General features: G+C 57.3%; 56 protein-coding genes and 1 pseudogene (2 of these 57 cut by a window edge). 33 read left to right on the top strand and 24 right to left on the bottom strand.

The window, feature by feature from the left end:
• Positions 1-1,709, top strand: the 3' portion of a protein-coding gene (prc, locus tag G7090_RS13665) for a carboxy terminal-processing peptidase (protein ID WP_106993299.1). 340 nt of this gene lie to the left of the window's left edge; only the last 1,709 of its 2,049 coding nucleotides appear in the window; the start codon falls outside the window, past its left edge; the stop codon is at positions 1,707-1,709.
• 194 nt (positions 1,710-1,903) lie between these two features.
• A complete protein-coding gene (gene htpX, locus G7090_RS13660; RefSeq protein WP_106993298.1) occupies positions 1,904-2,785 on the top strand; it encodes a protease HtpX in 882 nt (293 codons plus the stop codon).
• 47 nt (positions 2,786-2,832) lie between these two features.
• Here the strand turns inward: htpX and G7090_RS13655 are convergent, their stop codons facing one another.
• Positions 2,833-4,206: an MFS transporter gene (locus tag G7090_RS13655; protein WP_166182774.1), complete on the bottom strand. Its 1,374-nt coding sequence runs from the start codon at positions 4,204-4,206 to the stop codon at positions 2,833-2,835.
• Between the two features lie 178 nt (positions 4,207-4,384).
• On the opposite strand from G7090_RS13655, the gene kdgR reads away from it, so the two are divergent.
• Positions 4,385-5,176 (top strand): DNA-binding transcriptional regulator KdgR, encoded by a 792-nt coding sequence (gene kdgR, locus G7090_RS13650; RefSeq protein ID WP_106993296.1) that lies wholly within the window; start codon positions 4,385-4,387, stop codon positions 5,174-5,176.
• Between the two features lie 53 nt (positions 5,177-5,229).
• Here the strand turns inward: kdgR and G7090_RS13645 are convergent, their stop codons facing one another.
• The gene (locus G7090_RS13645; protein WP_166182773.1) at positions 5,230-5,469 is read right to left on the bottom strand and encodes a YobH family protein; all 240 of its coding nucleotides are present in this window, start codon (positions 5,467-5,469) and stop codon (positions 5,230-5,232) included.
• Between the two features lie 158 nt (positions 5,470-5,627).
• On the opposite strand from G7090_RS13645, the gene mgrB reads away from it, so the two are divergent.
• From mgrB to rlmA, 7 genes and pseudogenes are all read left to right on the top strand, one after another.
• Positions 5,628-5,771: a PhoP/PhoQ regulator MgrB gene (gene mgrB / locus G7090_RS13640; RefSeq protein ID WP_103180034.1), complete on the top strand. Its 144-nt coding sequence runs from the start codon at positions 5,628-5,630 to the stop codon at positions 5,769-5,771.
• Positions 5,772-5,844: 73 nt separating this feature from the next.
• Complete coding sequence (locus G7090_RS13635; protein ID WP_106993294.1) at positions 5,845-6,135, top strand: YebO family protein; 291 nt, start codon at positions 5,845-5,847, stop codon at positions 6,133-6,135.
• A gap of 19 nt (positions 6,136-6,154) precedes the next feature.
• Positions 6,155-7,144, top strand: a complete 990-nt coding sequence (locus G7090_RS13630; RefSeq protein ID WP_166182772.1) for an MBL fold metallo-hydrolase — start codon at positions 6,155-6,157, stop codon at positions 7,142-7,144.
• A 526-nt stretch (positions 7,145-7,670) separates the two neighbouring features.
• Positions 7,671-7,815: pseudogene (locus tag G7090_RS13625) on the top strand (DUF2627 domain-containing protein).
• Between the two features lie 12 nt (positions 7,816-7,827).
• On the top strand, positions 7,828-8,037 hold the full coding sequence (gene cspE / locus G7090_RS13620) for a transcription antiterminator/RNA stability regulator CspE (protein WP_001062678.1): 210 nt from the start codon (positions 7,828-7,830) through the stop codon (positions 8,035-8,037).
• 217 nt (positions 8,038-8,254) lie between these two features.
• Positions 8,255-9,973 (top strand): peptidoglycan glycosyltransferase FtsI, encoded by a 1,719-nt coding sequence (gene ftsI / locus G7090_RS13615; RefSeq protein ID WP_166182771.1) that lies wholly within the window; start codon positions 8,255-8,257, stop codon positions 9,971-9,973.
• A gap of 63 nt (positions 9,974-10,036) precedes the next feature.
• Positions 10,037-10,852, top strand: coding sequence for a 23S rRNA (guanine(745)-N(1))-methyltransferase (rlmA, locus tag G7090_RS13610; protein WP_166182770.1), 816 nt, complete (start codon positions 10,037-10,039; stop codon positions 10,850-10,852).
• Here the strand turns inward: rlmA and mntP are convergent.
• The 5 genes from mntP to manX form a co-directional block, all read right to left on the bottom strand.
• Positions 10,849-11,412: a manganese efflux pump MntP gene (mntP, locus tag G7090_RS13605; RefSeq protein ID WP_106993561.1), complete on the bottom strand. Its 564-nt coding sequence runs from the start codon at positions 11,410-11,412 to the stop codon at positions 10,849-10,851. The genes rlmA and mntP overlap by 4 nt on opposite strands.
• 388 nt (positions 11,413-11,800) lie before the next feature.
• Positions 11,801-12,259: a DUF986 family protein gene (locus G7090_RS13600; RefSeq protein WP_166182769.1), complete on the bottom strand. Its 459-nt coding sequence runs from the start codon at positions 12,257-12,259 to the stop codon at positions 11,801-11,803.
• Positions 12,260-12,315: 56 nt separating this feature from the next.
• Complete coding sequence (locus G7090_RS13595) at positions 12,316-13,167, bottom strand: PTS mannose transporter subunit IID (RefSeq protein ID WP_039030789.1); 852 nt, start codon at positions 13,165-13,167, stop codon at positions 12,316-12,318.
• 12 nt (positions 13,168-13,179) lie between these two features.
• Complete coding sequence (locus G7090_RS13590) at positions 13,180-13,977, bottom strand: PTS mannose/fructose/sorbose transporter subunit IIC (protein WP_106993287.1); 798 nt, start codon at positions 13,975-13,977, stop codon at positions 13,180-13,182.
• 46 nt (positions 13,978-14,023) lie between these two features.
• Positions 14,024-14,998 (bottom strand): PTS mannose transporter subunit IIAB, encoded by a 975-nt coding sequence (gene manX / locus G7090_RS13585; RefSeq protein WP_166182768.1) that lies wholly within the window; start codon positions 14,996-14,998, stop codon positions 14,024-14,026.
• 317 nt (positions 14,999-15,315) lie between these two features.
• Between manX and G7090_RS23950 the strand changes: the two genes are divergently transcribed.
• Together G7090_RS23950 and yoaE are read left to right on the top strand one after the other, a co-directional pair.
• A complete protein-coding gene (locus tag G7090_RS23950) occupies positions 15,316-15,474 on the top strand; it encodes a hypothetical protein (protein ID WP_371811700.1) in 159 nt (52 codons plus the stop codon).
• Positions 15,462-17,021: a CNNM family cation transport protein YoaE gene (yoaE, locus tag G7090_RS13580; protein WP_106993285.1), complete on the top strand. Its 1,560-nt coding sequence runs from the start codon at positions 15,462-15,464 to the stop codon at positions 17,019-17,021. The genes G7090_RS23950 and yoaE overlap by 13 nt, the downstream gene beginning before the upstream one ends.
• Here the strand turns inward: yoaE and G7090_RS13575 are convergent, their stop codons facing one another.
• The 4 genes from G7090_RS13575 to pabB form a co-directional block, all read right to left on the bottom strand.
• A complete protein-coding gene (locus tag G7090_RS13575; protein ID WP_106993284.1) occupies positions 17,022-18,614 on the bottom strand; it encodes an EAL domain-containing protein in 1,593 nt (530 codons plus the stop codon). It abuts the gene before it with no gap.
• A gap of 164 nt (positions 18,615-18,778) precedes the next feature.
• Entirely contained in the window at positions 18,779-20,143 is a 1,365-nt protein-coding gene (gene sdaA / locus G7090_RS13570; RefSeq protein WP_106993283.1) for an L-serine ammonia-lyase, read from the bottom strand.
• 183 nt (positions 20,144-20,326) lie between these two features.
• On the bottom strand, positions 20,327-20,905 hold the full coding sequence (locus tag G7090_RS13565; protein WP_106993282.1) for a CoA pyrophosphatase: 579 nt from the start codon (positions 20,903-20,905) through the stop codon (positions 20,327-20,329).
• A gap of 3 nt (positions 20,906-20,908) precedes the next feature.
• Positions 20,909-22,261, bottom strand: a complete 1,353-nt coding sequence (pabB, locus tag G7090_RS13560; protein ID WP_166182767.1) for an aminodeoxychorismate synthase component 1 — start codon at positions 22,259-22,261, stop codon at positions 20,909-20,911.
• Between the two features lie 61 nt (positions 22,262-22,322).
• Between pabB and G7090_RS13555 the strand changes: the two genes are divergently transcribed.
• Positions 22,323-22,508, top strand: a complete 186-nt coding sequence (locus tag G7090_RS13555; RefSeq protein WP_166182766.1) for a YoaH family protein — start codon at positions 22,323-22,325, stop codon at positions 22,506-22,508.
• A gap of 5 nt (positions 22,509-22,513) precedes the next feature.
• Here the strand turns inward: G7090_RS13555 and G7090_RS13550 are convergent, their stop codons facing one another.
• Positions 22,514-22,858, bottom strand: coding sequence for a RidA family protein (locus G7090_RS13550; protein WP_166182765.1), 345 nt, complete (start codon positions 22,856-22,858; stop codon positions 22,514-22,516).
• 127 nt (positions 22,859-22,985) lie between these two features.
• Between G7090_RS13550 and G7090_RS13545 the strand changes: the two genes are divergently transcribed.
• The 5 genes from G7090_RS13545 (at position 22,986) to rnd (ending at position 29,381) form a co-directional block, all read left to right on the top strand.
• Complete coding sequence (locus G7090_RS13545; protein WP_166182764.1) at positions 22,986-24,896, top strand: ATP-dependent DNA helicase; 1,911 nt, start codon at positions 22,986-22,988, stop codon at positions 24,894-24,896.
• Positions 24,897-24,962: 66 nt separating this feature from the next.
• The gene (gene tsaB, locus G7090_RS13540; protein WP_106993277.1) at positions 24,963-25,658 is read left to right on the top strand and encodes a tRNA (adenosine(37)-N6)-threonylcarbamoyltransferase complex dimerization subunit type 1 TsaB; all 696 of its coding nucleotides are present in this window, start codon (positions 24,963-24,965) and stop codon (positions 25,656-25,658) included.
• A gap of 37 nt (positions 25,659-25,695) precedes the next feature.
• Entirely contained in the window at positions 25,696-26,289 is a 594-nt protein-coding gene (locus G7090_RS13535) for a Slp family lipoprotein (RefSeq protein WP_166182763.1), read from the top strand.
• A gap of 204 nt (positions 26,290-26,493) precedes the next feature.
• Positions 26,494-28,179: a long-chain-fatty-acid--CoA ligase FadD gene (gene fadD, locus G7090_RS13530; protein WP_146145510.1), complete on the top strand. Its 1,686-nt coding sequence runs from the start codon at positions 26,494-26,496 to the stop codon at positions 28,177-28,179.
• Between the two features lie 74 nt (positions 28,180-28,253).
• A complete protein-coding gene (rnd, locus tag G7090_RS13525; protein WP_166185341.1) occupies positions 28,254-29,381 on the top strand; it encodes a ribonuclease D in 1,128 nt (375 codons plus the stop codon).
• Positions 29,382-29,441: 60 nt separating this feature from the next.
• Here the strand turns inward: rnd and minE are convergent, their stop codons facing one another.
• From minE to minC, 3 genes are read right to left on the bottom strand one after another with little or no spacing between them, the layout of a single operon-like run.
• Complete coding sequence (minE, locus tag G7090_RS13520) at positions 29,442-29,711, bottom strand: cell division topological specificity factor MinE (RefSeq protein WP_032611475.1); 270 nt, start codon at positions 29,709-29,711, stop codon at positions 29,442-29,444.
• A 3-nt stretch (positions 29,712-29,714) separates the two neighbouring features.
• Positions 29,715-30,527: a septum site-determining protein MinD gene (gene minD, locus G7090_RS13515; protein ID WP_106993274.1), complete on the bottom strand. Its 813-nt coding sequence runs from the start codon at positions 30,525-30,527 to the stop codon at positions 29,715-29,717.
• A gap of 23 nt (positions 30,528-30,550) precedes the next feature.
• Positions 30,551-31,243: a septum site-determining protein MinC gene (gene minC / locus G7090_RS13510; protein ID WP_106993273.1), complete on the bottom strand. Its 693-nt coding sequence runs from the start codon at positions 31,241-31,243 to the stop codon at positions 30,551-30,553.
• A 125-nt stretch (positions 31,244-31,368) separates the two neighbouring features.
• Here minC and G7090_RS13505 point away from each other — a divergent pair, with 125 nt between their 5' ends.
• The 3 genes from G7090_RS13505 to G7090_RS13495 all read left to right on the top strand — a co-directional run bounded on the left by G7090_RS13505 (position 31,369) and on the right by G7090_RS13495 (position 32,888).
• Positions 31,369-31,644, top strand: a complete 276-nt coding sequence (locus G7090_RS13505; RefSeq protein ID WP_166182762.1) for a YcgL domain-containing protein — start codon at positions 31,369-31,371, stop codon at positions 31,642-31,644.
• A 47-nt stretch (positions 31,645-31,691) separates the two neighbouring features.
• The gene (locus G7090_RS13500; protein ID WP_106993271.1) at positions 31,692-32,351 is read left to right on the top strand and encodes a fumarylacetoacetate hydrolase family protein; all 660 of its coding nucleotides are present in this window, start codon (positions 31,692-31,694) and stop codon (positions 32,349-32,351) included.
• 93 nt (positions 32,352-32,444) lie between these two features.
• A complete protein-coding gene (locus tag G7090_RS13495) occupies positions 32,445-32,888 on the top strand; it encodes a YcgN family cysteine cluster protein (RefSeq protein WP_106993270.1) in 444 nt (147 codons plus the stop codon).
• A 103-nt stretch (positions 32,889-32,991) separates the two neighbouring features.
• Here G7090_RS13495 and dsbB read toward each other — a convergent pair whose 3' ends face one another.
• The gene (gene dsbB / locus G7090_RS13490; RefSeq protein ID WP_106993269.1) at positions 32,992-33,522 is read right to left on the bottom strand and encodes a disulfide bond formation protein DsbB; all 531 of its coding nucleotides are present in this window, start codon (positions 33,520-33,522) and stop codon (positions 32,992-32,994) included.
• Positions 33,523-33,664: 142 nt separating this feature from the next.
• Positions 33,665-35,203, bottom strand: coding sequence for a sodium/proton antiporter NhaB (gene nhaB, locus G7090_RS13485; protein ID WP_166182761.1), 1,539 nt, complete (start codon positions 35,201-35,203; stop codon positions 33,665-33,667).
• A 197-nt stretch (positions 35,204-35,400) separates the two neighbouring features.
• On the opposite strand from nhaB, the gene fadR reads away from it, so the two are divergent.
• Positions 35,401-36,120, top strand: a complete 720-nt coding sequence (gene fadR / locus G7090_RS13480) for a fatty acid metabolism transcriptional regulator FadR (RefSeq protein ID WP_106993267.1) — start codon at positions 35,401-35,403, stop codon at positions 36,118-36,120.
• A 130-nt stretch (positions 36,121-36,250) separates the two neighbouring features.
• Here the strand turns inward: fadR and G7090_RS13475 are convergent, their stop codons facing one another.
• A complete protein-coding gene (locus tag G7090_RS13475) occupies positions 36,251-37,783 on the bottom strand; it encodes a SpoVR family protein (RefSeq protein ID WP_156264025.1) in 1,533 nt (510 codons plus the stop codon).
• Positions 37,784-38,106: 323 nt separating this feature from the next.
• On the opposite strand from G7090_RS13475, the gene G7090_RS13470 reads away from it, so the two are divergent.
• Together G7090_RS13470 and dadX are read left to right on the top strand one after the other, a co-directional pair.
• Positions 38,107-39,405 carry a D-amino acid dehydrogenase gene (locus tag G7090_RS13470; RefSeq protein WP_166182760.1) on the top strand — a complete coding sequence of 433 codons (1,299 nt, stop codon included), beginning with the start codon at positions 38,107-38,109 and terminating at the stop codon, positions 39,403-39,405.
• Between the two features lie 12 nt (positions 39,406-39,417).
• The gene (dadX, locus tag G7090_RS13465) at positions 39,418-40,488 is read left to right on the top strand and encodes a catabolic alanine racemase DadX (protein ID WP_166182759.1); all 1,071 of its coding nucleotides are present in this window, start codon (positions 39,418-39,420) and stop codon (positions 40,486-40,488) included.
• Positions 40,489-40,586: 98 nt separating this feature from the next.
• Here the strand turns inward: dadX and G7090_RS13460 are convergent, their stop codons facing one another.
• Complete coding sequence (locus tag G7090_RS13460; RefSeq protein WP_166182758.1) at positions 40,587-42,320, bottom strand: potassium/proton antiporter; 1,734 nt, start codon at positions 42,318-42,320, stop codon at positions 40,587-40,589.
• Between the two features lie 98 nt (positions 42,321-42,418).
• Complete coding sequence (gene ldcA / locus G7090_RS13455; protein ID WP_166182757.1) at positions 42,419-43,333, bottom strand: muramoyltetrapeptide carboxypeptidase; 915 nt, start codon at positions 43,331-43,333, stop codon at positions 42,419-42,421.
• Positions 43,334-43,446: 113 nt separating this feature from the next.
• On the opposite strand from ldcA, the gene emtA reads away from it, so the two are divergent.
• Entirely contained in the window at positions 43,447-44,058 is a 612-nt protein-coding gene (gene emtA / locus G7090_RS13450) for a membrane-bound lytic murein transglycosylase EmtA (RefSeq protein WP_106993261.1), read from the top strand.
• 36 nt (positions 44,059-44,094) lie between these two features.
• Here emtA and G7090_RS13445 read toward each other — a convergent pair whose 3' ends face one another.
• A complete protein-coding gene (locus G7090_RS13445) occupies positions 44,095-44,826 on the bottom strand; it encodes a flagellar brake protein (RefSeq protein WP_106993260.1) in 732 nt (243 codons plus the stop codon).
• A gap of 207 nt (positions 44,827-45,033) precedes the next feature.
• Here G7090_RS13445 and G7090_RS13440 point away from each other — a divergent pair, with 207 nt between their 5' ends.
• Entirely contained in the window at positions 45,034-45,288 is a 255-nt protein-coding gene (locus G7090_RS13440; RefSeq protein WP_106993259.1) for a GlsB/YeaQ/YmgE family stress response membrane protein, read from the top strand.
• 78 nt (positions 45,289-45,366) lie between these two features.
• Here G7090_RS13440 and G7090_RS13435 read toward each other — a convergent pair whose 3' ends face one another.
• Entirely contained in the window at positions 45,367-47,130 is a 1,764-nt protein-coding gene (locus G7090_RS13435) for an alpha,alpha-trehalase (RefSeq protein WP_166182756.1), read from the bottom strand.
• Positions 47,131-47,358: 228 nt separating this feature from the next.
• On the opposite strand from G7090_RS13435, the gene G7090_RS13430 reads away from it, so the two are divergent.
• From G7090_RS13430 to G7090_RS13420, 3 genes are all read left to right on the top strand, one after another.
• A complete protein-coding gene (locus tag G7090_RS13430) occupies positions 47,359-48,156 on the top strand; it encodes an OBAP family protein (protein ID WP_166182755.1) in 798 nt (265 codons plus the stop codon).
• Positions 48,157-48,168: 12 nt separating this feature from the next.
• Positions 48,169-49,005, top strand: a complete 837-nt coding sequence (locus G7090_RS13425; protein WP_166182754.1) for an MBL fold metallo-hydrolase — start codon at positions 48,169-48,171, stop codon at positions 49,003-49,005.
• A 128-nt stretch (positions 49,006-49,133) separates the two neighbouring features.
• Entirely contained in the window at positions 49,134-49,883 is a 750-nt protein-coding gene (locus G7090_RS13420; protein WP_106993255.1) for a phage antirepressor KilAC domain-containing protein, read from the top strand.
• 11 nt (positions 49,884-49,894) lie between these two features.
• Here G7090_RS13420 and G7090_RS13415 read toward each other — a convergent pair whose 3' ends face one another.
• Positions 49,895-50,851, bottom strand: a complete 957-nt coding sequence (locus tag G7090_RS13415) for an AraC family transcriptional regulator (RefSeq protein WP_106993254.1) — start codon at positions 50,849-50,851, stop codon at positions 49,895-49,897.
• A 115-nt stretch (positions 50,852-50,966) separates the two neighbouring features.
• Between G7090_RS13415 and G7090_RS13410 the strand changes: the two genes are divergently transcribed.
• Positions 50,967-52,163 carry an MFS transporter gene (locus G7090_RS13410; RefSeq protein ID WP_106993253.1) on the top strand — a complete coding sequence of 399 codons (1,197 nt, stop codon included), beginning with the start codon at positions 50,967-50,969 and terminating at the stop codon, positions 52,161-52,163.
• A gap of 84 nt (positions 52,164-52,247) precedes the next feature.
• On the opposite strand, the gene hpaX is transcribed toward G7090_RS13410, so the two are convergent.
• A complete protein-coding gene (gene hpaX / locus G7090_RS13405; RefSeq protein ID WP_166182753.1) occupies positions 52,248-53,630 on the bottom strand; it encodes a 4-hydroxyphenylacetate permease in 1,383 nt (460 codons plus the stop codon).
• Positions 53,631-53,907: 277 nt separating this feature from the next.
• On the opposite strand from hpaX, the gene G7090_RS13400 reads away from it, so the two are divergent.
• The 3 genes from G7090_RS13400 to G7090_RS13390 all read left to right on the top strand — a co-directional run.
• Entirely contained in the window at positions 53,908-54,372 is a 465-nt protein-coding gene (locus tag G7090_RS13400) for a MarR family winged helix-turn-helix transcriptional regulator (RefSeq protein ID WP_166182752.1), read from the top strand.
• 334 nt (positions 54,373-54,706) lie between these two features.
• A complete protein-coding gene (locus G7090_RS13395; protein ID WP_166185336.1) occupies positions 54,707-55,777 on the top strand; it encodes an amidase in 1,071 nt (356 codons plus the stop codon).
• 160 nt (positions 55,778-55,937) lie between these two features.
• On the top strand, positions 55,938-56,784 hold the 5' portion of the coding sequence (locus tag G7090_RS13390) for an acyl-CoA dehydrogenase family protein (protein ID WP_166182751.1). It continues 281 nt past the right edge of the window; only the first 847 of its 1,128 coding nucleotides appear in the window; the start codon lies at positions 55,938-55,940; its stop codon lies off the right edge, out of view.

The following is a 56,784-nucleotide window of genomic DNA, read 5'->3' as shown; positions in this document are numbered from 1 at the left end:
ACCTGTATAACCTGTCGCAGAAACGCCGTTTCGAGCGCTATCAGTACGCGCTTAAGGTGCTTGAACGTCCGATGGACTTCACGGGTAATGACACCTTTAATCTTGACCGCAGTAAGTCGCCGTGGCCGAAAGATGAAGCCGAGCTGAATGCGCTGTGGGACAGCAAAGTCAAATACGACGAGCTGAGCCTCAAACTCACCGGTAAAGATGAGAAAGAGATCCGCGAAACGCTGACCCGCCGCTACAAATTTGCCATTCGTCGCCTGGCGCAGACCAACAGTGAAGATGTGTTCTCGCTGGCGATGACGGCCTTCGCGCACGAAATCGATCCGCACACCAACTATCTCTCTCCGCGCAACACCGAGCAGTTCAACACCGAAATGAGCCTCTCCCTTGAAGGGATCGGCGCGGTGCTGCAGATGGATGACGATTACACCGTGATCAACTCCATGGTTGCCGGGGGCCCGGCCGCCAAGAGCAAGGCGATAAGCGTCGGCGATCGCATTGTGGGTGTCGGTCAGGTTGGCCAGACTATGGTCGATGTCATCGGCTGGCGTCTGGATGATGTGGTTGCCCTGATCAAAGGGCCGAAAGGCAGCAAAGTCCGTCTGGAAATTCTGCCTGCCGGTAAAGGCACCAAGACCCGTATCGTTACTCTGACCCGCGAGCGTATCCGCCTGGAAGATCGCGCGGTGAAAATGACGGTGAAAACCGTGGGTAAAGACAAGGTCGGCGTGCTGGATATCCCTGGTTTCTACGTTGGCCTGACGGATGACGTCAAGGTTCAGCTGCAGAAGCTGGAAAAACAAAATGTTAAGAGCGTAATTATCGATCTACGTACCAACGGCGGCGGCGCCCTGACTGAAGCGGTTTCGCTTTCAGGCCTGTTTATTCCGTCCGGTCCGGTGGTACAGGTACGCGACAACAACGGTAAAGTGCGTGAAGATGCCGATACCGATGGTGTTGTTTACTATAAAGGTCCACTGGTGGTGCTGGTCGATCGCTTCAGCGCCTCGGCATCCGAAATCTTTGCCGCCGCGATGCAGGATTACAATCGTGCTCTGGTGGTTGGCGAACCGACCTTTGGTAAAGGTACGGTGCAGCAGTATCGTTCCCTGAACCGCATTTACGATCAGATGCTGCGCCCGGAATGGCCGGCGCTGGGCTCGGTACAGTACACCATTCAGAAGTTCTATCGCGTGAATGGCGGCAGTACCCAGCGTAAAGGCGTGACCCCGGATATCATCATGCCGACCGGGACCGAAGAGACGGAAACGGGTGAGAAGTTCGAAGATAACGCGTTGCCGTGGGATAGCGTTAACGCTGCCACCTACGTGAAGTCGGGCGATATTACCCAGTTTGGTCCGGCGCTGTTGAAACAGCACGACGAACGCATCGCCAAAGATCCTGAGTTCCAGTACATCATGAAGGATATTGCCCGTTTCAACGCCCTGAAAGCGAAACGCAATATCGTCTCTCTGAACTACGCTCAGCGTCTGAAGGAGAACGAAGAGGATGATGCAACACGTCTGGCGCGTATCAATGACCGCTTCAAACGTGAAGGTAAGCCACTTCTGAAAAAACTGGATGACCTGCCGAAGGATTACCAGGAGCCCGATCCGTATCTTGATGAGACGGTGAAGATCGCCATTGACCTGGCGCAACTGGAAAAAGACCATCCTGCCGGAAACCCCGCCCCGGCGAAATAATCCCCCAGACAGGCACAAGAAATTGTGCCTGTTTTTTTGTTAACAGCATTCTGCCGTCAGCCAGTCATTTCATTATGTAAAGTTGTGTCTTTCTGGTGACTTACGCCCTTCCAACGCTTGAAAATACGCTGAATACCCATACGATGTGGGTAATCGCATAGTGCGTTTTGTTAAATCGAGGTTAAAAGAATATTATGATGCGAATCGGGCTCTTCCTGCTCACCAACCTTGCGGTGATGGTGGTGTTCGGGCTGGTACTTAGCCTGACAGGAATTCAGTCGAGCAGCATTCAGGGCTTGCTGATCATGGCGCTGCTGTTTGGTTTTGGTGGCTCATTTGTCTCGCTGCTGATGTCCAAGTGGATGGCGCTCAAGTCCGTGGGTGGCGAGGTTATTGAACAACCGCGTAACGATATGGAACACTGGCTGATGACCACCGTGGCGAACCAGTCTCGCCAGGCGGGCATTAAAATGCCACAGGTGGCGATTTATCACGCTCCGGATATCAACGCTTTTGCTACCGGTGCGCGTCGCGACGCCTCTCTGGTTGCGGTCAGTACCGGCCTGTTGCAGAACATGAGCCGTGACGAAGCCGAGGCGGTTATTGCCCATGAGATCAGCCACATTGCTAACGGCGATATGGTGACCATGACCCTGGTGCAGGGCGTGGTGAACACCTTCGTTATCTTTATCTCACGTATTATCGCGCAGATTGCCGCAGGCTTTATGGGCGGGGATCGTGAGGAAGGCGAAGCAAGTAACGGCAACCCGCTGATCTACTTTGCGGTCTCAATGGTGCTGGAACTGGTGTTTGGTATTCTGGCGAGCATTATCACCATGTGGTTCTCCCGTCACCGTGAGTTCCATGCGGATGCGGGCTCTGCCAAACTGGTGGGCCGCGAGAAGATGATTGCCGCGCTGCAGCGTCTGAAAACCAGCTATGAGCCGCAGGAGGCTTCCAGCATGATGGCGTTCTGCATCAACGGTAAATCGAAATCGCTGAGCGAACTGTTCATGTCTCACCCACCGCTGGACAAGCGTATCGAAGCGCTGCGTAGCGGCGATTACCTGAAGTAACGGCTTCGGCCACGAATAAAAAAGCGCGTCTTCGGACGCGCTTTTTTTTATGCCTGCGAACGTGGCTGCGTCACCCGCAATCCGCTGATGATAGCCGCGACGGTAGCCAGCGTGCCGGCGGTCAGCAGCGCAAGGTGCGTGCCGCTTTGCCCGGCCAGGTTAAACATCAAGGCTACCAGCGCCGCACCGGTACTTTGACCCAGCAGGCGCGCAGTGCCCAGCATTCCGCTGGCCCCGCCGCTGCGATGACGGGGGGCGGCGGTAATAATGGTGTGGTTGTTCGGCGACTGGAACAGACCAAAACCCGCCCCGCACAGCATCATCCGCCAGATAATATCCAGATCCTGGGGTGCCGCGGGCAGCAGGGCGAGGGCAAAAAGCCCGGTTGCCATTATCACCATCCCCAGCGCGCCCAGTAATCCCGCATGCACCCGCTCTATCAGATAGCCTGCCAACGGGGCCATCACCATGGTGGCCAGCGGCCAGGGGGTTAACAGCAGGCCGGTTTCCACTTCCGAGCGGCCAATCACGCTCTGCAGAAAGAAGGGCAGAGAGACCATGGCCAGCATCTGCGCGCAGAAGGAGCATATTGATGTGCCGATGGAGAGGGAGAAGAGCGGGATCCGCAGCAGATCCACCGGCAACAACGGCACCGGCAGGGCCAGCTGACGGCGCACAAAGAAGAAACCCACCACCAGCAGCGCCACCACCTCGCCAGCGATCAACCTCAGGGATTGCCCCTGTGCGAAACCGCTCAGGGCGGTGATCAGCAGGCCAAAGGTAAGGGCGTTCATTATCGCGCTCGGCAGGTCGAATTTAGGCATGCTGCTTTTTGGGCCGTTGGCGGGTAAATAGCGCAGGGCGAACAGCAGGGCCACGATCCCCAGCGGGACGTTGATTAAGAACAGCCACTGCCAGGAGGCCACCGAGAGGATCGCCGCGGCAATGGTCGGGCCCGCCGCCGAGGAGACGGCGACAATAAAGGAGTTGATCCCCATTCCCCGGCCCAGATGTCGCTGCGGGTAGATAAGCCGAATCAGCGCGGTATTAACGCTCATCAGCGCCGCGCCGCCAAATCCCTGAGCGATGCGTGCCAGAGTCAGGGTGTGCAAGGTGTCCGAAAGGGCGCAGAACAGGGAGGTCAGGGTAAAGACCGCCAGTCCGCACTGATAAACCCGGCGGTAGCCAAACATGTCTCCCAGAAACGAGAACGACAGCAGGGAGATGACAATCGCTATCTGGTAGGCGTTAACGATCCAGATTGAACTGGCAGGGGAGGCATTCAGGTCGCTGGCGATAGTCGGCAGGGCGACGTTGGCAATGGCACCATCCAGTACGGCCATTGAAATACCGATGATAATGGTCGCAATGGCACCATAGCGCTGCGGTAACGGCAGGCCATCTGTGAGGGTTTTTATCATGAGAATGAATGAGCAATAGGGGTTATTATTAACAGGGTAACGATATTATCACTGTTATTTCGGTTATATGTCGCAGATTTGTAACCAGGTTCGCCAGGATTGATTGCAGCAATGCGGCGGCGAATTTATAATAAAAACCGGTTCTGAATTTTATAAAACACTTGCGTTGAGGTGATTAATGGCAATCGCGGATTTGGATAAACAGCCAGATTCTGTTTCTTCTGTGTTAAAGGTGTTCGGCATCTTGCAGGCGCTTGGCGAAGAGCGCGAAATTGGTATTACTGAGCTGTCCCAGCGTGTGATGATGTCAAAAAGCACCGTTTACCGCTTTTTGCAGACCATGAAATCACTGGGTTATGTTGCACAGGAAGGCGAGTCTGAAAAATACTCCCTGACCCTGAAGCTTTTTGAACTGGGCGCACGCGCGCTGCAGAACGTCGATCTGATCCGTAGCGCTGATATTCAGATGCGCGAACTCTCTCGTCTGACGAAAGAGACGGTGCACCTCGGTGCGCTGGATGAAGACAGCATTGTCTACATTCATAAGATCGACTCCATGTATAACCTGCGCATGTATTCACGCATTGGTCGCCGCAACCCGCTGTACAGTACCGCTATCGGTAAAGTCCTGCTGGCCTGGCGCGACCGTGAAGAAGTGAAGCAGATCCTCGAGAACGTCGAGTATAAACGCAGCACTGAACGCACCATTACCACCACCGACGAGCTGTTAGCGGTGCTGGATAAAGTGCGTGAGCAGGGTTATGGCGAAGATAACCAGGAGCAGGAAGAAGGCTTGCGCTGCATCGGCGTACCGGTATTCGACCGCTTCGGTGTGGTGATCGCTGGCCTGAGTATCTCCTTCCCGACGCTGCGTTTCTCTGAAGAGCATCTGCACGAATATGTGGAAATGCTGCACACGGCGGCGCGGAAGATTTCTGAGCAGATGGGTTACAACGACTATCCGTTCTGAGTTATTCCTGCATAAAAAACGCTGCCATCTGGCAGCGTTTTTTATGCTTTGCGTTAGCCGTTATCAATCACGATTTCGCTCTTTCGCAGCAGCGGGCAGCGGGAGAGACCGATGATGCCGCTATCAGAGTGAATATACTGCGCGGTGCTGAACCCGCGCGCGGTGAGGTATTGGCATTGAATCCCCAGCCCGGCAGCATTCTCTTTACTGCCCGTCAGCACGCCGTAGCCTGCGAGCAGTAAACCTGTCCAGATCAATGCTATAACAATCAGTGTGCGAATAAAAAAGCGCATTATTGCCTCATTTTTTTAATGACTGCCGCCCAGCCTAATCCATACATTCACGTTAACAAGTCTATGATTCCGAAAGGCTCGTCTTCACGTTACAGTTAGGCATGGTTTAAGTTGTGCATGATAACCTGGCATCAGGCAGTTATGGGACGGAGAGTGGAGTGAAAAAAATACGCTGGGTGATTCTGGTGCTGGTATTGGTGGCCTGTGTGTTGCTCTGGACGCAGACCATCAACGTGATGTGTGACCAGGATGTACAGTTCTTTAGCGGTATTTGTTCTATCAATAAGTTTATCCCCTGGTAACAGGCATTTTTATCGCAAATGATTTCCTTCCTTAACGCGAGTGGTAATATGAGCGTTTTTATTGGGGGGTGAAATGGGTGAGTTAGTGAATTCCGGGATGCTTAATGTGGTATCTCTGGCGATCTCGGTGGTATTGCTGGTAGTGGGGCTGGTGGTCTGGTTTTTCGTCAACCGTGCAAGCTCCCGTACCAATGAGCAAATTGAACTGCTGGAAACATTAGTCGATTTGCAGAAACGACAGAACGCGCTGCTGCGCCGCCTGTGCGAAGCCAATGAACCGGAAGAGAAAGAAGCACCAAAAGCGGCAGAAGAGACGGCTAACAGCCAGGACGATGACTTTATTCGTCTGGTAGCTGAACGCTAACCAGTCAGGGGAGGTGAGTATGGCCTGGAGCAATCCCTGGTATAACGCCTCCCTCGCGCATCATACCCCGCAGGGTTTTCGCAATACTGATGGATCTGAGCACCAGCCCGGCGATGTCGAACGCTGGCAGAAAGAACGCAAAGCCGCCGGCCTGCCGAAACCGCCCGAACAGGGTTACGACCAGTTTATCCGTCAGTGGTGGCAACCTGTCACCCTGAATACCCATGAAGAAGACGGCGTCTGGTGGTTGGGTCATGCCAGCCTGCTGCTGCGCCTGAACGGGAAGTACATTCTCACCGATCCGGTTTTTTCCCGTCGCGCCTCCCCGGTCTCCTTTGCCGGACCTGTCAGAAAAACGCCGTCGGTGATGAGCGTCAAGGCACTCCCGCCGCTCGATGCGTTGGTCATCTCCCATAATCATTTTGATCACCTGGACTCGGCCACGATCCGCCAGCTTCTGCGACGTTTTCCGCAGCTCACCTTTTTTGTGCCATTGGGCCTGGGGGAGTGGTGCCGTCGACGCGGGGCCCGGCAGGTCGTCGAGCTGGACTGGTGGCAAAGCTACGTCTTTGAGGGGATGGTGTTCACCGCCGTCCCGGCACAGCACTGGAGTATGCGCACCCTGTGGGATCGCAACCGCTCGCTATGGTGTGGCTGGGTCTTTGAGGGGCAAAACCAGCGTTTCTGGTTCAGCGGCGATACCGGCTATACCCCGGAGCTGCTGACCATACCGCAACGGCTGGGAAAACTGGATACCATTGCGATACCCATTGGCGCATATGCACCACGCTGGTTCATGGCGGTTCATCATATGGATCCGCAGTCGGCGGTGGCGCTCTGGCAAAAGCTGGGCATGCCGAAGGCGATCCCGATCCACTGGGGCGTATTTGAGCTGACAGACGAATCGCTGGATGAACCGGTCAGAGAGCTCTCTCAGGCCCTGAGGGATTTATTGCTGCCGGGCGATAACTTTCAGCCGTTACGAATTGGTCAATATTTATCCATATAAACTATTATGTGTTCGGTTAGTACATATTCCGTATTAAACCGACGCGGATCATATTTTATTTTAATCGAAACGTTTTGATTGCCTTTTTTTGAAGCAGGTTCATAAAAATATCATTATTTTGGTGCATAGCGACAATCAACGTTGCGGTGTATATAAGTTAAACAAGCGAAGCGCTCGATGCTGTTTTTTTCACGTAAACAAATGCCTGCCGTTACGTTTAAATGAGCATAACTTCGTACCAAATGTTCTAACGTAAATAACCGCATCACGAAATCGGCCTCGCTTGCTGGACGATATGAAGTTAATGGTCTAAGGTAAAAAAGTCTTTGATAACAGCGTCTACCCTGACGGTTACTGATCGAGCAACATACGGGCTATGTATACACGTAAGTGCATTACTGTGCAGATTGTGGCAAATCAGTCCCTGAATTTGTGCGGCTGATCGAGACACGTTTAAAAATGGCTTGCCATTATTTAAGTTGTGTGTGATAACACGGTTTGGGTCAAACGAGGTACAGTTCTGTTTATGTGTGGCATTTTCAGTAAAGAAGTCCTGAGTAAACACGTTGTCGTTGAATACCGCTTCTCTGCCGAACCTTATATTAGTGCCTCATGCAGTAATGTCTCAGTTTTATCTCAGTGAATGCCCGCGGGCGAAGAAAACATTTTAAGGAATTTTGCAAATGGCAAAGATTAAAGGTCAAGTTAAGTGGTTCAACGAGTCTAAAGGTTTTGGTTTCATTACTCCTGCTGACGGCAGCAAAGATGTGTTCGTACACTTCTCTGCAATCCAGGGTAACGGCTTCAAAACTCTGGCTGAAGGCCAGAACGTTGAGTTCGAAATTCAGGACGGCCAGAAAGGTCCGGCTGCTGTTAACGTAACCGCTATCTGATCGAACACCTGCCTAATCTGAAGCGTTTCGACGTTTCAGTTGCAGAGATAAAGCCTCGCCTGTGCGGGGCTTTTTAATGCAATTTTTTCAAAGTGTTACCACCTGCGTCTCTGTTTGCAGTTTGTTGCAAAGCTGCGAGAGTATTAGCATTGTTTTCCCCATCAGGGTGCAAATTTGCCGTTAAATCAGGGCGTTGTTATTCAGCCCTGGAGCTCTGGTGAAAAAGAAACCCGTCAATCCCGCAGCAAACTTCACCCCAATACGTTTTGCCCTTCTCTGTCTGGCCATCTTTGGCAGCCTGGTCTTCCTGCTGGGGCGCGTCGCCTGGTTGCAGATTGTTAAACCGGACCCGCTGGTCAAGCAGGAGGATATGCGCTCGCTGCGGGAAGTCGCTATTAATGCCCCGAGAGGGATGATTGTCGACAGGGAAGGCCGGCCGCTGGCGGTGAGCGTGCCGGTGCAGGCGGTATGGGCCGATCCGAAAACGGTACTGGCGAAAGGCGGAGTCGGGTATGACGATCGCTTGCAGGGGTTGGCCAGTGCGCTGCATTTGTCGCTCAGCAACCTTGCCGCGCGGATCAACAGCAATCCCCAGGGACGTTTTATCTATCTGGCTCGCCAGGTGGATCCCGCTCAGGCCCAGTGGATCGAAAAACTGCATCTGCCGGGTATCAGCCTGCGCGATGAGTCCCGACGGTTTTACCCGGCCGGACACGTGGTGGCAAACCTGATCGGCTTTACCAACATCGACGGGCAGGGAATCGAAGGGATCGAGAAAAGTTTCAACACGCAGCTCACCGGCAAGCCCGGCCTGCGCCGCGTCCGCGAAGATCGCTTCGGTCATGTGATCGAGAATATTACTGAAGTCCCGCCAGTTCCGGCCCATAACATTCAGCTGAGCATTGACGAGCGGTTACAGACTATCACCGAAGATGCGCTGGATAATGCCGTGGCGTGGAACAAGGCGGAGTCGGGCGCGGCAGTGCTGATCAACGTCCAGACCGGGGAGATCCTCGCTATGGCCAGCTTCCCGGACTTCAATCCCAATAACCGTGACGGCGCGACGCTGAATGATTTTCGTAATCGCGCCATCAGCGACACCTTCGAGCCGGGCTCCACTGTCAAGCCGCTGGTGCTGATGACCGCGCTACAGCAAGGGCTGGTGCAGCCAGACAGCGTTATCGACACTCATCCCTACACCCTGGCCGGACACCGCATCCGCGATGTTGGTTATTACCCGGAGCTGACGCTGACCGGCATCCTGCAAAAATCGAGCGATACCGGCGTGTCCCGGCTCTCGCTGGCGATGCCGATCCAGCGGCTGCTGGATACCTATCACGGGTTCGGCTTTGGTCGCTCTACCGGCCTCGGTTTAACCGGGGAGAGCAGCGGCCTGCTGCCTGAGCGTAAATTCTGGAGTCAGCTCGATCGCGCTACCTTTGCCTTTGGCTATGGCCTGATGGTCACTCCGCTCCAGCTGGCTCACGTCTACGCCACCATTGGCAGCAATGGCCTGGAACGTCCGCTCTCCATCACCCGTATCGATCCGCCGGTTATCGGCACTCAGGTGATGCCCGCATCCATTGTGCAGGAGGTGGAGCACATGATGGAGAGCGTGGCGCTGCCCGGCGGCGGTGGGGTTAAAGCGGCGGTGCGTGATTACCGGGTGGCAGTGAAAACCGGTACCGCGAAGAAAATCGATGAGGGTGGCAACTATGTTGATAAATACGTGGCCTATACCGCCGGCGTGGCCCCGGCCAGCCGTCCGGTGTTTGCCCTCGCGGTGGTGATCAACGATCCGCAAAACGGGGCCTATTATGGCGGGGCAGTCTCGGCACCGGTGTTCAGCCAGATTATGGGTGACGTGCTGCGCATCGAAAACATCAAACCTGACGGCTTACCGGCCGATTCCAGCCATCTCATCGTAATGCGTTAAGGCCGTTTTATAGCGGGGCGATTAGCGGTACACTTTCGCCCTTTATGATTGCCCGGAGTTCCCATGACATTCTGCTGTCCTCTTTGCCACGCGCCGCTGGCGCAAACGGATAAAAGTTACGCCTGCCCGCAGGGGCATCGGTACGATATGGCGAAAGAGGGCTATGTCAATCTGCTCCCGGTGCAGCACAAGCGTTCCCGCGATCCGGGCGACAGCGCAGAGATGATGCAAGCGCGCAGAGCCTTTCTCGACGCCGGTCATTATCAGCCCCTGCGCGATGCAGTCGCCGGTAAGCTGGCGACCTTACTGCCCGATAGCGCAACGTCGATTCTTGATATCGGCTGTGGGGAAGGGTATTACACCGCCGCTTTTGCCGATACTGCAGCGACAAAGGGTGCCGGAACCTTTGGTCTGGACGTCTCTAAATCCGCCATCCGTGCCGCAGCTAAACGCTATTCGCAGGTCACCTTTTGCGTGGCGTCCAGCCACCGACTGCCGTTTGAGGAGAGCAGCATGGATGCGGTAATCCGCATTTACGCCCCCTGCAAAGGGGAAGAGCTGGCCCGGGTGGTGAAAGAGGGCGGCTGGGTGATTACCGTCACGCCGGGTCCGCGTCACCTGATGGAGCTAAAAGGGCTGATTTACAGCGACGTTCTGCTGCATGCCCCGCACTCAGAACAGCTGGCTGGTTTTGCGCTCCGGGAGGAGCAGTCGCTGGCGTATAACATGTCGTTGAGCGGAACAGAGGCGGTGGCGCTGTTACAGATGACGCCGTTTGCGTGGCGGGCAAAACCGGAGGTGTGGGAGACGCTGGCAAAACAGGAACTATTTAGCTGCCAGACCGATTTTAGCATCCACTGCTGGCAGCGCGTCGGTTAACCGGCGAAGTGGCTCCACATGATTTGAGCCCCGATACCCATTAACACCACACCGCCGAGGATCTCGGCGCGTTTGCCTAACAGCGGGCCGATAAAGCGGCCGATCATCATCCCCAGGGTGGACATGATTAAGGTCGCGCAGCCAATTGCCAGCGCGGTAGCAATGATGTTCACCTGCAGAAACGCCAGCCCCACGCCAACCGCCATTGCATCAAGACTGGTGGCGATTGCCGTCGTCACCAGCAGCCAGAAGCCGTGGCGGTGAACGGGCTGGTCTTCATCGACATCATTACGAATGCCTTCGATAACCATACGCCCGCCGAGGAAGGTCAGCAGGATAAAGGCGATCCAGTGGTTCCACTCCAGCACGAACTGGCTGGCGAGCATCCCCAGACCCCAGCCGATCAGCGGCGTCAGGGTTTCAATCGCACCGAAGATAAGGCCGGTACGCAGGGCTTCAGAGAATTTGGGTTTGTGGAGCGTGGCACCTTTCCCCATGGAAGCAGCAAATGCATCCATAGACATACCAAAGGCCAGAAGAAGGGTTGCAGAGAGGTTCATCAGCGCGTCCAGACCGGGAATATCCATATGACACATCACTGCCCCCAGTAAACAGCAGTTGATGCATCTATGGTCTCGCCTGATCCTCTGCCTGACGCAGAAACAATCCGTACGTGCCACGTTTTGCAACGAGTATGTTGACACGTACATTTCCGGCATGCCGGAAATCGGCTACTCCCCAACGACGGGCGCAACCTTAACATATTTTGAGAAGTTAAAACAACAACCGGAAAGTATTATTCGCATGCTTGATGATAACGATTTTCATTTAGATTTTGATGTGAAAATAACGTTAATAATATGACGTGTATTACATCACCGAATATAGCTTTGGCTATATGACTGGATAAATTTATCGTCAAAATATAGCCAGTGCTATTATTTTATCTCATTGAGTTTTAACGAGTAATTTGTATATCTTCTCCAGGTCGTCAATATTCTTGACCCGGACGAGCAGGCGCCGCTGCTCTAATTGCATCACCAGCACGCCGTCTTCCGATAAATTCATCTCTTTAATACGGTTATATTCTATCCAGACATTGGCGAAAAAGAATCCAGTGGATTTGAAGATTATTTTCGGCACCCGCATCCAGAACAGATAAAACGCCATTAATGCCAGAGCGCATAATAACCATGTGGTTAATAAAGCCCCCTGGCTCATCACGTTGTTATAAATCAGGATCATCAGCAGGCCGGCAAAGATGACGGCATCAACGCGTCCGCGACGCAGCAGGGGGATGGTCAGCAGGGTCGCGCCGTGGCGGCGGGGCATGATCAATTCGTCGTAGATGGCATACGCCAGAAGGGCAACAATAAAGACAACCAGTACGATGTCCGTGACCGTCATTCATCCTCCGGATAAAAAAACGGGGGCGTACATGCCCCCGGTGTATTCAGTAAAACTTACAGACCCAGCAGACCGATAGCGTAACCTACGATACCGATAACGAAGAAGCCGACGATGATCCACAGCGCATTGACTTTCTTACGCAGCAGCCACATACAGGCGAAGGTTAACAGCAGCGGAACCAGGCCCGGCATCAGCTGGTCAAGGATGGTCTGCACGGTGGTGACGCGAGTCTGACCATCCTGGCCGGTGATGGTTGACACCACCAGCGGGATGTTGACGTGCGTCCACTTGTTCACCAGCGCCCCCATGACAAACAGGCCGAGGATTGACGCCCCCTCAGTCAGTTTCTGCAGGAAGCCGCCGCCCATATCCTGAACGATATCCACGCCTTTACGGTAGCCGTAGGCCACGCCGTAGTAACGGGTCGCCAGACGCACCACGTTGAAGAGGATAAAGAACAGCAGGGGACCGAGCAGGCTACCGCTCATGGCAATACCGGCACCCAACGCCGCGAAGACCGGACGCACGGTACCCCAGAAGATGGGGTCGCCCACGCCAGCCAGCGGCCCCATCAGACCCACTTTGATACCGTTGATGGCACCATCGTCGATCTCGGCACCGTTTGCGCGCTGCTCTTCCATCGCCAGGGTTACGCCCAGTACCGGGGCTGCAACGTAAGGATGGGTGTTGAAGAATTCCAGGTGACGCTTAATCGCCTGACGACGCGCTTCGTTATTTTCCGGGTACAGACGTTTAATCGCCGGCACCATCGAGAAGCAGAAGCCCAGCGCCTGCATACGTTCGAAGTTCCATGAACCCTGGAACAGGTTAGAACGGATGAACACGCCACGAATATCCCCTGGAGTCAGTTTTTTCTGAGGGGTAGTTTTAGTCATATCAACCATGTCGCTCACCTGCTAGTCCAGTTCGTTATCGAGATCGTTATTACCAGCAACCTGCGCACCACCGGCTACGCGGTTATATTTCGGGCTTAGCTGGATATAGAGGATAGCCATGACCGCACCAATCACACCCAGTGCCACCAGGTTGAAGTTGGTAAATGCCGCGGTAACAAAGCCGAGGTAGAAGAACGGCATCAGGTAGCCTGCGCGCATCATGTTGATGACCATCGCATAACCCACCACTACGATCATGCCGCCGGCAATGTTCAGACCGCCGGTCACCACCTCAGGAATGGCGTTCAGCATGCTCTGGACTTCGCTGGTACCCACAGAAATCGCCACGATAACCGCCGGGATAGCGATACGCATCGCCTGCAGGAACAGGGACGAGACGTGGATCCAGGAGAGTGCCGTCAGGTTGCCATTCTCCGCCGCCTTATCAGCCGCATGCTGGAACGCAACGGTGATGGTACGCACGATGATGGTCAGAACCTGGCCTGCAGCCGCCAGCGGGATAGCCAGCGCGATACCGGCGCCGATATTTTGATGGCCGGCGATAACCAGAACGGTAGAGATGATGGAGGCGAGAGCCGCATCCGGTGCTACTGCCGCACCGATGTTCATCCAGCCAAGGGCGATCATTTCCAGGGTACCACCGATGATGATACCGGTTTTCATATCCCCGAGAACGGCGCCGATTAAGGTACAGGCAACCAGCGGACGGTGAAACTGAAATTCATCAAGTACGGATTCCATACCCGCTATACACGCGACGATGAACACCAGCACAATCTGAAGAGTGGTAATCTCCATTGTACTTCTCCTATGACATAAGCTTTATGTGAAAATCAGCGCAGGGTTATTTCCCGACTTTGCCGATCAAATCCATCATTTTCAGTTTCTGATCGGTGGAAACTTTACGGGCCTCAAGTTCAATACCGCGGGCATTGAGTTTCTTAAAGGCTTCGATATCTTTCTCATCGACTGAAATCGCGTTGTTCACCTGGGTTTTACCCTGACGGAACGCCATACCCCCAATGTTGACAGACGTAATGTTTACGCCGCCTTCGACAACGCGTTCAACGTCGGTCGGATTGGTAAACAGCAGCATGATGCGCTCGCCCGCATATTTCGGGTTGTTATAGACGCGGATCATTTTGGCGACGTCCACCACGTGGGCGGTCACGCCCGGCGGCGCCACCTGGGTGAGGAGGGTTTTACGCACCGTATCAGCGGCCACTTCATCGCTGACCACGATGATGCGCTGGACGTTGGTCTCTTTGGTCCAGCGTGTCGCAACCTGACCATGAATCAGTCGGTCGTCGATACGCGCAAGGCCTATCTGCATGTAATCGTTCGGGCCCATGGGCTTCAGCGGGGCGGCGGCTTTAGGGGCAGCTGCGGCGGCAACCGGTGCAGCTTTTGCAACCTCAACCGGTTTCGCTTTCAGCGCTTTCACGCCTTCGCGACCGGTTTCGACCGCCAGCGCCACCAGCTCGTCAAAGCTCGGGTTGTCGTCGCGTGCCATCAGGGTCTCAACCAGCATCGGAATATTGACCCCGGCGACCACTTCATACTGGTCTTTATCGACAACAATGCGGCTGGCGGCGTTAAACGGGCTACCACCCCATGTGTCAACAAGGAACAATACGCCGCTGCTGGTATCCAGTCTGGAGAGTTGAGCCGTGTATTTCTCTATCAGTGTCTCGGCGTTTTCACCGGGAACGAAATCGATCCAGCCGACGTTTTCCTGTTCGCCTAAAAGCATTTCTGCGGTTTTAAGTAACTGCTCTGCAGCCCAACCATGTGTGCCTATAACAATAGCAATAGTCACTTGCTACCTCCTTTTATTATCGTTAATGCCCATCATGAGTCAGGACATTAGAGATCATCTTCGAAAGAACGAATCGATTCAGATAAGGGTTAGAGTTCAATTTACTAAGACTTACGCGATTTATTTTAGACAGTGAAAAAATAATTTATGTGATGAAGATCCGTAATTTAGCCTAAGCCAATGAGATATTTCTGCGATCAAAAAAAGCGCTGAAACATCTGTTTGCAAAGGAAAGTAAATCTTTGCCATAAAGCCCATGTCTCTGATATGTTTAGCGTCCGTTTACTTGTCAGGAGTATTGGGCAGTAGCCCACTGTATGGACCGTCACCGACGCCAGTCACACATCCGGCCAATTCTGGCCAGCCTTACCGGCGACTCTCGCCACTCACTGTTTACGCCTTCTACCGTTTCGCCCGCATCTGTCGCGGCGCCGTTTTGCCATTCCTTTAGCAGGAGCTTGTCATGGAATTCTTAATGGACCCGCAAATCTGGGTGGGATTGCTCACGCTGGTGGTGCTTGAGATCGTTCTCGGCATCGATAACCTGGTGTTTATTGCCATCCTTGCGGATAAACTGCCGCCTAAACAACGGGATAAAGCACGTTTAATCGGCCTCTCTTTAGCGCTGATCATGCGTCTTGCGCTGCTGTCGGTCATCTCGTGGATGGTGACGCTGACCAAACCCCTGTTCACTGTCTTCGATTTCACCTTCTCAGGGCGTGACCTGATCATGCTGGTGGGGGGGCTATTCTTGCTCTTCAAAGCCACAACCGAGCTTCATGAACGGCTGGAAAACCGCCAGCATGACGACGGACACGGCAAAGGCTACGCCAGTTTCTGGGTGGTGGTCATGCAAATCGTGGTGCTGGATGCCGTCTTCTCCCTCGACGCGGTGATTACCGCTGTCGGTATGGTGAACCACCTGCCGGTGATGATGGCTGCTGTGATCATTGCGATGGCGGTGATGCTGCTCGCCTCGAAGCCGTTGACACGATTCGTGAACGAACATCCGACCGTGGTGGTGCTCTGTCTGAGCTTCCTGCTGATGATTGGTCTGAGCCTGGTGGCAGAAGGTTTCGGCTTCCATATTCCGAAAGGCTATCTGTACGCCGCAATTGGTTTCTCGATCATTATAGAGATGTTTAACCAGATTGCCCGCCGCAACTTTATTCGCCAGCAGTCGAACCAGCCGCTGCGTGCCCGTACCGCTGATGCGATTCTGCGTCTGATGGGCGGCCGCCGTGAAGCCAAAGCGCAGCAGGACAACGATAACCATGCTCCGGTGCCAGTGCCTGAAGGCGCCTTTGTGGAAGAAGAACGCTATATGATCAACGGCGTGCTGTCGCTGGCTTCGCGCTCCCTGCGCGGGATCATGACCCCGCGCGGTGAGATCAGCTGGGTTGATGCCAGCCTGAGTGTGGAAGAAATCCGCCAGCAGCTGCTCTCCTCCCCGCACAGCCTGTTCCCGGTGTGTCGCGGTGAGCTGGATGAGATCATCGGTATTGTGCGTGCTAAAGAGATGCTGGTGGCGCTGGAAGAGGGGGCGAACGTTGAAGCCATTGCGGCCGCCTCGCCTGCCATCGTGGTGCCGGAGACCCTCGACCCGATCAATCTACTGGGCGTGCTGCGTCGTGCCCGGGGTAGCTTTGTGATCGTGACCAACGAGTTTGGCGTGGTGCAGGGTCTGGTGACGCCGCTGGACGTCCTGGAAGCGATTGCCGGTGAGTTCCCGGATGCTGACGAAACGCCGGAAATCATCAACGACAATGATGGCTGGCTGGTAAAAGGCACCACCGACCTGCATGCGCTGCAACATACGTTGGGTCTGGAACATCTGACCAACAACGATGATGATATCGCGACGGTTGCGGGTCTGGTGATTGCCGTTAACGGTCAGATCCCGCGTGCCGGTGATGTGCTTGAATTGCCGCCGCTGAAGATAACCATCGTGACCGCCAATGATTACCGCGTTGATCTGGTGCGCATTGTTAAAGAGCAGTCTGCCCACGACGAAGACGAGTAATCAGGGTAACGACGGCATCATGTTCCCGTTGTGAGAGGCTGGCGGAGGTGAACTCTCCGCCAGCCACTGCGGGAAATCCCGCAGTGGCATTGGCCGCGCATACAGGAATCCCTGCAGAATTTCGACGCCGTGCAGGCGTAGATGCTTAGCCTGGTCGCAGGTCTCCACCCCTTCCGCCACCAGCTCAATGTTCAGACGCTGGGCCAGGGCAATAATAATATCCGTCACCGTCGAGTTAACGGCATCGGTGCCAATCGCGGCGGTGAAGGATTTATCTATTTTCAGCACTTCCGGATTGAGTTTTTCCAGCCACGACAGCGAGCTGTTGCCGGTGCCGAAATCATCGATCGCCAGCTTGACCCCTTTCTGATGCAGGGCCTCCACAATGTTGTAATCCATCTCCAGCAGGGTATCGCGCTCGGTAAGCTCAATCACCAGCTGCTGCGCGGGCTCGGCGCTGAACCAGACGCTGTTAAGATCGTGAAGAAGCACCCCGTCGCGAAAATGTTTGGCCGCCACGTTGATGCCAATATGAAACCCCGACGCGGTGGGAAACATCGCCAGATGGCTGACGGTTTCGATCAGCACGTAACGGGTCAGGGGGACAATCAGGTTATGCTCCTCCGCCAGCGGGATAAAAATATCCGGGGCGATCCACCCCTGCCGCGGGTTGTTCCAGCGCAGAAGAATTTCTACCCCCACGCAGTCCTGCTTTTTGGCATCGATCAGCGGCTGGCAGAAGAGCTCAAACTCGCCGGCAGCCAGCCCATAATTGATCTCCCGGGTGAAACTCATGCGGCTGGCGGTGGCAAGCCAGGCGATATAGCCCACCAGCATGGTGAATATCACCGCCAGGGGCAGCTGTGAGGGCAGGTTTCTCAGGGCCAGATCCGTCGGGCCTGGGCCGTTCACGGTGATGGTGAACGGGAAATTGCTGGAGGCCTGCTGAAACACCGTCTCGTCGCTGTCAAACACCAGCGCATCCGAGAGCTGGCGGTCATAGTTCAGGTGCTTACCGCCGACGCTGAGGTTAACGTCGTTGATAATGGGCAGCTGGGGCTCCAGCAGCAGTCTGGCAATAAGATCGATATTCACAATCTCTATCACCCCATCATCGACCTGGCCCGGCACTGGGTACCACTGGATAAGCACCGGACTGCCCTGCAGCAGAGCATGATCGGTGGTAAGGAGCAGTAAAGGCTGAGAAGCGGGCAGCCGGGGCTGGAACTGGCTGATGGGGATATCGCGGTTTCCGAACATGCTGGAGCAATAGAGAATACCGTCCTTGATCAGGCCAATCGAGCGCACGGTTTGCAGGGAGGCGGCCTGTTTACGCAGTAAAAAATTTACCTCCACGCAGGGCAGGCCTATCAGCGGCTGCACCACGTCGCGCCCGGTCTCCAGCGGCTGCAGGATCTTATCCAGGGTCTCAACCGCATGCGATACGAAGGCGGCGGTAGACTGCTGATTTAAATTACGCTGCGAAATAAAGCCGATGATGAGCGAGCAGATGAGAGTGGAGAAGGACAGCACCAGGCAGACGATAATCCGTTTGCGGCGATAATTTTTAATTATCCTGTGAGCTGTTTGCATGCCACGGCCACCCGAATAGCCACTGGCGCCAATGCCCGTGGCAACTCAGCTAGTGTAGTGGGCATTATTTCAGGTAACGAGAAAAGTGCATGAAATTCGCCCATCTGTATCAGATGGGCGAAGGGGGTATGAAAGACGAAAGTTGCAGCAGGGCAGTCAGAGGATTAGTCGCACTGCACCTTGATCGCCAGGCCGCCGCGAGAGGTTTCGCGGTATTTGGCGTTCATGTCTTTGCCGGTTTCGTACATGGTTTCGATTACCTTATCCAGCGAGACGCGCGGTTCGCTGGTGCGGCGCATCGCCATGCGGGAGGCGTTAATCGCTTTCACCGAGGCGATGGCGTTACGTTCGATACACGGCACCTGCACCTGACCGGCAACCGGGTCGCAGGTCAGACCGAGGTTGTGCTCCATGCCGATCTCTGCCGCCACGCACACCTGTTCCGGGCTGGCGCCCAGCAGCTCAGCCAGACCGGCAGCCGCCATTGAGCAGGCCACGCCGACTTCACCCTGACAGCCGACTTCGGCGCCGGAGATGGAGGCGTTCATCTTATACAGCGCACCCACCGCGCCGGCGGCGAGGAAGTAGCGAATGTAGATATCCGGGCTCACCGATTCGATAAAGTGATCGTAGTAGGCCAGTACCGCCGGAACGATCCCGCAGGCACCGTTGGTCGGGGCCGTGACCACACGTCCGCCAGCGGCATTCTCTTCGTTTACCGCCAGGGCAAACATGTTCACCCAGTCGATGACGTTCATCGGATCGTTGGAATACTTGTCGGTGGTGACCAGCATCCGGCGCAGGGCAGAGGCGCGACGCGGTACGCGCAGCGGACCCGGCAACACGCCTTCTGTATTAATGCCGCGATCGATACAGGCACGCATGGTCTGCCAGACGTTAGCAAAATAGTCTTCAATCTCTTTCTTGCTGTGCAGCGCCAGTTCGTTCTGCATCACCATGCCGGAGAGGGACAGGCCGGTCTCGTGGCAGTAATCCAGCATCTCTTTCGCTGACTTGAACGGGTAAGGCACGTTCACGTCGCCCGCCGTGTCTTTGCCGAAATGCTCTTCGTCGACAATAAAGCCGCCGCCGATGGAGTAATAGGTTTTGCTGTAGACCACTTTGTCGCCGCTGAAGGCGTGGATCTGCATCCCGTTCTCATGCAACGAGAGGTTGTCGCTGCGAAAACGCATGCCGTCGTCCTGCGGGAAATCCACTTCCTGCCGGCCATTCGCCAGCAGCAGACGACCGCGCGTTTCCACGTCGCGGATAAACGCCGGAATGGCGTCAATATCTACGGTGTCCGGCATATTTCCGGCCAGACCCATAATAATGGCGATATCGGTGTGGTGGCCTTTACCCGTTAACGACAGTGAACCGTATACGTCCACCGCCACGCGGGTAATGCTGTCCAGTAATCCTTTTTCGACCAGGTCATCGACGAACTGTTTACCGGCCTTCATCGGCCCTACAGTGTGGGAAGAAGAGGGACCAATCCCCACTTTGAACATGTCGAATATACTAATCACTTTAACACTCCTGACAGGGTTACCGGGTTTCCAGTAACGATGTAATAACTTCGCATAGTGTAAGAGGGAAGCCCGTCGTCAGCTCAACTATTCACATGAATTAAACTAATGGCCAACGCGGGATTAACTAATAGCGGGAGGCGGATCGCAAAGGTGCAAAAAAGAGGCGAATGTAAAGTATAGTCAAGGTTTCAGGCCGATCTGCAGCGCCAGCTCGCGAATAATTCCCGCAGTCATGCCCCAGACAAAATAATGCTGATACCAGGAGAGCCATACCCGATGATCGTGGCCACGACGATGAATATCCAGGGGATGATAACGGCTCAGACGCAGGGCTTCGGCGAGCGGCATTTCGAACACCGACTCCACTTCATCCACGCTGGCATGATAGGGCAGGTTGGGAGGAATAATGCCCACCACCGGCGTCACCTGAAAACCGGTCACGCTGTCCACCGGCGGCAGGACGCCAATCACCTCGACCTTGTGCGGCGGAATAGCCACTTCTTCCTCGGCTTCACGCAGAGCAGCGGCAATTAACGAGGCGTCGGTGCTGTCCACCGCGCCGCCAGGAAACGCCACCTGACCGGCATGTTTGCGCATCTGCGCGGATCGTCGGGTCAGCAACAGGCCCGGCTGCTCCCGACGCACCACCGGGATCAGCACCGCCGCCTGACGCTGGTTTAACGACGTGCTGTTCACCTGCGGACGCAAAAGCTGAAAACGCGATAAAAAATTGTCGAGAGTCAGATCGTGGGTATTCACCAGTTAGCGCTCCAGTTGTTGCAGAATACGATTCACTTTATCAAAGGTTTCCTGATATTCCGCTGCGGCCTGGCTGTCAGCCACGATCCCGCCGCCTGCGGAACAGTAAATTTGTCCATCCACTGCCGTCAGGGTACGAATGGTAATGCTGGTATCCATGCCGCCGCACAGGCTCAGGTAGCCGATGCTGCCGCACCAGGCGTTACGGCGGTGAGGCTCCAGCTCGTCGATGATCTCCATCGCCCGCACCTTAGGCGCGCCGGTGATCGACCCGCCGGGAAAGGCGGCGCGCAGCAGATCGCACGCGGTCTGCGTGGGCGGCAGCCGGGCGGTAATGGTGCTCACCAGGTGATGGACGGCCGGGAAGGGCTCGACCACGAACAGCTCCGGGACGCGCACGCTTCCCGGCTCCGCCACCCGGCCAATGTCATTGCGCATCAGATCGACAATCATCAGGTTTTCGGCTCTGTCTTTCGGCGAGGCGGCGAGTTTCTCCGCCTGCTGACGATCGGCGTCCGCATCCGCGAGGCGCGGCAGGGTGCCTTTGATCGGGCGGGTCTGGATGACGCCCTCCGCCAGATGGATAAACCGCTCCGGTGAGAGGCTCAGGATAGCCCCCTCTTCGAGACGCAAAAAGGCACTAAACGGGGCGCGGTTGTTGGCATTCAGCCGGGTAAAGGCCTGCCACTCGTCGCCCTCATAGCGGGCCTGAAAACGCTGGGCCAGATTGACCTGATAACAGTCGCCGCTGTGCAAAAAGGCCTGCACGCGATCGAATTTTTGATGGTACTCCGCCGCGGACATATTGGCCTGCCAGCCGGAGGTCAGCCGGAACGCGGGCGCATTAGCGGGCACGCGTTGTGATTCGAGCCACGCCAGCCGGGCTTCTGCGTCGCCATGACAGACCAGCGACACCTGCTGTTTGCGATGATCGACAACGATCGCCCAGTCGTACAGGCCGACGGCCATGTCCGCCAGGGTAATATCACGCCCGGCCCGTTCCGGCAGCTGTTCGAAGCGGCGACCGAGGTCGTAGCCGAACAACCCCAGCGCGCCGCCCTGGAAGGGCAGGTCCGGGTTCGGCGAGCAGGGCAGGCCCATCTCATCCATAGCCTGCTGAAGCAAACTCAACGGGCAGGCGTCCGAGTGAACACCGTCGATCAGCGTATCCGCCCCGTGAGTTACCAGGGTGGTACGCGGGTCGGCCACCAGAATGTCAAAGCGGCTGTAGGGATGATCCGCATGGCCGGAATGCAGCAGCATCGCCCACGGCAGAGAGCTTAGCGGCGCAAACCAGAATTCTGCGGCGTCCGGGCGCCAGGGTAATGTCAAAACAGTGGGGGATAACGGGTTCATGGGTGGTAGACTACCGGGCAGCGTGAAATAATTAGCGCTGATAATTTAGCAGGAGTTGACGATGTTTGCAGGTTTACCTTCACTGAGCCACGACCAGCAGCAAAAGGCCGTCGAGCGTATTCAGGAGCTGATGTCCCAGGGGATGAGCAGCGGGCAGGCCATTACCCAGGTGGCAAACGAGTTGCGCGCCACCCATACCGGCGAGCGGATCGTGGCGCGTTTTGAAGATGAGGATGAAGAAGAGTAACGCCCTTACACTGCGGCGATAATCTTAATCTCCACCTTATACTGCGGTTTCATCAGCGTCGCCTGTACCGTGCAACGTACAGGCGCGTGACCTGCCACCACCCACTCATCCCAGGCTTTGTTCATCGCCGCGAAATCATCTTTGTTCGCCAGGAAAATCGTCGCATCCAGAATGCGCGATTTGTCGCTGCCCTGTTTTTCCAGTACCGCGTCAATCTGCGCCAGGGTATTGGCGGTCTGCTCATAAGCCTCGGCATCCAGATTGGCCGGGACGCCGGTGTAGTACAGGGTCTGGTTGTGGATCACCACATCTGACCAGCGGGCTTCGGCATCAATGCGCACAATTGTCATTTACGTTTCCTCGTGAGTGTCTGTTTCAGCAGGCAAGACTGCCATATTGTTTTGCCTGCGTCACTCTCGACTGGCGCCAGGGCGAGCGGCCTGACATAATCCCCTGTGCAAAAATACAGGGGGCAGAGTGGCAGACGATTTCGCAGCAGACGGACAGTTAGCAAAGGCAATTCCCGGCTTTAAGCCGCGTGAACCGCAGCGTCAGATGGCGCACGCGGTAGCCGAGGCAATCGACAGCGCCCGGCCGCTGGTGGTGGAAGCGGGCACCGGCACCGGTAAAACCTATGCCTACCTCGCGCCCGCGCTGCGTGCCAAAAAGAAAGTGATCATCTCCACTGGATCAAAGGCGCTGCAGGATCAGCTCTACAGCCGCGACCTGCCTACCGTGGCCAAAGCCCTGAAGTACAAAGGCCGTCTGGCCCTGCTGAAAGGGCGCTCCAACTACCTCTGTATCGAACGGCTCGACCAGCAGGCGCTGGCCGGGGGCGATCTGCCGGTGCAGACGCTCAGCGATGTGATCATCCTGCGCACCTGGGCTAACCAGACCCTCGACGGGGACATCAGCACCTGCGCCAGCGTGGCCGAAGACTCCGCCGTCTGGCCACTGGTCACCAGCACCAATGACAACTGTCTCGGCAGCGACTGCCCGCTCTACAAAGACTGTTTTGTGGTCAAAGCGCGTAAAACGGCGATGGATGCCGACGTGGTGGTGGTCAACCATCACCTGTTTCTCGCGGATATGGTGGTGAAGGAGAGCGGCTTTGGTGAGCTGATCCCCGAGGCTGACGTATTGATCTTCGATGAAGCCCATCAGCTCCCGGATATCGCCAGCCAGTATTTCGGCCAGTCCCTCTCGAGCCGCCAGCTGCTGGACCTGGCGAAAGATTTCACTATCGCCTACCGCACCGAACTGAAAGATACCCAGCAGTTGCAGAAGTGCGCCGACCGGCTGGCGCAAAGCACTCAGGATTTCCGTATGCAGCTCGGCGATCCGGGCTATCGCGGCAACCTGCGCGAACTGCTGGCCGATCAGCATATTCAGCGGGCGCTACTGCTGCTCGACGACGCCCTCGAGCTCTGCTACGACGTGGCGAAGCTCTCCCTTGGCCGTTCCGCGCTGCTGGATGCCGCCTTCGAGCGCGCCACGCTCTACCGCACCCGCCTGAAACGGCTGAAAGAGTTTAACCAGCCAGGCTACAGCTACTGGTACGAATGCAACTCGCGCCATTTCACCCTCGCCCTGACGCCGCTCACCGTGGCCGATAAATTCCAGGAGGTGATGGCGCAAAAACCGGGCAGCTGGATCTTTACCTCCGCTACGCTGTCGGTGAACGATGATCTGCACCACTTCACCGAACGTCTCGGCATCGCAGAGGCCAAATCCCTGCTGCTGCCGAGCCCGTTTGATTACGCCACCCAGGCGCTGCTCTGCGTACCGCGTAATCTGCCGCTGCCTAATCAGCCCGGCGCCGCCCGCCATCTGGCGGCGATGCTCAAGCCGATGATCGAGGCCAATAACGGCCGCTGCTTTATGCTCTGTACCTCCCACGCCATGATGCGCGATCTGGCGGAGCAGTTCCGCGCCACCATGACCCTGCCGGTGCTGTTGCAGGGTGAAACCAGTAAAGGCCAGCTGCTCCAGCAGTTTGTCACCGCCGGCAACGCTCTGCTGGTGGCGACCAGCAGCTTCTGGGAAGGGGTGGACGTGCGCGGTGACGCCCTGTCGCTGGTGATCATCGACAAACTGCCTTTTACCTCGCCGGACGATCCGCTCCTGAAGGCGCGAATGGAAGATTGCCGTCTGCGCGGGGGCGATCACTTTGATGAGGTGCAGCTTCCGGACGCGGTGATCACCCTCAAGCAGGGGGTGGGGCGCTTAATCCGCGACGTGGACGATCGCGGGGTGCTGGTAATCTGCGATAACCGGCTGGTGATGCGTCCGTACGGGGCCACTTTTATCGCCAGCCTGCCGCCGGCGCCGCGTACCCGGGATATCGATCGCGCAGTGCGTTTCCTGGCGGCGTCTGAGGCGGAGTAATTTACTGGCGGATGTGTTAAAATGCGCGCCTTTTTGTGACTGCCCCTTGCGAGAGCGCGACAACACATGCGAATTCTGGCTATTGATACCGCCACAGAGGCCTGCTCTGTTGCCCTGTGGAACGACGGTAAACTCTGTGCTCATTTCGAAGAGTGCCCCCGGGAACATACCCAACGTATCCTGCCTTTGGTGAAGATGATCCTCACCGAGGGCAACACCTCCCTGAATAACCTCGATGCCCTGGCCTATGGCCGTGGCCCAGGCAGCTTTACCGGCGTGCGCATCGGGATTGGCATTGCCCAGGGACTGGCACTGGGTGCCGAACTGCCGATGATTGGCGTCTCGACCCTTGCTACCATGGCTGAAGGTGCCTGGCGCAACACCGGTGCCACCCGCGTGCTGGCCGCCATCGACGCCCGGATGGGCGAAGTTTACTGGGCCGAGTATACCCGCGATGAGCAGGGCGTCTGGCACGGGGAAGAGAGTGAAGCGGTGCTCACCCCGGACGCAGCAGGCGAACGTATGAAGCAGCTTTCCGGTGAGTGGGCAACCGTCGGCACCGGCTGGCCGGCATGGCCCGATATGGCCAACGACAGCGGTCTGACCCTGGTGGACGGTAACGTGTTGCTGCCTGCCGCAGAAGATATGCTGCCTATCGCCCGTCAACTGCTGGCCGCAGGAAACACCGTGGCGGTCGAGAAGGCCGAGCCGGTTTATTTGCGAAACACCGTAGCGTGGAAGAAACTTCCGGGCCGGGAGTGAATCTCAGTATCAGAGCCTGAGAAAAAGGAGTCGCATCATGGCGGTTCAAAAATATGTTGTTCGTCTGCTGACCGTCGGGGCCTTTGCCCTGGCATTAACAGGATGTGTCTCTGTCCCTGATGCGATCAAGGGCAGCAGCCCGACGCCGCAGCAGGATCTGGTCCGGGTGATGAACGCGCCGGAGCTGTATGTCGGCCAGGAAGCACGCTTCGGCGGCAAGGTGGTGGAGGTGTTGAACCAGCAGGGGAAAACCCGTCTGGAAATCGCCACCGTCCCGCTGGACAGCGGCGCGCGACCGGTGCTGGGTGAAGCCTCGCGCGGGCGCATCTATGCCGATGTGAACGGTTTCCTCGACCCGGTGGATTTCCGTGGCCAGCTGATCACCGTCGTCGGTACGATCACCGGCACGGAGCAGGGCAAAATTGGCAACACGCCGTATAAATTTATGACCCTGCAGGCCAACGGCTATAAACGCTGGCGGGTAGTGCAGCAGGTGGTAATGCCGCCGCAGCCGATCGATCCCTTCTACTGGGGCCCGCATCCGTGGCGCTATGGATATGGCTACGGCTATGGCGGCTGGCCAGGTTACGGTCCCGGACCGGCTCAGGTTCGGACGGTAGTAACAGAGTAACTCCCTGTTAACACTGAAGAAGAAACAGCGGCCTGGCCGCTGTTTCGTTTTTTTTATATCCATAACAAAAATAAATAGTGACGCGCTTCGCAACCTTAAATCCGGACAATAAATAAACTGGTACGCTGAGTTAATATTATGTTAACGACTTGTTTATTAACCGGGGCTGTGATGACGACGAACACGCATTTCAGAGGTGATGTAGTGAAGAAGGTTTGGCTTAACCGTTATCCTGCGGATGTGCCTGCAGAGATAAATCCTGACCGTTATCAATCCCTGGTTGAACTGTTTGAAAACTCCGTGACGCGCTACGCCGATCAGCCTGCGTTTGTGAACATGGGTGAGGTGATGACCTTCCGTAAGCTGGAAGAGCGCAGCCGGGCATTTGCGGCCTACCTGCAACAGGGTTTAGGCCTGAAGAAAGGTGACCGGGTAGCGCTGATGATGCCTAACCTGCTGCAGTATCCGGTGGCGCTGTTTGGTATCCTGCGCGCCGGGATGATCGTGGTTAACGTCAACCCGCTCTATACCCCGCGCGAGCTGGAGCACCAGCTGAACGACAGCGGTGCGGCGGCGATTGTGATTGTCTCCAACTTCGCGCACACCCTGGAAAAAGTGGTCGACAAGACCCAGGTCAAACACGTCATTCTGACGCGGATGGGCGATCAGCTCTCCACCGCCAAAGGGACGCTGGTTAACTTTGTTGTTAAATACGTCAAACGTCTGGTGCCGAAATATCACCTGCCGGACGCCATCTCCTTCCGCCGGGCGCTGCACAACGGCTACCGGATGCAGTACGTTAAACCGGAAGTGGTGCCGCAGGATCTGGCCTTCCTGCAGTACACCGGTGGCACCACCGGGGTGGCGAAAGGGGCGATGCTCACCCACCGCAACATGCTGGCGAACCTCGAACAGGTCAATGCCACCTACGGCCCGCTGCTGCATCGCGGCAAAGAGCTGGTGATCACCGCGCTGCCGCTCTACCACATCTTCGCCCTGACCATGAACTGCCTGCTGTTTATCGAGCTTGGCGGCCAGAACGTGCTCATCACCAACCCGCGGGATATTCCCGGCCTGGTGAAAGAGCTGGCGAAATATCCGTTTACCGCCATGACCGGGGTGAATACCCTCTTCAACGCCCTGCTGAACAACAAAGAGTTCCAGCAACTCGACTTCTCGACCCTGCATCTGTCGGCGGGCGGTGGGATGCCGGTACAGCAGGCGGTGGCCGAGCGCTGGGTCAAACTCACCGGGCAGTATCTGCTGGAGGGCTATGGCCTGACCGAGTGCGCTCCGCTGGTGAGCGTCAACCCGCACGACATCGACTACCACAGCGGCAGCATCGGCCTGCCGGTGCCCTCAACCGAAGCCAAACTGGTGGATGACAACGATAACGAAGTGCCGCATGGCGAACCGGGCGAACTGTGCGTGAGAGGGCCGCAGGTGATGCTGGGCTACTGGCAGCGTCCGGACGCCACCGACGAAATCATCAAAGATGGCTGGCTGCACACCGGTGACATCGCGGTGATGGATGACGAAGGTTTCCTGCGCATCGTCGATCGTAAAAAAGACATGATCCTGGTCTCCGGGTTCAACGTCTATCCGAACGAGATTGAAGACGTGGTGATGCAGCACAACGGCGTACTGGAAGTGGCCGCGGTAGGCGTTCCGGCAGGCAGCAGCGGTGAAACGGTCAAAATCTTTGTGGTGAAAAAAGATCCTGACCTCAGCGAAGAGGCGCTGATTACCTTCTGTCGTCGCCAGCTGACCGGCTACAAAGTGCCGAAACTGGTGGAGTTTCGCGACGAACTGCCAAAATCGAACGTCGGGAAGATATTACGACGAGAATTACGTGACGAAGCGCGCGCCAAAGTAGACAATAAAGCCTGAGCTTCGTGTTAGTCACCCCAAAACGCTGGCCTGGCCGGCGTTTTTTTATGGGCGCAAACCAAAGAGAATATGATTTGAATTACCAGATGATCACCACCAACGACGAGCTGGCTTCGCTGTGCGATGTCACCTGTGACGCACCCGCCATCGCGCTGGATACCGAATTTGTCCGTACCCGCACCTATTACCCGCAGCTGGGTCTGATCCAGATGTATGACGGAAAAAATGTGTCGCTTATCGACCCGCTGGGGATCACCGACTGGGCGCCAATGCGTGCGCTGCTGCTGAATACCGCCATCACTAAATATCTGCATGCCGGAAGTGAAGATCTGGAAGTTTTCCTCAATACCTTCGGCATCATGCCGGAGCCGCTGATCGACACCCAGATCCTCGCTGCCTTTGCCGGTCGCCCGCTGTCATGGGGTTTTGCCGCCATGGTGGAAGAGTACACCGGGCTGGCGATCGACAAGAGCGAATCCCGCACCGACTGGCTGGCGCGACCGCTGACCGAACGCCAGCTCGACTACGCGGCGGCGGATGTCTTCTACCTGCTGCCGATTGCCGGTCAGCTGATGAAAGAGGCCGAAGCTTCCGGCTGGCTGCCTGCTGCCCTCAATGAGTGCCGGATGACGCAGCTGCGTCGTCAGGAGACCACCGATCCGAAAGAGGCGTGGCGCGATATCAGCAACGCCTGGCAGCTGCGCACCCGCCAGCTGGCCTGTCTGCAGCTGCTGGCGGACTGGCGTCTGCGTAAGGCGCGCGAGCGCGACCTGGCGGTGAACTTTGTGGTGCGTGAAGAGCATCTGTGGGCCGTGGCGCGTTACATGCCGGGTAGCCTGGGCGAGCTGGACAGCATCGGCCTTTCCGGTTCGGAGATCCGCTTCCACGGTAAAACCCTGCTGGCGCTGGTGGAGAAAGCGCAGGCGTTGCCGGAAGAGGCATTGCCGCAGCCGCTGTTGAACCTGATGGATATGCCGGGTTATCGCAAAGCCTTTAAGGCGATTAAAGCCCTGGTGCAGGAAGTGGCAGCGGAGAGCAAAGTCAGCGCCGAGCTGCTGGCCTCACGTCGTCAGATCAACCAGCTGCTGAACGCGCACTGGAAGCTGAAGCCGCAGAACGGTACGCCGGAACTGATGGCAGGCTGGCGCGGGGAACTGATGGCCGATCGCCTGAATACGCTACTGGAAGCGTATCCGCAGTAATCGCCCCGGTGGGGAATCCGTAGGCCGGGCAAGCGCAGCGCCGCCCGGCATCAGGCACGGTTATGAACGTGACTCTTCCGCTTCCGGCAGGGTCACGTTGAGCTCCAGAATCGAGATATCCCCGTCCTTTTGCTCCAGCTGTACGGTCACCATTTCCGGGTCAATCTGCACGTACTTACAGATCACTTCCAGAATATCTTTGCGCAGCTGCGGCAGGTAATGCGGTTCAGCGTCGCTGCGGCGGCGTTCTGCCACGATGATCTGCAGACGCTCTTTTGCGATGTTAGCGGTGCTTTTTTTCCGCGAGAGAAAAAAGTCCAGTAATGCCATAACTTATCCTCCGAACAGGCGTTTGAGGAAACCTTTCTTCTCTTCTTCGATGAAGCGGAAAGGACGTTCTTCTCCGAGCAGACGATCTACCGTGTCCGCATACGCTTTACCGGCGTCTGCGTTAGCGTCGAGGATAACCGGTTCACCCTGGTTAGAGGCACGCAGCACGGATTGATCTTCCGGGATGACGCCAACCAGTTTGATACGCAGGATCTCGAGCACGTCTTCCATACTCAGCATATCACCTTTATTAACGCGACCCGGATTATAACGGGTCAGCAGCAGGTGCTCTTTAATCGGTTCCTGGCCATTTTCCGCACGGCGGGATTTTGAGGCGAGGATCCCTAAAATTCGGTCGGAGTCGCGCACGGACGACACTTCCGGGTTGGTGGTGATGATCGCTTCATCGGCGAAGTAGAGCGCCATCAGCGCGCCGGTTTCGATGCCTGCCGGTGAATCGCAGACCACGAAATCGAACTCCATCTTTTTCAGCTCATCGAGCACTTTTTCCACACCTTCACGGGTCAGCGCATCCTTGTCGCGCGTCTGTGAAGCGGGAAGAATATAGAGATTGTCGGTACGTTTATCTTTAATCATCGCCTGATTCAGCGTGGCGTCACCCTGAATCACGTTCACAAAATCGTACACCACGCGGCGTTCACAACCCATAATCAGGTCAAGGTTACGCAGGCCGATATCGAAATCAATAACGACGGTTTTCTTTCCCTTCTGGGCCAAACCAGTAGCGATGGCCGCGCTGGAGGTGGTCTTGCCAACGCCTCCTTTACCCGAAGTAACAACAATAATGCGTGCCATAGAAATTCCTTGTTAAAAAGGGATCAATTCAACGGTTGAACGGTCAAAGCGTTGTCTGCGAGCCGCAGACGTGCCGCTTTGCCAGAAAATTCGGCCGGGATGTTATCACTCAGCCAGTAAACACCTGCGATGGAGACCAGCTCCGCCTCCAGGTGGGTACAAAAAATTTGCGCATCGCGATCGCCGCTGGCACCCGCCAGCGCACGGCCTCGCATTGAGCCATAAATATGGATATTGCCATCCGCAATCAGCTCCGCACCTGCGCTGACGTGGTTGGTCACAATCAGGTCACAGTTTGGCGCATAAATGCGCTGACCGGAACGCACCGGAAGATCAATCAATCGCGTTTTTGTGACAGGGGTAACAGGGAGTTCTGGCGGGGCAGGGGGCTCTGCGCGCGGGGCTTTGTCTTTGCCTTCGTTCAGCAGCGGAAGACCTGCCCGATCGATTTCGGCTTTCAGCTCAGCGTCTTTGCAGCCGCTGATGCCCACAATCCGCAGGCCGGTGGCGGTGACCGCCTGTTGCAAATGGTGCCAGTTAACCGGCGCTTCGAGGCCGCTTACGTTAATGACCACCGGCGCATGGGTAAGAAATGCGGGCGCCTGCGCGATTTTGTCTTCTAACGCCTGACGAATAACCTCGGGTTTTGCTTCATGCAAATGAACCACTGATAAGGTGAAGCTACTGCCTTTAAGCTCGATGGGCGTGTTTGACATCCTGGCCTTACTCAATTTGCTTTTACCACGACGTGTGCGCCGTGATATTCCGAAGAGTATCAGGCATGTTATAGTCACAATTATATTGAGGCAAGTCACCCTCCCGCTTAATTCAGAGTAAATATATGTTTTGTGTGATCTACAGAAGTACCCAGCGCGACCAGACCTACCTGTATGTCGAAAAAAAGGACGATTTTTCCCGCGTGCCTGAGGCCCTGATGAAGAGCTTCGGTAAGCCGCAGCTGGTGATGCTGATGCCCCTCGACGGGCGCAAGCAGCTGAGCAACGCCGATCTGGAAAAAGTAAAAACCGCGCTGGCCGAACAGGGCTATTATTTACAACTCCCTCCACCGCAAGAAAATTTACTCAAACAGCATCTTGAGGCGCAGGGGAAAAAATAGTTTAAGAATTATCTGTCAGCGTCACATTAACCGTTCAGGGGACGTCTATGTATCAACATCATAACTGGCAAGGAGCCTTACTGGATTATCCGGTAAGTAAAGTCGTCTGCGTAGGAAGTAATTACGCAAAGCATATTCAGGAAATGGGAAGTGCGGTTCCGGACGAGCCGGTGCTGTTCATTAAACCGGAAACGGCACTCTGTGATATTCGCCAGCCGCTGGCGTTACCCCAGGGGCTGGGCTCGGTTCACCACGAAGTGGAGCTGGCGGTGCTGATAGGTGCTACGCTGCGCCAGGCCTCTGAAGATCATGTGCAGAAGGCGATTGCCGGTTATGGTGTGGCGCTGGATCTGACCCTGCGCGACGTGCAGGGCAAAATGAAGAAAGCGGGCCAGCCGTGGGAAAAAGCCAAAGGCTTTGATAACTCCTGCCCGATCTCCGGGTTTGTACCGGTATCGGAATTTCAGGACGATCCGCAGAACACCACCCTGAGCCTGAAGGTGAACGGCGAGGTGCGTCAGCAGGGCTCCACCGCCGACATGATCCACAAGATTGTGCCGCTGATTGCCTATATGAGCCGTTATTTCACCCTGAAACCGGGGGATGTGATCCTCACCGGCACCCCGGAAGGGGTGGGTCCGCTCTCCGGCGGCGACGAACTGGAAGTGGCCGTTAACGGCCTGTCACTGAAAACCCGCGTGCTGTAACCCCCGCTTGCCGCCCCTTTTGGGCGGCAAAACTTGCATCGAGGTGCCAGACTGGTTATAAGGTGCGCTTTATTTTGACGTGTGGACATCCTTATGAGCGACATTCCTTTCTGGCAAAGCAAAACTCTCGACAACATGACCGACGCCGAGTGGGAATCGCTGTGTGACGGCTGCGGGCAGTGCTGCCTGCATAAGCTGATGGATGAAGACTCGGATGAAATCTATTTCACCAACGTCGCCTGCAACCAGCTGAACATCAAAACCTGCCAGTGCCGTAACTACGAGCGCCGGTTCGAGTTAGAGCCGGACTGCATCAAACTGACCCGCGACAACCTGCCAACCTTTGAATGGCTGCCGCCGACCTGCGCCTATCGCCTGCTGGCGGAAGGGAAGGAATTGCCGAAATGGCACCCGCTGCTGGCCGGTTCGAAAGCGGCGATGCACGGCGAGCGGATTTCTGTGCGCCATATTGCGGTGCGAGAATCTGAAGTGCGCGACTGGGAAGACCATATTATGAATCATCCCAACCGCAGCTAATAAAAAACCCGCCGCGGCGGGTTTTTTAATGCCCGGCGGCGCTTCGCTTGCGCGGGCCTACGAGCCTGTAGGTCGGGTAAGCGCAGCGCCACCCGACGTTTTTTTATCTGCCAAACAAATCGCGTTTTTTCGGTTTAAACGGCTGGGCAATCAGTACCAGCAGCGCCACGACCAGATAAGCGGCAAAAATGCCCACCAGCCACTGCGGCATCTCGAGGGTCAGGAACTCCCACTGACGCACAGAGCAGTCGCCGCTGGCCACGAACACCTGCGGCAGCCACTTGTCCAGCGGCAGCCAGCTCGGGAAGCTGGCGGCAAAATCACAGGTCTGAAACGGCGACGGGTGCAGCTGGATCATGGTGTGCTCCCAGGCCAGCTGAAGCCCTTTTCCGGCGCTGTACAGCCAGATAGCAATCGCACCGTAGCGCAGCGGGCTTTTTGGGGCGATGGCGCCCACCAGGCCTGCGCCCATCACGCCAAACAGCGCGCAACGTTCATAGATACACAGCACGCAGGGCTTCAGCAACATCACATGCTGGAACCACAATGCCACCATTTCGAGCGCGAAGGCGGTCAGGGCCAACAGCAACCAGGCTCCGCGTCCACGCGAGCACTGATTTAAAAATTTCAACATAATCATTTCCCTGGAACAGGTATAGAAAGCGCAGTGTAAACGAAAACAATTCGCGCGCCACTGTCAGCGCGCAAAATATAACGTAATCGGATATTTATCATTCGTCAGTGCAGCCGGGCAATAAATTACCCGGCTGACTCACTTAATGCGTCGCCAGTATACCCGCCTGCAGCATCCATTGGGTAACAGGAATGAGGGTAATTTTGACGCACAACAAACCGACGCCGGTTAATACCACCGTATAGGGCAGCGCCATCCACACCATCCGACCATAAGAGAGTCTAATCAGGGGAGCCAGCGCCGAGGTGAGCAGGAACAGGAACGCCGCCTGGCCGTTCGGCGTGGCGACGGAGGGCAGGTTGGTACCGGTGTTAATCGCCACCGCCAGCAGTTCAAACTGTTGCTGGTTTATCGCGCCGCTCTGCAGTGCAGATTTGGCCTCATTGATATAGACCGAGCCGACAAACACGTTGTCGGAGATGGCCGACAGCAGGCCGTTAAACAGATAGAACAGCGACAGCTGGGCGTCCGCCTCGGCCTGCAGCACATAGCGAATGATCGGCGCAAACAGCTGCTGGTCGACAATCACCGCCACCACCGCGAAAAACACCGCCAGCAGAGCGGTAAACGGCAGCGCTTCGGTAAAGGCTTTGCCGATGGCGTGCTCATCCGTCACGCCGGTAAAGGAGGTCGCCAGGATGATCACCGACAGGCCGATTAATCCCACCTCCGCCAGATGAAACGCCAGGGCGATAATCAGCCAGACGCCAATGATGCTCTGAAAAATCAGCGCCAGCTTCTGCTGACGAGTACGCTGGCTGCGGCTCTCATCGTCATAACGCTGTAATACCTCGCGAACCTGGGTCGGCAGCAGGGTGCCGTAACCAAACCATTTAAACTTCTCTACCAGCCAGCAGGTGAGCAGACCGCACACCAGTACCGGCACGCTGACCGGGGCCACGCGCAGGAAAAACTCGGTAAAGTTCCAGCCAACGGCTTTGGCGATGATCAGGTTCTGCGGTTCGCCGACCATGGTCATCACCCCGCCCAGCGCGGTGCCTATACCAGCGTGCATCATCAGGCTGCGCAGGAAGGCGCGGAACTGCTCCAGCACCTCGCGCTGTTGGGTATCGACATGGTTGTCATCGTGCAGGCTATCTTCCGGCTTTGCGGAGGCCACCCGGTGATAGATCCCATAGAAGCCGACGGCGACGCTGATCACCACCGCCACCACGGTCAGGGCATCGAGGAAGGCCGACAGAAACGCAGCCGCTACGCAGAAGGCCAGCGACAGCAGCGTTTTCGAGGGGATGCTCAGCAGCAGGCGGGTAAAGATAAACAGCAGCAGCTGCTTCATAAAGTAGATCCCGGCCACCATAAACATCAGCAGCAGGAGCACTTCGAGATTGTTTGCCAGCTCCTCTTTCACATGTTCCGCGCTGGTCATACCGATCGCCACCGCCTCGAAGGCCAGCAGGCCGCCCGGTAGCAGGGGGTAACATTTCAGCGCCATCGCCAGGGTAAATATGAACTCTGCCACCAGCAGCCAGCCTGCGGCGAAGGAGTCGACAACAAAGATAAGCGGGTTAAGAACCAGAAAAACAACCAGGGTTGCTTTATACCAGTCGGGGGACTGGCCTAAAAAATTGCGCCACAGGGCGCGGCTATAAGACATTTCCACAACAGATTTCCTTGCCCATCACATAATTACGGATTAAGTATACGCAAACCGGGCCAGGCAAGGGGCGCGGGCCGAAATTTTAAATGATAAAAATAAAACGGCGATCCCTTTTTTCTCGCCTCGCTGCGCTATCTGCCTCTGTCTGCCTCTGGTATGATGAGTGAATTTTGTAAAAAGCAGTTAATGGAAAACTCACTATGGTCATAAAGGCGCAAAGCCCGGCGGGTTTCGCGGAAGAGTACATTATCGAGAGCATCTGGAATAACCGTTTCCCCCCTGGCTCGATCCTTCCCGCAGAACGCGAACTCTCTGAACTGATTGGCGTCACACGTACCACCTTACGTGAAGTGTTGCAGCGACTGGCCCGCGATGGCTGGCTGACGATCCAACACGGCAAACCGACCAAAGTGAATAACTTCTGGGAAACGTCGGGTCTGAATATTCTTGAAACGCTGGCGCGTCTCGATCACGAGAGCGTTCCGCAGCTGATCGATAATCTGCTCTCCGTACGTACCAACATCGCCACCATCTTTATCCGCACGGCATTCCGCCAGCACCCGGATAAGGCCCTCGAAGTGCTGAACCGCGCTACCGCAGTGGAAGATCACGCCGATGCCTTTGCCCTGCTGGATTACAATGTTTTCCGCGGCCTGGCCTTTGCCTCCGGTAACCCGATCTACGGCCTGATCCTCAACGGGATGAAAGGGCTCTATACCCGCATTGGCCGTCACTACTTCGCCAATCCGGAAGCCCGCAGCCTGGCGCTCGGCTTCTACCATAAGCTGAGCGAACTCTGCTCTGAAGGGATGCACGACCAGGTGTACGACACCGTGCGTCGCTACGGTCGTGAAAGCGGCGAGATCTGGCACCGGATGCAGAAATCCCTGCCGGGCGACCTGGTCATCCAGGGACGCTAAAACAAAAAACCTCTCGCGTGAGAGGTTTTTTTTCGCCGGGTGGCGGCTGCGCCTTACCCGGCCTACAACATCTGCAACACGGGTAGGCCGGGTAAGCGAAGCGCCACCCGGCAAAACAAGCCGCACCGAATTACAACATATTCCCCTTAACCGGGCACCGTTCCAGCAGCTCCACGCTGCCGTCTTCATTCTGCTGCTCGAGCATAATGTCAAAGCCCCACAGGCGATGGACGTGCTTCAGCACTTCCTTGCGCCCTTTGTCCAGCGGGGCGCGGTTATGCGGGATATAGCGCAGCGTCAGGGAGCGATCCCCGCGCAGATCCACATTCCAGACCTGGATATTCGGCTCCAGATTGCTCAAATTGTACTGAGCCGAGAGCCGGGAGCGGATCTCACGATACCCCTCTTCATTGTGGATCGCCGAAATCTCCAGATAGTTGTTGTGATCGTCATCCAGCACCGTAAACAGGCGGAAGTCACGCATCACCTTCGGCGACAGGAACTGGCTGATAAAGCTCTCATCCTTGAAGTCACGCATCGCGAAATGCAGCGTCTCCAGCCAGTCGGACCCGGCGATATCCGGGAACCAGTATTTATCCTCTTCCGTCGGGTTCTGACAGATACGCTTGATGTCCTGGAACATGGCAAAGCCCAGCGCATACGGGTTAATACCGCTGTACCACGGGCTGTTGTAAGGCGGCTGGAACACCACGTTGGTGTGGCTGTGCAGGAACTCCAGCATAAAGCGCTCAGTCACTTTGCCTTCGTCATACAGGTGGTTAAGGATGGTGTAGTGCCAGAACGTCGCCCAGCCTTCGTTCATCACCTGGGTCTGTTTTTGCGGATAGAAATACTGACTCACCTTGCGCACGATGCGCAGGATCTCACGCTGCCACGGCTCCAGCAGCGGGGCGTTCTTCTCCATAAAGTAGAGCAGGTTCTCCTGCGGCTCGGAAGGATAGCGGCGCGCTTCCACTACCGTTTTCTCCTCCTCGCGTTTCGGCAGGGTACGCCAGAGGGTATTCACCTGGCTCTGCAGATACTCTTCCCGGCTTTTCTGACGGGCTTTCTCCTCCTGCAGGGAGATCTTCTGCGGTCGTTTGTAGCGATCCACGCCGTAGTTCATCAGCGCATGGCAGGAGTCGAGCAGCTTCTCTACCTCGTCCACCCCGTAGCGCTCTTCGCACTGGGTAATGTAGTTACGGGCAAAGATCAGATAGTCGACAATCGAACTGGCATCGGTCCAGCTGCGGAACAGGTAGTTATTTTTGAAAAACGAGTTGTGTCCGTAGCAGGCGTGCGCCATCACCAGGGCCTGCATGGTGATGGTGTTCTCTTCCATCAGGTAGGCAATGCAGGGGTTGGAATTGATGACGATCTCATAGGCCAGCCCCTGCTGACCATGCTTGTACAGACGTTCGGTTTCAATGAATTTTTTGCCAAACGACCAGTGGGTATAGTTAATGGGCATCCCGACGCTGGAGTAAGCGTCCATCATCTGCTCGGAGGTGATCACTTCGATTTGATGGGGATAGGCGTCCAGACGGTAGAGTTTCGCTACCCGGTCAATTTCTGCCAGATAGGTATCCAACAGCTCGAATGTCCAGTCGGGTCCATCGCTCAGACGTGTGGTGTCCTTATTCATGGAATCAATAGTAGCCATTAGCGCGCCCTCATTGTTGGTAGCTCTCTCTGTCTGGAGAACCTCTTTTCAAGCATAGAACACGCCATTCAAAAGCGTGCTGGGACGCTATTTTTTTCTTTGCGATTTCCCGTTTTTTCCGTGACGAAAAGGGGGTGTCCGGCAGAATAATATTCTGGTTAAAAATGCCGCGCAGCAGGAGATGCCAAAACCGTGCTACCCCCGTCAACAGGGGAAGGTGTGAGGTAAGTCACCATAAAAAAGGCCTATGTTGAATAATATTTTCGGCTGGGTTATCAATATGTAATCAGAAGATTGTTCTTTTGCTTATTAAGGGAGTGGCTATGCGTGTTGTCATACTGGGAAGTGGCGTCGTTGGCGTAACCAGCGCCTGGTACCTGAGTCAGGCCGGGCACGACGTGACGGTAATTGATCGTGAGCCGGGTCCGGCTCTGGAGACCAGCGCCGCCAACGCCGGGCAGATTTCGCCGGGCTACGCGGCGCCCTGGGCGGCACCGGGTGTGCCCCTGAAGGCGATTAAATGGATGTTCCAGCGCCATGCGCCGCTGGCGATCAGCCTCGACGGCACGCAGTTCCAGCTCAAGTGGATGTGGCAGATGCTGCGCAACTGCGACACCTCGCACTACATGGAAAACAAAGGGCGGATGGTGCGCCTGGCGGAGTACAGCCGCGACTGCCTGAAAGCGCTGCGCGCCTCCACCGGCATTCAGTATGAGGGCCGTCAGGGAGGCACCCTGCAGCTGTTCCGCACCGCCCAGCAGTATGAAAACGCCACCCGGGATATCGCGGTCCTCGAGGATGCCGGGGTCCCGTATCAGTTGCTGGAAGCCAGCCAGCTGGCGCAGGTCGAACCGGCGCTGGCCGAGGTGGCGCACAAGCTCACCGGCGGTTTGCGTCTGCCCAATGACGAAACCGGCGACTGCCAGCTCTTTACCCAGAATCTGGCGCAGATGGCAGAGCAGGCGGGGGTTAAATTCCGCTACAACACGTCGGTGGATAAGCTTCTGTACGAAGGGGACAATATCTACGGCGTGCTGTGCGGCGACGAGGTGGTGAAAGCTGACGCCTACGTAATGGCCTTTGGCTCTTACTCCACCGCCATGCTGAAAGGCATCGTCGATATTCCGGTCTACCCCCTTAAGGGTTACTCGCTCACTATCCCGGTGAAAGAGGAGAGTGGTGCCCCGGTTTCAACTATCCTTGATGAAACATACAAAATCGCGATCACCCGTTTTGATAACCGGATCCGCGTGGGAGGAATGGCGGAAATCGTCGGCTTTAACACCGAGTTGCTGCAACCGCGTCGGGAAACGCTGGAGATGGTAGTGGGCGACCTCTTCCCGCGCGGCGGCTTTATCGAACAGGCGACCTTCTGGACCGGGCTGCGCCCGATGACCCCGGACGGCACGCCCGTCGTGGGCCGCACCCCGTTTAAGAACCTGTGGCTCAACACCGGTCACGGTACGCTGGGCTGGACGATGGCCTGCGGATCGGGGCAGCTCCTCAGTGATTTGATCTCCGGGCGCACACCGGCCATTCCGTTTGATGATTTAAGCGTCGCGCGCTACCGGCCCGGGTTCACTCCGTCACGTCCACAGCATTTACACGGCGCGCATAACTAACAAGGAGTCGTCATGTCCCGTCCTGTTGTGGCTCAGCTGGATCTGCAGGCCCTGAAAGATAACCTGCAAATTGTCCGGCGCGCTGCGCCCGATTCACGCGTCTGGGCGGTGGTCAAAGCCAATGCTTATGGTCACGGTCTGGATCGCGTCTGGAGCGCGTTAAGCGCCGCCGATGGCTTTGCAATGCTCAATCTGGAGGAGGCGATCCTGCTGCGCGAGCGTGGCTGGAAAGGGCCGATCCTGATGCTCGAAGGCTTCTTCAGCAGCGATGAACTGCCGCTGTTTGATAAGTACCGCCTGACCACCAGCGTGCACAGTAACTGGCAGGTTAAGGCGCTGCAGAATGCGAAGCTGCATGCCCCGCTCGATATCTACCTGAAGGTGAACAGCGGCATGAACCGCCTCGGTTTCCAGCCGGATCGGGTCCACAGCGTCTGGCAGCAGCTGCGGGCGTTGAAGAACATCGGCGGGATGACGCTGATGGCCCATTTTGCCGATGCGGAAAAGCCGGACGGCATTGCTGAGCCCATGATGCGCATAGAGCAGGCGGCGGAGGGGCTGGACTGCCCGCGCTCGCTCTCTAACTCGGCGGCGACCCTCTGGCACCCGGAAGCGCATTTCGACTGGGTGCGTCCGGGGATCGTGCTCTACGGCGCGTCACCGTCCGGGCAGTGGCAGGATATCGCCAACAGTGGCCTCAAGCCGGTTATGTCCCTGCGCAGTGAGATTATCGGGGTTCAGACCCTGAAAGCGGGGGATACCGTGGGCTATGGCAGCCGCTACCGCGCCTCGGGCGAGCAGCGGATCGGGATTGTCGCAGGCGGCTATGCCGACGGTTATCCGCGTATCGCCCCAAACGGCACCCCGGTATGGGTGGACGGCGTGCGCACCGGCACGGTCGGCACCGTGTCGATGGATATGCTGGCGATTGATCTTACCCCCTGTCCGCAGGCCGGGATCGGCACGCCGGTTGAGCTGTGGGGCAATGAGGTGAAAGTGGACGACGTCGCGGCTGCGGCGGGCACCATCGGGTACGAGTTATTAACCGCGTTGGCCCCGCGGGTACCCGTGATTACGGTGTGAAGAGACGCCCGGCGGCGCTACGCTTGCCGGGCCTACAAAACCGTGCCTTGTAGGCCGGGTAAGGCGTAGCCGCCACCCGGCAAACCGACCGCACAGAATTATTCCTCGGCATCCTCCGCCACGCGGACGCCCACTTTCCGCACCCTGTTATCTTCTTTCTCCGCCACCGTCCAGATCATCCCGGCAAACTCCACCTGGTCACCTACCACCGGCGCGGCACCGAGCAGCTTCTGGATAATCTCGCCCAGCGTCTGCTGGTTATCACGATACTCCAGCCCTTCCTCCAGGCCGTAGATCAACGCCACGTCGGCAAATTTGGCGCTGGCTTCGAGAATAAAATCACCAAAGAAGCGCTGATCCAGCGCCACCGGCGGCGACTGGCTGAACAGCTTGCCGAGAGCAGGAAGGTCGCGCTCGCGGCCAATCACGCAGAGAATATCCCCCTCACGCAGCCGGGTGCTCCCGGTCGGGTGCAGCAGGGCGTTATCGCGGAACAGGGCGGCAATGCGCGTCTCCTCAGGCATATGCAGATCCCGCAGGGAGGCACCCACGCACCACTTGTCGGCGCTGAGCTGGTAGACAAACTGCTCCCACGGGTTTTCCGGATGAAGGTCCAGCCCCACGCGGGAGACCGGCCAGCCCACCGGTGGGATCACCACTTTGGCCTTTTTCGCCGCCCACGACAGGGACGTGCCCTGGAACAGCAGCGACACCAGCACCACGAAGAAGGCCACGTTAAAGAACAGGCGGGCGTTATCCAGCCCGGCCATCATCGGGAATACCGCGAGGATGATCGGTACCGCGCCGCGCAGTCCCACCCAGCTGATAAACACCCGCTCGCGCAGGTTAAACCCTCTGAACGGCAGCAGGCCAGCAAACACCGACAGCGGACGGGCAAAGAAGATCATCCATATCGACAGCAGCAGGGCCGGAATGGCAATCGGCAGCAGGTCCGACGGAGTGACCAGCAGCCCCAGCACCAGGAACATGCCGATCTGCGCCAGCCAGGCCAGGCCGTCAAAGTTCTGCAGAATGCCAAAGCGGTTGCGGATCGGGCGATTCCCCAGCAGGAAGCCGCACAGGTAGACCGCCAGAATGCCGCTGCCGTCCATCGCGGTGGTCAGGGCGAAAATCAAAATCCCGCCGCTCAGGGCCAGCAGCGGGTAGAGCCCGGCCGGCAGCGAGATACGGTTAATCATCTGTTGCAGCAGATAGCCCCCGGCGAGGCCGATGATGATCCCAAGGCCGAACTGCTGAATGATGTGCCAGGCGAACATCCAGCTCAGGCTGGTCTCATGCTGCTGGATCATCTCTATCAGGGTAATGGTGAGAAACACCGCCATCGGGTCGTTACTGCCGGATTCAATCTCCAGCGTCGAGCCGACACGTTCGTTCAGCCCTTTGCCGCCCAGCAGGGAGAAGACCGCCGCGGCGTCGGTGGAGCCGACGATGGCGCCAATCAGCAGCCCTTCCATGATATCCAGATTAAACAGCCAGGCTGCCATCATCCCGGTCAGGCCGGAGGTAATCAGTACCCCGACCGTTGCCAGCGACAGGGCCGGGCCCAGCGCCACGCGAAACGAGCTGGCCTGGGTGCGCATCCCGCCGTCCAGCAGGATCACCGCCAGCGCGAGGTTACTCACCATGTAGGCAAACGGGTAGTTATCGAAGGGGATCCCGCCGACACCATCAACACCCGCCAGCATGCCGATGGCGAGGAAAATAACCAGAATGGGGATGCCGAGACGAGACGAGAATGAGCTCAATAAAATACTGCAGGTTACAAGAACTGAACCCAGGATAAAAAGACTGATTATTGCTGCGGCATCCAATGTGTGCGTACTCCCTGCGTGACGCGGTGACTATTATTAAAACCCTAACATATTAATGCCCCTTACAGCGTGCTAATCCGGCGCTTAAGGGGCTTTTTTTATGCCTTCAGCACCGGATGACCGCTCAGGGTCAAACAGGTCTTACCTGCGGCATGAACAAGCGAAGCCTGCGCGCCGAGCGGCAGGGTGACGGTCTGTTGTTCATGACCAAAATCGAGCCCGCTGATAATCGGCACTGACACCCGGGAGCGCAGGTAATCGATCATGGTCGCCAGATCGTATCCGGCATCGTAATCATTGGCGGCCGCACCGCTAAAACTGCCGAGGACGATCGCCTGCTGGCGGTCGAGGATCCCCGCGTGGTACAGCTGGAGCAGCATGCGCTCAACCCGGAACGGATGCTCGTTGATATCCTCCAGCACCAGAATGCCGTTCTCAATGGCGGGCAGCCAGCGGGTGCCGATCAGCGACACCACCATTGCCAGATTGCCGCCCCATAGCTGGCCTGCGCGTTCACACGCCGGACCTTCGCCCTGCCACTCCACGGAGTAGGTTTTGTTTTGCAGCGCGCGCCAGAAATGATCCAGGGTAAAGGCGTCCAGCTCGGGGGCGCCAAAGTTGCCCGCCAGCATCGGGCCGCTAAAGGTGATGATGTTATGCAGTGCCAGCAGGCCCAGCTGGATAACGGTGAAATCGCTGTGACCGCAAATCAGCAGCGGATCCTGCTGCTGGCGTGTAGCCAGACCCTGCCAGTCGATCTGCTCCAGCAGGCGGCTGGCGCCGTATCCCCCGCGCACCGCCAGCACTATTTGGTTGTCACCCTCGAGGCGGGTGAGGGCGTTAATGTCGTTCAGCCGCTGCGCCTCGGTCCCGGCAAATCGCTGCTGGCGGCGGGGTATAATTATCTGATTTTGCACCTGATGCCCGTCGTCCAGTAAACGCGCAACGCCCCGTTGGGCCGCCTCCTGATTAATGCAGTAACCTGATGGTGCGATGAGATGAAACTGAGACATGGCATTTCCTTGCTGACTTATAAATCTAAATGTATATATCATGCCGCCTGAGCGCATCCTTCATCAAGCGGAGGATAGGGTAACAGCGATGAATGACCATAAGGACAGATGACGTGAAATTGAGATGGTTTGCTTTTTTGATTGTGTTGCTTGCAGGATGCAGTTCAAAGCAGGATTACAACAAAACCGAATGGAACCCGGAAGTGCCGGTCAAACGGGCGATGCAGTGGATGCCGATCAGCGAAAAAGCCGGTGAAGCCTGGGGCGTCAGCCCGCGTCTGGTGACCGCCATCATTGCGGTGGAGTCGGGCGGGAATCCAAATCTGGTGAGTAAATCGAACGCGGTGGGCCTGATGCAGCTGAAAGCCTCCACTGCCGGGCGAGAGGTCTACCGGCATATGGGCTGGAGCGGACAGCCCTCCACCAGCGAGCTGAAGAACCCGGAGCGCAATATCTCGATGGGCACCGCCTATCTGAGCATTCTGGAGCACGGGATCCTGAAGGGAATTGAGGATCCGGAAGTGATGCAGTATGCGCTGGTGGTGTCGTACGTTAACGGGGCAGGCGCGCTGCTGCGCACCTTCTCCTCGGATCGCAAAAAGGCGATTGCCGAGATCAACGACCTGGACAAAGACGAGTTCTTTGAGCACGTCGTGAATAATCACCCAGCCCCGCAGGCGCCGCGCTATATCTGGAAAGTACAGAAGGCGATGGACGCCATGTAATCCGTTGCCGGGCAGCCACGCGCTGCCCGGTCGCGATCAACGCACCTTGTTGGCGCGCTCCCGCGCTTCACGTTCCAGCGAGTAGATAATTCGCTGCAGTTCACGCTCCGGGCCTGGCCCGACATTGAGAAAACGGAAGCTCAGACGCGGCGTGGTGATGGTTTCGTTTTTGCTGTCCACGACCTTACGTTCACTCACCGTGATCAGCTGCGCATCGAAGAAGAAGCGACCCCAGCCGCCCATATCCAGTTCGATTTGCGAGAAGCGCATCCCCTCCACCAGTGCCTCAGGTTTTGCGCTATCCATCAGCGCCCCCATGCCGCCCAGCGACAGATCGTGCAGACGAAAACGGATCACGCTCTTGTCCGGCATTTTGGCTTTGCAGAAGTAGGCCGGATGCAGGGGGGCATTGATACGGAAAAACTCCCGTCGCTGGATACACCATACCGAGGCCGGCAGGGAGGTGATAAAGGCCGGTAGTCCCTGCCAGGTTCCCTGTTCCAGTTGCGGCAGGTCGAACTCCACCTTCGCCCCCTGGGTGTCGGCGGCCACGGTGATGATTTCTGCGCGCAGCACCGAGCGGTTTTCGTACTCCTGACTACCCAAATCCATCACCAGCCGTTCTGGCGTGGCATCCAGAATTTTGCTGATGAACTGGTTGTTCCCCCAGCTGATACGCACGGGAACGCCCTGTTTTTGCAGATCGCGTAATACCCCTAATACAGCCAGCGGATTAGTTTTCAGGAACTGCTCACTGTAATTACTCACGCCCGAGGGCTCCTCGATAGATGACAGTCTGTGGTTGCGTTATCGGCATCTGTGCGCGGAACTTAATACAAACCAGCAATTATTTTTTTCGTCAGAGCCGCAATTAAGTCAGTGTACTCAAAATGGTTTTCTGGCTATTGCCTATACTTAATTGACCTACGCAGACGGGTGTTCTGCGTAAGCTTAACTCTGCAAGAGGGCATCGCTATGGGTATCATCGCCTGGATTATTTTTGGTCTTATTGCTGGTGTTATCGCAAAATTCATCATGCCTGGACGGGATGGTGGTGGCTTTATTGTGACCTGTATCCTTGGGGTCGTAGGTGCGGTTGTCGGCGGCTGGCTGGCAACGATGTTTGGCATCGGCGGCAATGTATCCGGATTTAACCTGCAAAGTTTTCTGGTGGCCGTGGTTGGCGCTATTCTCGTGCTTCTCATCTACAGAATGGTACGACGCGCCTGACCCACGTAAAAACGGCTCTTGTTAAGAGCCGTTTTTTTGTACCGGGTGGCGGCTACGCCTTACCCGGCCTGGGACACCTTACTGCCCGACACTCTTCTGCGTTTGTGTCGATTCATCATTCGCGGCTGGCTGTGAGGTGGACGGGGTACTGGCCGCCGGTTGATTACTGGTGGCCGCTGGGGTGGTGGTCACCGGTTCATCATTCGCCGCAGGCTGCTGGGCGGGCAGTTTGTCGCAAGGGTTGGCCTGCGGGCAAACCAGATCCAGCATCTTCAGCGTCACGCCGTTGGTCCAGCCGAAGCCGTCCTGCAGCGGATATTCACCGCCACCGCCACCCGTGCCGGTAGTGGACACATCATATTTCTCCACCAGCTTCTGCTCGCGATCGTAGGTGTGCTGCACGTTGGTGAGGAAGCGCCAGGTGACGTCCATCGCCACTTTTTTATGCCCGTAGTTCTGCAAGCCTTCGGTGGCCACCCACTGCAACGGTGCCCAGCCGTTTGGCGCATCCCACTGCTGACCGCTGTTGACGTTGGTCGTCGCAATCCCACCGGCTTTCAGCAGCTGAGCCTCGGCGGCTGAGGCCGTCTTGTCCGCACGCTCCTGTGAGGCTGCCTGCACGTACAGCGGGAACAGCGCCGCGGCGGTCAGCTGATCGCGCACCTGTTTGGTTTTCAGATCGTAATCCGCATACCAGCCCTGTTTGTCGTTCCACAGATAGCGCTCCATCGCTTTCTGACGATCGGCTGCCAGACCCTCATAACGGCTGGCGGCTGCACTGTCGCCCCCATCCTGACTGGCTTTCGCCAGCAGTTTTTCCATCTTGAACATCAGGGCGTTCAGATCCACCGGCACGATGCTGGTGGTGCGGATCGTCCCCAGCTGCTGCGGATCGTCCATCCAGCGCGAGCTAAAGTCCCACCCGGAGGCGGCGGCGGAACGCAGATCGCGGTAGATCTCGGTCGCCGGGCGGTTCGGGTATTTTTTCGCGGTATTGATGTCATCCAGCCAGGATTCCGGGCGCGGCGTATCGCGGTTGTCCCAGTAGCGGTTCAGCACCGCACCATCGTCCAGCTTCACCACCCGCTGGCTGGCCTGACCCGGCTGAAGGGCATCCACCCCCTCCATCCAGTAGGCGTACTCTTTTTCCATCTGCGGACGGTATTTTTTCAGCGCCTCGCTGTCGTGGGTCGCCAGCAGTTCAACCATCAGGGAGAAGAACGGCGGCTGGGAGCGGCTCAGGTAGTAGCTGCGGTTGCCGTTGGGGATGTGGCCCCAGCTATCCAGTTCGTAAGCGAAGTTAGCCACCATATCGGCGACTTTGTCCCAGTGACCGCTCTCGGCCAGCCCCAGCATGGTGAAGTAGCTGTCCCAGTAGTAAATCTCGCGGAAACGTCCCCCTGGCACCACATAAGGTTTCGGCAGCGGCAACAGTGAATCCCACTTCCCGGCGCTGGAGGTGGTGCGGGTCAGCACCGGCCACAGGCCGTCGATATGCGCACGCAGGCTCTGCCCGGCTGGCGGAACGTATTTTTCATTTTCAGTCGGCAGGGTGAAGTTCATGTCGACAAAATGCCGCAGGTCGAAGCCGGACTGTTTTCGCTGCATGTGGTAATCAGCAAGGATCGCCTGGGGATCGTTTTTTGGCACCGCATCGGCAAAGGTTTTCTGGTCGGGGAAGAGTTTGGCGCTTTGCACATCGTTAAACAGAGGACCAAACAGAATGTCCGGGGGCTGTTTCTGGGTGCTGGACGAGTCGTCCGCATAGCTGAAGGCGGTGATCCCAAGCAGGATGCCGCCAATCGCCAGCCGCAGTGTAGGGTGGCGTTGAGGTCTCATCATGGTTGTTCTCCTAAGTTCGCTGGGCAGCGTGACCGCTGTCATCAATCACCTGAAAACCTTAGACGAATCTTAGCCACTTAGCGTGTCGGATAGCGCATTTTGCGCATAACCAGACAATTTACCGTTGCGGACAAACCACAGCGAAGCCGCTGTTTTTTCTGATATATGCCGGATCAATCCCGACATCTGCACTACCTTCATAACCAGGTTAAGCAAAAGGGAGTGCCAATGAAATCGTTACCTTTGATCGTGCCAGCCATCCTGCTTCTTGTCGGCTGTGGGGCGAACAACTCCCCGCCGCAGGCACCCATCCCTGGTGAAAGCACCTCCGCCAAAATGCGCACTCTGGAAACGGGCGCCCAGGTTATTCAGTCCCGCCCGCCGGTGGAGGCCATCAGCGCTTATCTTGACGGCTTTCATTTTTACAGCGGGGATAAAAACGGCCAGATGGAGGCCCATCACTACGTGACCGTGCTTAACGAAGAGGTTATGCAGGCGGTCATCTATGACGGCAATACGAAGGATGCCCGGCTGATGGGGGTCGAATACATCATCAGCGAGCGCCTGTTTAACACCCTGCCGCCGGAGGAGAAAAAGCTCTGGCACAGCCATCAGTACGAAGTGAAGTCGGGCAGTCTGGTAGCACCCGGCCTGCCTGCGGTGGCCGACAAGGCGCTGATGAGCAAAATCGTCAACACCTACGGCAAAACCTGGCACACCTGGCACACGGATCGCGACAAAACCCTGCCGCTCGGCATCCCGGCCCTGATGATGGGCTTTACCGGGGAAGGGCAGCTCGATCCGGCCCTGCTGGCGGATCGCGATCGGCGTCTTGATATTGATACCCAGGAGATTAAACGCCAGCGCGCCGATATCGTCGCCCACCCGGTGGCGAAAGGCGCCAATGCCTGGCAGCAGGGCGAGGTGATTCAGCTCCGGCGCGTGCAGGGGAGCGGGGAACACGGTCACGGCGACACCGCGCATTTTGGCACCGCCGAGCAGAGCCAGCAGACGCATTCACATTGATGAGGAGGCGATATGAAGATCCATCACCTTAACTGCGGGTGTATGTGCCCGCTGGGCGGCGCGTTTTACGATGGTTTCAGCAAGGGGCTGCATGCGCATCTGGTCTGCCACTGCCTGTTGATTGAAACCGAGCGCGACGGGCTGGTACTGGTGGATACCGGCTTCGGGCAGGGGGACGTGCGCGAGCCCTCCCGGCTGTCGGGCTTTTTCCGGGCGCTGAATAACATCCAGCGCCGGGAGTCGCTCACGGCACGCGCCCAGGTTGAGGCGCTGGGCTTCAGTGTGGCGGACGTCCGCCATATCATCCTGACGCATCTGGATTTCGACCACGCGGGTGGGCTGACCGATTTCCCTCACGCGCGCATCCATTTAATGCAGCAGGAGATCGACACCGCCCAGCGACGCCACAGCTGGCTGCAGCGGGAGCGCTATCGCCCCGGGCAATGGAGCGCCACCTCTGGCTGGGAGGGCTATCAGGTGCAGGGCGAGCGCTGGTTTGGCTTCGACGCGGTAACGGCGCTGAACGGGCTGCCGCCGGAGATCCTGCTGGTGCCGCTGGCCGGGCACACGCCGGGCCACGCGGGCATTGCCATCCGCCAGCCGCAGCGGTGGCTGCTGCACGGTGGCGACGCCTGGTTTTACCGGGATGAGATGCGCCAGCCGCAGCGCCACTGTACCCCCGGGCTGCGCTTTTACCAGTGGATGATGGCGATGGACAACGCTACCCGGCGGCACAATCAGCAGCGGTTGCGCGAGCTCTCCTGTTCGCACGCCCACGACATCACTTTTTTCTGTAGCCATGACGCACGGGAACTGGAAAGCCTGGCGACGCAGCCAAAACCGTCCTGATTACCGGAACTTAGGCGTGGCCTGCTTTCCGGGGGAGACGCCTAAAAATTATACTGGATATTTGAACAGGTATTTGTATACTATTAGAGCAAATTACCCATGTAATGTATGAGTGAGGGGTGAAACCTATGGTAATTCCTGTTGAAAATTTCCAGTCCAACGATCGGCTTGCCACCATCAGCAGCCGCGAAATCGCCAAAATGACCGGTATCGCCCATACCGAGGTGAAACGCATGGTGACGAGTCTGGAAACAGCGCAGCGTCTTTCGCAGCCGGTAACGGCCAGTCTGTACGAGCGCGAAGGTGAAACGCGGCAGGAGTTTTTGCTGAATAAACGAGACTCCCTGCTGACGGTTTCGCGTATTTCTCCGGGCTTTACGGCTGCCATGCTGGATCGCTGGCAGGAGCGGGAACGAAACGCCAATATCCCGGACTTCACTAACCCGGCGGCGGCAGCACGCGCCTGGGCCGAGCAGTATGAAAAATGCCATCGGGCGGAGGAGCAGCTGGCGCTCTGGGCCCCAAAGGCGGCGTTTTTTGACCAGTTCGTTAAGGTGAAAGAGGCGATGGGGTTCCGTCAGCTCTGTAAAATGCTCAAAGCCAAAGAGCCGCAGTTCCGCGAGTTCCTGCTGGAGCGCAATATCATGCAGCGCGTTGGCGGCAATCTGGTTCCGCCGCAGCACCATATCGACGCGGGTTATTTTACCCTGCACAGCGGCGTGGGCGAGAACCAGCATACCTGGTCCCAGGCGCGCTTTACCGCCCGCGGGGTGAAATGGGTGGCGGATCTGTGGTCGAAACATCTCTCCACTCTGGCCATCGAACTGCCGCGCGAGGATCGCACCGAAGGGAAAATGACCCAGCAGAGCTGGCTTTAACTGTTACCCGGTCAGATCTCCTGTGGGATCTGACTGGCTTCGCGTAACGCCCCTGGCGACTGGCCGACAATTCGCTTAAACGCCCGGCTAAAGGCGGCCAGCGACCCGTAGCCCAGCCGCAATGCCACGGTTTCAATCGCCTGATTCTCCTGACTGATATACTGGATCGCCAGCCGCATCCGCAGCTCGGTCAGGTATTTCGCCGGGGTAGTGCCGGTGGCGGTGAGAAACCGCTCGGCAAACACCGACCGCGACGTTCCCGCCTGTTTTGCCAGTTCCGCCACGCTCCAGTTGACCCCCGGCTGCTGGTGCATGGCGTAGATCGCCCGGCTGAGGCGCGGATCGCGTAGCACCTGGATCCAACCGGTGGCTTTCCCGCATCCGGATTCGACCCAGCCGCGGACAATCAGCGCTGCCACCACGTCCGCCAGCCGGGCGAGGATCCCGGCAAAGCCTACCTGGCGCGCCATCGACTCGCGCTCCATCGCCTCCAGCAGGGGATGGATCTCCGGCCACGTAGTCATCAGGCGACTGACCATCATCACTTCCGGCATCGCTTTGATCAGCGGCTGCATCCCACCGAGATCGAAATCCATACATCCGCTGAATATCACTACATTATCGCTGTCCGGGCAGGGCTCGCAATGGATGTCGCATACCGTGTTGCAGATGGGCTCGCTGGGAAAGGCCGACACCGGCGTCACCGTCGCGTCATCCCCGGAGAGCAGGGCGTGGGCATCACCGTTGGGGATAAACACCGCATCGCCGCTGTTCAGCGCGAACCGCGCCCCGCTGTGCATCTGCAGAACCGCCGGGCCGCGGCTGATAAAGTGAAATTGTGCTTTGCCCGGCGCATAACCAAAGGCCACGCCAAAGGGCGTGCTGGCTTCAATCCGACGGTATTTCACCCCTGACAGGCGCATGCCGCGCAGCAATTCACTGATCAAATCAGGCGACTGGATGGTCATTTCTCTATTCCCGGACGATTAATCAATAAGTGGAGATTATATGTCATAGATCGTCCACGGTGAACTGCCTATGCTTTGCGACATACATCACATTTTTATAACCGGAGAGTAACAGATGCATTCATCCATCGTCGCAAACGAGGCCAGTGCCCCGGCCAGACCCGCCTGGCGCGCGGTCTGGTCGTTGGGGCTGGGGGTATTCGGTCTGATCATCGCCGAGTTTCTGCCTGCCAGCCTGCTGACGCCAATGGCGGCCAGTCTGGGGGTCAGCGAAGGGGTGGCGGGGCAATCCGTTACCGCCACCGCGCTGGTAGCGCTGGTCACCGGTCTGCTGATTACTCCCGCCACCAAAAGCATCGACCGCCGCTGGGTGCTGATGTTCTTCTCGGTACTGCAGATTATCTCCAGCCTGATGGTGGCCTTCGCGCCCTCGCTGCATGTCCTGCTGATGGGACGCTTGCTGCTGGGGGTGGCGATCGGCGGCTTCTGGGCGATGTCCACCGCCACCGCGATGCGCCTGGTGCCTGCCAGCGACGTGCCGAAAGCGCTGGCCATTATCTTCTCCGGGGTGTCGATCGCTACCGTGGTAGCCGCGCCACTGGGCAGCTATCTCGGAAGTCTGATCGGCTGGCGCAACGTGTTTCTCCTCTGCGTGGTGCCAAGCCTGCTGGCGCTGCTGTGGCAGCTGTGGGTGTTGCCCTCCATGCGTCCGGAGAATAGCGCCAGCCTGAGCACTTTGATGCGGGTCCTGCGTCGTCCGGGGATGATGGGCGGCCTGCTGGCGACCATCCTGATCTTCAGCGGCCATTTCGCCTTCTTTACCTACCTGCGACCGTTCCTCGAGACGGTAGGGCAGGCGAGCGTTGAAACGATTTCGCTGATCCTGCTCGGCTTTGGCGTGGCGAACTTTGTCGGTACTTCGATTGCCGGACATCTGCTGGCGCGCAACCTGCGCCTGACCCTGGCGCTGGTGCCGTTCGCGATGGGGATCCTGGCCTGGCTGATGGTGGCGTTTGGACATCTGGCGCTGGTGGACGGTCTGCTGGTGAGCCTGTGGGGCTTCGCCTTCGGCCTGGTGCCGGTGGGCTGGTCAACCTGGCTGGCAACTACCGTTACCGACGAGGCCGAGAGCGCAGGTGGCCTGATGGTCGCCTCGATTCAGCTGGCGATCAGCGCCGGTGCGGCAGGCGGCGGGGCGGTATTCGATCTCAACGGGGCGAGCGGCGTATTTACTGCCAGCGGCGTGCTGCTGGTAGCGGCGATGGTAATGGTGTTTGCCGGGGTAAGGGTGAAACCGGTGGCAGCGGAGTAAGTTTGCATGCCCGGCGGTGCTGCGCTTGCCGGGCCTACAAAAACCGTAGGCCGGGTAAGGCGTAGCCGCCACCCGGCAGTGTCACTATTGTTGCGCTACTTTCTTCATTGGAATCAACGAAATCACCAACGCACCCAGCACCAGGAACCCGGCCACCATAAAGATCCCGGCGTTGAAGTTGCCGGTGACATCCTTCATCCAGCCCATCAGCAGCGGCCCCAGCGCGGCGCCGGTCATCCCGGTGGCGTTGATCACCGCGATCCCCAACGCCCGTGCGCGGAGTGAAATAGCGCGGTCCGGCGTCGTCCAGAAGATCACCATCGCGGCAAAGGCACCCGACGAGGCCATTACAATCCCGGTGAACTGCAGCATCGGATCGCTGCTGGTGGCGGTCAGGATCCAGCCTGCGGCGGCAAACAGATACGGCAGCAGGGTGTGGACTTTACGCTCGTTGTGCTTGTCGGAACGCTTACTCCACCAGACCATCGCCACGATAGTGCAGACCTGCGGGATGGCACTCAGGATCCCGATGGTCACGTTGCTGCTCTCCTGGCTGATGCTGCGCAGGATCAGCGGTGTCCAGACGCTGAGGGCGCTCAGGGTGTTGGTCAGGCAGAAGTAGGCGAGGGTATAAAGCATGATCGTTGGGGTGAACAGCTCCCGGAACATGCTGCGTTGCGTTGGCACCAGCGCGGCCTTTTCCCGCTGCTGGGCGCTCAGCGCATTGACGCGATCCGCCTCCAGCATCTCTTTCAGGCAGGCCTTGTCATCGCTGGTGAGCCAGCGGGCTTTATCCGGGCTGTCGTCCAGCCAGAACCAGACCACAAAGCCCAGGATCACCGACGGGAAGCCTTCCAGCAGGAACAGCCACTGCCAGCCTTTCAGGTTCATCACTCCATCGAGGTTGAGAATATACCCGGAGGCCACCGAGCCCAGCGCCATCGTCACCGGCATGGCAATCATAAACAGGGCATTGGCGCGGGCGCGGTAGTGCGCCGGGAACCAGAAGGTTAAATAGAGCAGCAGGCCCGGCAGGAAGCCAGCTTCGGCGATCCCCACCAGCATACGCAGCACATACAGGCTACCAGGGCCGGTGGCGAACATGGTGGCGGTGGACGCAATCCCCCAGACCACCATCAGAATGGCGATCCAGCGTCGGGCACCCACGATACTCAGCATCACGTTGCTGGGGATCCCGCAGATGACGTACATCACGTAAAACAGGGTTGTCGCCAGGCCGAACATGGTGCTGGTTAGCCCCAGATCGTTGCCCATCGTCAGCCCGGCAAAGCCGATGTTGATGCGATCCAGATACGAAAAGACGAACAGAATGAACAAAAAAGTGATGAGTCTGCGGAATAACTTTTTAATCACCCGCTGTTGACGCGGATCGAGCGTGGCGTCAGCAGGGGAAGGTGGAGCCAGCACGTCAGTGCGTGTCTGTTCCAGCGATGGACTCTCATTCATGAAAAGCTCCACATGGCGGTTATTGGTATTGTTGTGTCGTGCAACCTGAACACGTCGCTAACGTATAGGAAATCGCACATATAAACGTCAATGTTATGTTTGAAAAATGATACGCAATTGTTAATCTCGTAGCGTTTTCGAATCATATTGCGATATCGATCGGCTTTCGTGGCGCGCAGGTAATAACAGAAGGCATTGCCGGGCGTGAAGAGGCTATAGCGGGCGGACAATAGCGGGTATAATTGCCGCCATTGCATCACTGCCGGAACCTCATTGCATGAGTCAAACCAACACATCGTCAGACACCGGGGCCGCTTTTCATCGCGAAGAGTTCCCGTTCTACTGGATCGTTAATGTCTATGCGCGCTACACGCAAGTTATGGAAATCACGTTAAAAAAGGTGCAGCTCGATGTTTCCCGCTTTCGGGTGCTGATGATTACCGAACAGTACGGTAAAGCCAGCATCTCGCAGATCTCCGAATATGCGATGACCAAAATGCCTACCGTCACCAAAATTGTCGGTCGCCTGCGTGATGACGGCCTGGTGACTACCGCCAGCAGTGTGCAGGATGCCAGAGTCACCGAGGTAATGCTCACCGAGACCGGACGTGAAAAAGTGGCTGAAGCCCACCGCCTGGCCAGCAAGGTTTTTGAGAAGGGTTTTAAGGGCATGACCGCCGCCCAGATGGAAAAAATGAACCTTTCACTGTCGAAGGTGCTCGATAACCTGAACGAGCTTTGAAGTCGCCGCAGAGAGAATTGCGGTTTTGTGACAGCCTTAAAAATTCCAGATAACCCATATTAAAACAATGACTTAAATAAGAGTCGCGCTACGTCCTGGTGCGGCTCTTTTTTCATTTCCGCGCAGTTTTTATTGTTATTTATCATCGTCATAACCCTCCCTCTCGCAAGTGTTATAAAAATGTTTCCATGTTATTTTTGCGTAAAATTAACGTGAAAAATTACTTGAATATTCATCTAAATCTTCCATGATTGACCTGAGTTCAGGTAGGTCGAATCGCAGCGAAGACTGCCCGGCCGAATATGATTCGTTTTTTCTGGTTGAGGTGTGAATGATGCAGCCCGTTACTGAGAGCAATGGTTACGTAGAACGGTTTACCCTCGGCGAAGGCGATCTCTGCTTCGCGGTGAAAGACACCCTCGACATCGCCGGTTTCCCGACCCGTGCCGGCTGCCCGGCGCTGGCGACCAGCCCGGCGGCAAAGCAGCATGCGGAGGTGGTGAAAACCCTGCTCGGACAGGGCTGCGTCCTGACCGGAAAAACGACCCTGCACGAACTGGCGTTTGGCGTCACCGGGATTAACCCCTGGAGCGGCACGCCGGTTAACCCCGAATTTCCTGACCTGATCCCCGGCGGCTCCTCCAGCGGCTCTGCTGCGGTGGTCGCCTCCGGTGAGGTGGATTTCGCCCTCGGCACCGACACCGGTGGTTCGGTGCGAATGCCCGCCGCCTGCTGCGGCATCCTCGGCTTAAAACCGACTTACGGCCGCCTTAGCCGGGTAGGGGTGATGCCCGCTCACAGCTCGCTGGACTGCGTGGGCATCTTCGCCCGCGATGCCGATGTCCTGCGCCAGGTGCTGACCCGGCTGGCTATTCCGGTCGGCGCACCGCTGACAACCCTGCCTGCCATCGGCTTTATCCCGACCGCCACCCGCGACATTGACGCGCTGCTGCTGAATGGTCTGGCGCAGTGGGGCCTGCGCCCACAGCAGGTTGATCTCTCCCTGCTGGGCGATGCTCATCGTGCCGGGCTGACCCTCATCAGCCACGAAAACTGGCAGGCCTTTAGCCCGTTACTGAGCGATGACCGGGTCTCCGCCGACGTGGCAATCCGCATCCGCGCCGGGGAAAGCATTGATGCCGAGGCCCTGAATACCGCAGAGCACATCCGCCAGACGTTTACCGCCCAGGTCGATGCTCAAATGAAGACGACCCCATTGCTGGCGCTGGCAACCCTGCCGGAACTGCCCCCGACCCTGGAAGAGGCGAAAGATCCGCTGAGCGTGGTCAACCTGACCCGCCTGGTACGTCCGTTCAATCTCAGCGGCCACCCGGCGCTGACCCTGCCGATGGGTGAACTTGATGGCCGTCCGGTAGCCCTGCAGCTGATCGCCGCCAAAGGCTAGGAGGGCCTGCTGGTGCAGGCCGCCGAATGGCTGGCTGAACGACGACGCCGCTAACCATCCCGTTTTACCGAACACCGTTCCAACAATAACTCAGTGAGTACCACTCATTGCGGCAGCGCTCGTCTCTCTGCGGGCCGCACACTCTTTTCGGGAGGAAGCTATGTCAGCCGTTCATGTTCGTGAGGAGCTCGTTCCACTGCTGAATGACGTTGCGGCCCGCAGCGCCGATTTTGAGCAACAGCGTCATATCTCTGACGACATCATCGCCCGGTTTAAGCAGGTCGGCGTCTACCGCGCGCTGGTCCCCAAAATCTACGGCGGCGAGGAGTGCTCCCCGGCGCAGTTCTGCGAGCTGATCGAGCAGATCGCCACCGCCGATGGCTCCGCGGGCTGGGTTGCCAGCTTCGGCATGAGCCCGTTTTATCTCGGCGCGCTGCCGCCGGACACCCTGAAAGCGCTCTACCGCGACGGCCCGGATGTGGTCTTCGCCGGGGGCATCTTCCCGCCGCAGAAAGCGGTGCTGGCCGACGGCGGCTACCGCGTCACCGGCCGCTGGGGTTTTGCCAGCGGCAGCATGGGCGCGTCGGTATTTGGCGTCGGCATCCTGCCGGAGAGCGGCGAAGCTCTGCCGCGGATGGCGGTCCTGCCGCGCGACAGCGTGCAGATTGACCCGGTGTGGAACACCGTCGGGCTGGCCGGAACCGGCAGCCACGATCTGGTGGTTAACGATGCCTTTGTGCCCCGGGAGTGGACCTTCGTGCGCGGCGGCGCCCTGAACCTCGACGGGGCGCTCTATCGCTATCCGGTGCTCTCCCTTGCCACCCAGGTGCTGTCGGTGGTGGCCCTCGGCGTGGCCCGCGCCGCCCTGAATGAAATCTATGCCATTGCCCATCGTCAGCAGTCGGTGACCGGCGCCCCGCGGCTGGCGGATCGTCCCCAGGCGCAGATGCAGATTGCCCGCTGTGAAGCGGATCTGCGCTCCGCCCGGGCCTGGTTCTACGACGCCA

Source organism: Leclercia sp. 29361 (genome assembly GCF_011290365.1).
Classification (GTDB): Bacteria; Pseudomonadota; Gammaproteobacteria; order Enterobacterales; family Enterobacteriaceae; genus Enterobacter; species Enterobacter tamurae.
The sequence above is the reverse complement of the archived record's forward strand: the minus strand, read 5'-3'. Positions and strand labels throughout refer to the sequence as shown.

Bases quoted from the DNA above. Each gene is read 5' to 3' on its own strand.
- dadX (WP_166182759.1), top strand. From the start codon at position 39,418: ATGTCCCGTCCTGTTGTGGCTCAGCTGGATCTGCAGGCCCTGAAAGAT.
- G7090_RS23950 (WP_371811700.1), top strand. From the start codon at position 15,316: ATGGACCGTCACCGACGCCAGTCACACATCCGGCCAATTCTGGCCAGC.
- kdgR (WP_106993296.1), top strand. From the start codon at position 4,385: ATGGCAATCGCGGATTTGGATAAACAGCCAGATTCTGTTTCTTCTGTG.
- rlmA (WP_166182770.1), top strand. From the start codon at position 10,037: ATGACATTCTGCTGTCCTCTTTGCCACGCGCCGCTGGCGCAAACGGAT.
- htpX (WP_106993298.1), top strand. From the start codon at position 1,904: ATGATGCGAATCGGGCTCTTCCTGCTCACCAACCTTGCGGTGATGGTG.
- pabB (WP_166182767.1), bottom strand. From the start codon at position 22,261: ATGAACCCGTTATCCCCCACTGTTTTGACATTACCCTGGCGCCCGGAC.
- G7090_RS13420 (WP_106993255.1), top strand. From the start codon at position 49,134: ATGGTAATTCCTGTTGAAAATTTCCAGTCCAACGATCGGCTTGCCACC.
- G7090_RS13495 (WP_106993270.1), top strand. From the start codon at position 32,445: ATGAGCGACATTCCTTTCTGGCAAAGCAAAACTCTCGACAACATGACC.
- G7090_RS13575 (WP_106993284.1), bottom strand. From the start codon at position 18,614: ATGCAAACAGCTCACAGGATAATTAAAAATTATCGCCGCAAACGGATT.
- ldcA (WP_166182757.1), bottom strand. From the start codon at position 43,333: ATGTCTCAGTTTCATCTCATCGCACCATCAGGTTACTGCATTAATCAG.
- G7090_RS13550 (WP_166182765.1), bottom strand. From the start codon at position 22,858: ATGACAATTGTGCGCATTGATGCCGAAGCCCGCTGGTCAGATGTGGTG.
- mntP (WP_106993561.1), bottom strand. From the start codon at position 11,412: ATGAACCTCTCTGCAACCCTTCTTCTGGCCTTTGGTATGTCTATGGAT.
- hpaX (WP_166182753.1), bottom strand. From the start codon at position 53,630: ATGAATGAGAGTCCATCGCTGGAACAGACACGCACTGACGTGCTGGCT.
- G7090_RS13470 (WP_166182760.1), top strand. From the start codon at position 38,107: ATGCGTGTTGTCATACTGGGAAGTGGCGTCGTTGGCGTAACCAGCGCC.
- G7090_RS13635 (WP_106993294.1), top strand. From the start codon at position 5,845: ATGGGTGAGTTAGTGAATTCCGGGATGCTTAATGTGGTATCTCTGGCG.
- G7090_RS13555 (WP_166182766.1), top strand. From the start codon at position 22,323: ATGTTTGCAGGTTTACCTTCACTGAGCCACGACCAGCAGCAAAAGGCC.
- G7090_RS13430 (WP_166182755.1), top strand. From the start codon at position 47,359: ATGAAATCGTTACCTTTGATCGTGCCAGCCATCCTGCTTCTTGTCGGC.
- minE (WP_032611475.1), bottom strand. From the start codon at position 29,711: ATGGCATTACTGGACTTTTTTCTCTCGCGGAAAAAAAGCACCGCTAAC.
- G7090_RS13600 (WP_166182769.1), bottom strand. From the start codon at position 12,259: ATGACGGTCACGGACATCGTACTGGTTGTCTTTATTGTTGCCCTTCTG.
- G7090_RS13400 (WP_166182752.1), top strand. From the start codon at position 53,908: ATGAGTCAAACCAACACATCGTCAGACACCGGGGCCGCTTTTCATCGC.
- minD (WP_106993274.1), bottom strand. From the start codon at position 30,527: ATGGCACGCATTATTGTTGTTACTTCGGGTAAAGGAGGCGTTGGCAAG.
- G7090_RS13590 (WP_106993287.1), bottom strand. From the start codon at position 13,977: ATGGAGATTACCACTCTTCAGATTGTGCTGGTGTTCATCGTCGCGTGT.
- G7090_RS13630 (WP_166182772.1), top strand. From the start codon at position 6,155: ATGGCCTGGAGCAATCCCTGGTATAACGCCTCCCTCGCGCATCATACC.
- G7090_RS13410 (WP_106993253.1), top strand. From the start codon at position 50,967: ATGCATTCATCCATCGTCGCAAACGAGGCCAGTGCCCCGGCCAGACCC.
- G7090_RS13505 (WP_166182762.1), top strand. From the start codon at position 31,369: ATGTTTTGTGTGATCTACAGAAGTACCCAGCGCGACCAGACCTACCTG.
- G7090_RS13500 (WP_106993271.1), top strand. From the start codon at position 31,692: ATGTATCAACATCATAACTGGCAAGGAGCCTTACTGGATTATCCGGTA.
- fadR (WP_106993267.1), top strand. From the start codon at position 35,401: ATGGTCATAAAGGCGCAAAGCCCGGCGGGTTTCGCGGAAGAGTACATT.
- G7090_RS13440 (WP_106993259.1), top strand. From the start codon at position 45,034: ATGGGTATCATCGCCTGGATTATTTTTGGTCTTATTGCTGGTGTTATC.
- yoaE (WP_106993285.1), top strand. From the start codon at position 15,462: ATGGAATTCTTAATGGACCCGCAAATCTGGGTGGGATTGCTCACGCTG.
- G7090_RS13645 (WP_166182773.1), bottom strand. From the start codon at position 5,469: ATGCGCTTTTTTATTCGCACACTGATTGTTATAGCATTGATCTGGACA.
- cspE (WP_001062678.1), top strand. From the start codon at position 7,828: ATGGCAAAGATTAAAGGTCAAGTTAAGTGGTTCAACGAGTCTAAAGGT.
- tsaB (WP_106993277.1), top strand. From the start codon at position 24,963: ATGCGAATTCTGGCTATTGATACCGCCACAGAGGCCTGCTCTGTTGCC.
- G7090_RS13395 (WP_166185336.1), top strand. From the start codon at position 54,707: ATGCAGCCCGTTACTGAGAGCAATGGTTACGTAGAACGGTTTACCCTC.
- G7090_RS13475 (WP_156264025.1), bottom strand. From the start codon at position 37,783: ATGGCTACTATTGATTCCATGAATAAGGACACCACACGTCTGAGCGAT.
- dsbB (WP_106993269.1), bottom strand. From the start codon at position 33,522: ATGTTGAAATTTTTAAATCAGTGCTCGCGTGGACGCGGAGCCTGGTTG.
- G7090_RS13595 (WP_039030789.1), bottom strand. From the start codon at position 13,167: ATGGTTGATATGACTAAAACTACCCCTCAGAAAAAACTGACTCCAGGG.
- G7090_RS13425 (WP_166182754.1), top strand. From the start codon at position 48,169: ATGAAGATCCATCACCTTAACTGCGGGTGTATGTGCCCGCTGGGCGGC.
- G7090_RS13535 (WP_166182763.1), top strand. From the start codon at position 25,696: ATGGCGGTTCAAAAATATGTTGTTCGTCTGCTGACCGTCGGGGCCTTT.
- minC (WP_106993273.1), bottom strand. From the start codon at position 31,243: ATGTCAAACACGCCCATCGAGCTTAAAGGCAGTAGCTTCACCTTATCA.
- G7090_RS13415 (WP_106993254.1), bottom strand. From the start codon at position 50,851: ATGACCATCCAGTCGCCTGATTTGATCAGTGAATTGCTGCGCGGCATG.
- G7090_RS13435 (WP_166182756.1), bottom strand. From the start codon at position 47,130: ATGATGAGACCTCAACGCCACCCTACACTGCGGCTGGCGATTGGCGGC.
- G7090_RS13655 (WP_166182774.1), bottom strand. From the start codon at position 4,206: ATGATAAAAACCCTCACAGATGGCCTGCCGTTACCGCAGCGCTATGGT.